Genomic DNA, 55027 nt, shown 5'->3' with positions numbered 1-55027 from the left:
TTCGAGCAGCGCGGTCCAGTGCAGGCGGTTCAGGTGATTCACGTCCACCCCCGCATCGATCAGCATCTGCACGGTGTCCACATGCCCGCGCTCGGCCGCCGGTATCAGCGCGGTGCCGCCGTAACGGTTGGTGCTCTTGAGGTCGGCACCGTGGCTCAGCGTCAGCTGCAGAATTTCATTCAAGCCACGCGCCCCGGCATACAGGTAGGGGCTGTCGTCGATGTTGTCCTTGGCGTTCACATCCGCACCGGCCTCGATCAGTGCTTTCGCTGCTGCGACCTGGTTCTCATGGGTGGCCACCAGCAAGGCGGTGCGCCCCTGGCCATCGCGGCTGTCCAGGCCGGCACCCTGCTTGAGCAAGTGATGCAGGCGGTTGACGTCATTGTGCGCGGCGGCGCTGTGCAACTGCTTGTCCATGGCGGTGGTCTCGGCGTGGGCGGCAAGGCTGGTGCAAAGGGCGAGGGCCAGGGCGGCAAGGGATAAACGCATGGCAAGGGCTCCTGAATGACCTGCCCGTATCCTAGAAAAATCACCCCGGGGCTTGAAGTTAAGAATGCGCATGACCCACAGTGGCCCGCTTAATAGGTAAAGGCAGGATGCACGCCGATGAGAGTTTCCACTGCACTGATCACCACCTTGTGCCTGGCCGCGGCCAGTGGCGGTGCCTGGGCCGACCAGATGCTGCCTACGCCACCGGAGCTGGAGTCCGGCTACCGCAGCGGCCTGCAGCCGGTGCACGCCAGCCGGCACATGGTGGCGGCCGCCAACCCGCTGGCCAGCGAGGCCGGGCGGGCAATGCTGCGTGCCGGTGGCAGCGCTATCGATGCGGCGATTGCCATGCAGATGGTGCTGACCTTGGTCGAACCGCAATCCAGCGGTATCGGTGGTGGGGCATTCATCCTGTACTGGGATGGCCAGCGCGTGCAGGCCTTCGACGGCCGCGAAGCGGCACCGGCAGGGGTGACGGAAACGTTGTTCCTGCAAGCGGATGGTTCGCCCATGCCGTTTCGCGCAGCGCAGATCGGCGGGCGCTCGGTGGGGGTGCCGGGCGTGCTGCGGGCGCTGAAACTGGCCCATGATCAGCACGGCAAGCTGCCGTGGAAGGACTTGTTCGCGCCGGCAATCGCCTTGGCGCGTAATGGTTTTGCGGTTTCCGAACGGTTGCACACGCTAGTTGCCGGCGACCCCTTCATTGCCCGCTCGCCGGCCATGGCGAAGTACTTCCTGGATGACCAGGGCAAGCCGCTGGCCGTCGGCACGATCCTGCGCAATCCGGCGCTCGCGCAGACCTTCGAGCGCATTGCGCAGCAGGGCGTCGATGCCTTCTATGGCGGTGAGATTGCCCAGGCCATGGTGGACGAAGTGCGTCACCACGCCAATGCCGGGCAGTTGTCGCTCGAAGATTTGCAGCGTTACCAGGCCAAGGAGCGCGAACCGGTCTGTGGCCCGTACAAGGCCTGGAAAATCTGCGGCATGCCACCGCCGTCGTCCGGTGGAGTGACGGTGTTGCAGACACTGGGCATTCTCGACGCCCTGCAGCGCAACTCGGCGCAGCGAGACCTGGCCGACCTGCCGCCACGCCAGGTGACCTCCGTGGCGGGGCTCGAACCCGCACCGCAGGCCGTGCACCTGGTGGCCGAAGCCGAGCGCCTGGCCTACGCCGACCGCGCCCAGTACCTGGCCGACAGTGACTACGTGCCGGTACCGGTCAAGTCGTTGCTCGACCCGGCCTACCTCGCCGAACGCGCCAAACGGGTCGGCGAGTACAGCATGAAGCACGCCCGCCCGGGCACCCCGCAGGGTGCCAACCTGGCCCTGGCGCCCGACCGCTCACCGCTGCGGATCTCCACCTCGCACCTGTCTGCCGTCGATGACAGCGGCCAGGCCCTGGCCATGACCACGTCGGTGGAGTCGGCATTCGGTTCGCACCTGATGGTCGGCGGCTTTTTGCTGAACAACCACCTGACCGACTTTTCGTTCCTGCCCGCAGAAAACGGCAAGCCGGTGGCCAACCGGGTGCAGCCCGGCAAGCGGCCGTTGTCGGCGATGGCGCCAACCCTGGTGTTCTCGCGTGCCTCCGGCGAGCTGGTGGCGAGCCTCGGCTCCCCCGGCGGCTCGCAGATCATCGGCTACGTGAACAAGGCGTTGATCGGCCTGCTGGACTGGCATCTCGACCCGCAACAGGCGGCCAACCTGCCCAACTTCGGCAGCCGCAATGCCGGGACCGAAGTCGAGGCCGGGCTGGCCAGCCCGGCGCTGATCCGGCAGCTGGCTGCCTGGGGCCACGAGGTCACGCCGATGACCATGACCAGCGGCATGCAGATCATCCAGCGCGCTGCCGAAGGTTGGGCCGGTGGTGCCGACCCGCGGCGCGAGGGTGTGGCGCTCGGCGACTAGTGCGTTGCCGGGCCTGGAGTGGCGTGGTAGAAGTCAGTCTTGTCATTCAGTAGTTGAATACCAAGATGTCCATCAGCGCTAAATCGAATAGAGCCCTGTTCGACCTCGACCTGTTGCGCGCCATCGTCGTGGTGGCCGATTGCGGCAGCTTCACCACGGCTGCCGCGCGCCTGCACTCGACCCAGTCGACCATCAGCCAGAAGGTGCGTCGCCTCGAAGACATGGTCGGCCACCGCCTGCTGGTGCGCGGCAACCGCGACGTGTTGCCGACCGACGCCGGCCAGACCTTGCTCGGTTATGCCCGGCACATGCTGGCGCTGAACGACCAGATGCTCGAAGCCCTGGCCGGGGCCATGGTCGGGGTCACCGTGCGCCTGGGCGTGCCCGAGGATTTCGTCGGCGGGCGCACCACCAATGCGCTGTCGGCATTCAGCCGCCTGCACCCGCAGGTCAAGCTGGAAGTCACCAGCGGCCTGTGCCGTGACCTCAGCCAGGCCTACGACAACGGCGAGCTCGACTTGGTGCTGCTCAAGCAGCGGCGCAACAGCCGCGAGGGCGTGGCCTGCTGGCCCGAGCGCCTGCAGTGGATCGACAGTGCGCGCCTGCCGGCGTTCGAGCTCGATCCGATTCCGCTCGTGACCTTCCCGCCACGGGGGCTTTACCGCGAGGACATGATCAGTGCCATCGAAGGCATGGGCCGGCGCTGGCGCATCAGCTTCACCAGTTCCAGCCTCAGTGGCATCCAGGCGGCAGTGGCCGACGGCATGGGCATCAGCCTGCTGCCACCGCGGGCGGCGACCGGCGAGCACCGGGTGCTGGGGCAGGCCCAGGGGTTGCCGGAAGTGGACAGCTACGAGATCGTCATCGTGCACAAGCCGACAGCGGATGTGATGGTCAAGGATCTGGCCGGGGTGATGAGCCAGTTGCTGGCCGGCGGCGGGATCTGACTCGGCCTTTGAAGCTTGCACAAACCCTGTGGGAGCGGGCGTGCCCGCGAACACCGGCAGAGCCGGTGCCATACACCGCGGTGCCTGCTTCGCGGGCACGCCCGCTCCCACAGGGTCAGCATTTCAGGTCGATGGCTACGGCATACCCAACCACTCCGGCAGCGCCAGCGAAATGAACGGCACATAGGTCACCAGCACCAGGAACAGCAGCAAGATCGACAGCCACGGCAGCGCCGCGCGAATCGTCTGCCCCAGGGTCAGCCCGGTCACCGCCGAGGTGACGAACAGGTTCAGCCCCACTGGCGGGTGCACCAGGCCGATCTCCATGTTCACCACCATCACGATGCCCAGGTGAATCGGGTCGATGCCCAGCTTCATGGCGATCGGGAAGAAGATCGGCGCCAGGATCAGAATGATCGCCGACGGTTCCATGAAGCTGCCGGCCACCAGCAGCACGATGTTGACCATGATCAGGAAGCCGATCGGCGTCAGGCCCTCGGACATCACCCACTGGGTGATCTGCTGGGGGATCTGCTCGGTGGTCAGCACGTGGGCGAAGAGCATGGCGTTGGCGATGATGAACAGCAGCATGATGGTCAGCCGGCCCGACTCCAGCAGCACTTTCGGGCAGTCACGCAGGCGCATGTCCTTGTACACGAACAGCGCGATGAACGCCGAGTACACCGCCGCCACCGCCGCCGCTTCGGTGGGGGTGAACATGCCGCTGTAGATGCCGCCGAGGATGATCACCAGCAGCAACAGGCCCCAGAACGCACGTCGGGCGGTGCTCAGCCATTCGGCGAAGCTGGCCCGTGGCTGGGCCGGCAGCTTCTTGATGCGGGCGACGATGTAGATGGTGATCATCAGGAACACGCCGAGCAGGATGCCCGGTACCACGCCGGCCATGAACAGCTTGCCGACCGAGGTTTCGGTGGCCGCCGAGTACACCACCATGACGATCGACGGCGGAATCAGGATGCCCAGGGTGCCGGCGTTGCAGATGATCCCGGCGCCGAACTCGCGTGGGTAGCCGGAGCGCACCATGCCGGCCACGGCAATCGAGCCGACGGCGGCCACGGTGGCCGGCGACGAGCCCGACAGCGCGGCGAACAGCATGCACGCCAGCACCGCGGCAATCGCCAGGCCACCACGGATATGTCCGACACAGGCGTTGGCGAAGTCGATCAGGCGCTGGGCCACGCCACCGGTGGTCATGAACGCCCCCGACAGCAGGAAGAACGGGATGGCCAGGAAGGTGTAGCTGTCGGAGGTCTCGAACAGCTTGATCGCCAGCGAGCTGAGCGAGTCCTGGCTGAACATCAGGATCGACAGCGCCCCCGACAGGCCCAGGGAGATGGCGATCGGCACGCCGAGGAACATGAACACGAACAGGAGCAGGAACAGGCAGATAACCGTCATCAGTGGTGCTCCTCACCGGGGTTGGCCAGCTTGCTGGCTTCGGCGGCCTCGTCGGCCAGGCCCAGGCCGTACTGGCGGTGGGTGAACAGGCGGTAGAGGATTTCCAGGTAGCGGACGATCACCAGGGCGAAACCGAACGGCACGATCAGCGCGATATGGCCGACCTTGATGCCGTAGCGGTCGAGGTCTTCGGCACCGATGCCGGCCACCAGCACCGCGCTCACCCACTTGATGCTGGCCACCAGGAACAGCCCGGCGTAGGCCAGGCAGCAGGCGCAGGCGATCATCGCCAGCAGCCGTTGCACCGGCTTGGGCGTGCGCCGCACCAGCACATCGACGCCGAGGTGGCCGGCGGTGCGCACGCCATAAGAGATACCGAAGAAGATCAGCCAGCCGAACAGCGCCTTGGTCAGGGCGATGCTCCAGGTCATTTCCTGGGCGTAGGCCATCAGGTGATCGCCGATGCCGAGCAGCAGGTCGCTGGCAGAGCTCCAGTGATCACTGAGGCTGTAGAACATCGTGTAGAGGTTGTTCAGCGCCACGTAGATGAAGGTCACCAAGGTCATGGCCGCCAGGAGGAAGGCGATCATGCCTTCCTCGAAGTGCTCCCAGACACGCCTGAGCGATTGCATAAGGATTCTCCAGACAGAGAGAGGGCGGGCCACCTGCACAACAGGCGGCCGGGGCAGGGCACAGGCGGGGTCAGGACGGCTTGTTGGCGTTGTCGGCGGCCTTGATCAGGTCGGCGCCGATCTGCTCGGAGAACTTCTCCCACACCGGGCGCATGGCTTCGCGCCATTGCTCGCGCTGCTCGGCGGTCAGCGCGTCGATCTCGCTGGTCTTGGCGTCGATGATCTTCTGCCTGGAGGTCTGGTTGAGGGCTTCGGCCTGCTTGTTCACCTCGACGGTGACCTCGTCCATGATCGTCTGCAGCTCGCCGCGCACGTCCTCAGGCAGGCTGTTCCAGAACTTGGCGTTGGTGATCACCATGTAGTCGATCAGGCCGTGGTTGGTCTCGGTGAAGAACGGCTGCACCTCGTTGACCTTCTGGCTTTCGTAGTTCGACCAGGTGTTCTCGGTGCCGTTGACGGTGCCGGTCTGCAGGCCCTGGTAGACCTCGGCGAAGCTCATCTTGCGCGGGTTGGCGCGGATCGCCTTGAACTGCTCTTCAAGCACGCTGGAGGCCTGCACGCGGTACTTCAGGCCGCGGGCGTCCTTGGGCAGGATCACCTTCTTGTTCGCCGACAGTTGCTTGAGGCCGTTGTGCCAGTAGGCCAGGCCACGGATGCCCTTGTCCTCCATCGAGGTCAGCAGTGCCTTGCCTTGCGGGCCTTGCTGGAAGCGGTCGACGGCGGCCAGGTCGTTGAACAGGAACGGCAGGTCGAAGATCTGCACCTGCTTGTTGTAGTGCTCGAACTTGGCCAGCGAGGGCGCCAGCATCTGCACGTCACCGAGCAGCAGGGCTTCCATTTCCTTGCCGTCGCCGAACAGCGAGGAGTTGGGGTAGACCTCGACCTTGACCTTGTCCTTGAGCTGCGGGTCGGCGGCGACCATCTTCTGGAACATCAGCGCGCCCTGGCCCTTGGGCGTGCTGTCGGCCACCACGTGAGCGAACTTGATGACAATCGGGTCGGCGGCCTGGGCCAGGCCGGCGATGGACACTACGGCGGCGCAGAACAGCGCCTGGGTCAGCTTCAACATCGGTGTCACCTCTGATTTATTGTTGTAGGAGGAGTGGGGTAAAGATGGACCAACGGGCTGCGTGTGGAGAATCAGCATTTGTATAAGGCGGCGTTCGGGTTTGCTTAACACCGTCACTTGTACCGGCCCATTCGCGGGCGCGCCCGCTCCCACAGGTTTACCGCAGGCCTCAAGGCATGCGCCGTACCTGTGGGAGCGGGCGTGCCCGCGAAGAGGCCGGAATGTTCAGCCGAGATGCCCAGCCAGCAACCGCTGCGCCCGCAACACCACCGGCGCATCGACCATCTGCCCCTCAAGCTGGAATGCCCCGGCGCCATTGGCCGCCTCGCTCGCCGCCAGCACCCGCCGCGCCCACACCAGTTCCTCGGCGCTGGGCGCCAGCGCGGCATGAATCACTGCCACCTGCTGCGGATGAATGCACAACGCCCCGCCATACCCCATGTCATAGGCATGCCGCACGGCCCGCTGCAGCCCCTCGGCATCGGCGATGGCCGGAAACACCCCATCCAGCGGTGGCAGCAGGTCGGCCCCCCGCGAATGCAGCTGCACCGCCATGCGCGCCTGGTCGAGAAACTGCCGGGCCGCCTCGCTTTCGGTGTTCAAGCCCAGGTCCAGCGCCAGGTCGAGGCTGCCGAACGACAAGCGCTCGACGCCTTCTGCCACAGCGATCTGTGCCAATGCCAACAGGCCCTTGGCACTCTCGATGATTGGCCACACGGGCTTGCCGCCGTGCCAGGCCACCGCGACCTGAGTGGCGTTCTCCACCTTGGGCAACAGCAGCCCGGCGACCCCCGGCTGCTGCGCGCAGAAGGCCAGGTCGGTGGCGTGTTGCGGGTGCTGTGGCGCGTTGATCCGCACCCATACCGAGGCCTGCGGCGTGGCCTGCAGAAACGCCGCCAGGTTGTCGCGGGCCTGCTGCTTCAGCGCCTCCTCGACGGCATCCTCGAAGTCGACGATCACCACATCGGCACCAGCCGCCAGGGCCTTGGCGAAACGTTCAGGCCGGCTGCCAGGCACGAACAGGGCAGAGCGCACCACGCTCATACAACGCCTCCTGCGGCCAGGCTGGCGCGCTGTTCGGCGCTCAGGCCCAGTTCAGCGAGGATGCCCGCGGTGTGCTGCCCCAGCGCCGGCACGGCGTCCATGCGTGGGGTGAAGGCGGCATTGCGCCCCGGTGGCAGCAGCGACGGCAACTTGCCGGCCGGGCTGTCGACTTCACGCCAGCTGTCGCGGGCCTGCAGCTGCGGGTGCTGCCACACGCCGTGCATGTCGTTGACCCGGGCGTTGGCGATCTGGGCGTCTTCCAGGCGCGCCACCACTTCGTCGAGCGACAGGGCGGCAAAGCGCTCGACGATGATCTGGCGCAGCACCTCGCGGTTTTCCGAGCGCTTGAAGTTGGCGCTGAAGCGGTCGTCGCTGGCCAGCGCCGGGTCGAGCAGTACCTTTTCGCAGAACAGCGCCCATTCCCGTTCGTTCTGCAGGCCGAGCATGATCGTGCCGCAACCACCGGTGGGGAACGGCCCGTACGGATAGATGGTCGAGTGCGAGGCGCCCGCGCGCGGTGGGGGCGGCGCGCCGTTGTAGGCGTAGTACATCGGGTAGCCCATCCACTCCACCAGGCTCTCCAGCATCGACACGTCGATGCGGCTGCCCAGCCCGGTCTTGTCGCGCAGCAGCAGCGCCGACAGCACGCCGGTATAGGCATACATGCCAGCGGCGATGTCGGCGATCGAGCAGCCGGCCTTGGCCATTTCCTCGTCGCCGGGGCCGCCGGTCACCGAGAGGAAGCCGCCCTCGCTCTGGATCAGCAGGTCGTAGGCCTTCTTCTTTTCATACGGGCCGCCAGCGCCATAGCCGGAAATGTCGCAGACGATCAGGCGCGGAAAGCGCTGGTGCAAGGCGTCGAACGACAGGCCCATGCGTGCGGCGGCGCCGGGTGCAAGGTTTTGCACGAGCACGTCGGCCTTGGCCAGCAGGGCGTCGAGGATGCCGTCGGCGGCCTGCTGCTTGAGGTCGAGGGTGAGGCTTTCCTTGGAGCGGTTGGTCCACACGAAGTGCGAGGCCAGGCCGTCGACGCGCTGGTCGTAGCCACGGGCAAAATCGCCGCTTCCGGGCCGTTCGACCTTGATTACGCGGGCGCCCAGGTCGGCCAGCTGGCGGGTGCAGAAGGGCGCGGCGATGGCATGTTCGAGGCTGACGACGGTGATGCCGTCCAGCGGGCGGGGTGCGGTTTGGGTCATGGGGTCACCTGTTCGTCATCAGTGCAGAGCGGCCAGCGACCGCGCATCGCGCAGTTGCCAGACCTGCTCGATCAGGGCCTGGCCCTGGGCCGGGCTGCGGGCGCCGGAATAGGCCAGCAGGCGCTGGAACTTGGCTTCCAGTTCCGGGCGTGAAAGGGTGTTGCCGGGGTCGCCCTTGGGTTCGTCGATGGCGGCGCTGAAGTGGCGGCCATCGTTGCAGGTGACTTCGACTCGGCCCAGCCAGCGGGCGGGGTAGGCGGCATCCACTTCGGGGTCCAGCTGCATCTCGACCTTGTCGCGGAAGCTGGCGACCCGTGGGTCGGTCAGCGCCAGGTCGCGGAACTCGATGAGCTGCGCGCTGCCATGCACGGCGATCAGGCCGAGCACGGTGCCCATGGAGAACTTGGCCTGGTGCACGGTGGTGGGTGTGGTGACCCGGCCGAGCACATCGATGGCGCCCTGGTGCACGCGGGTGACCACCTTGGCGATCTGCCCATGGGGCAGGCCTTCGCGTTGCATCAGCTGCAGCAGCGCATCGGCGGCAGGGTGGGTATGACGGCACGAGGCGTGGAACTTGAACGAGGTTTCCGCCAGCGCCCAGCGCGTGCCCAGGCGGTCGCTCAGGCGCGCCGGGTCGGCGTCGCTGGACATCCCGGCAGCCAGGCCCTGGTCCCCTTCGAGGATGTTGCGCGCGCCGCTCAAGCCATCGGCGGTCAGGTAGGCGGCGAGCAGGCCGTCGGCGGCGGCCTTGGCGGTGTGCAGCTGCTTGGAGTCGGCAGCATCGCGCAGGAATTCCCAGAGCCCGGCGGCCTGGGTGCCGGCACTGCCGAGCAGGTTGATGAACTGTTCCTTGTCAAAGCCCAGCAGCTTGCCCACGCCCACGGCAGCGGCCAGGGTGCCGACGGTGGCGGTGGTGTGGAAGATTCGGTAGTGCGAACGGCCGAGGAACTCACCGATGCGGATGCCTGCCTCATAGCCGGCGACGCTGGCCAGCAGCAGGTCCTGGCCGGACTTGCCGAGGTCCTGGGCCGCTGCCAGCACGGCGGAGAACACCACTGTGGCCGGGTGCAGCACCGAGCTGTTGTGCAGGTCGTCCTGTTCCACCAGGTGCGAGGCGGCGCCGTTGACCAGCGCGGCGAAGTAGGGCGATGAGCTGCGCCCGCTGGTCAGCACGCGGGCGCTGCCTTGGGCGGGGCCCATGCGCTCGGCGTATCGCTCGAACAACGGGATCGGGTGCGCGCCCTGGCTGGCCAGGGCCGAGCCGAGCCAGTCGAGGAACAGGTCTTCGCTGCGGTCGAGCACGTGGCCAGGAATCTGTGCGTATTGCAGGTCGGCGAGGAAGCCCGCCAGGGCTTGGGTAGCTTGCATGCTCAGGCCCTCAGAAGCTGCGTGGCAGTTCGAGCAGGTGCTCGGCCACGTAGGACAGGATCAGGTTGGTGGAGATCGGCGCCACCTGGTACAGGCGGGTTTCGCGGAACTTGCGCTCGACGTCGTATTCGCAGGCAAAGCCAAAGCCGCCGTGGGTCTGCAGGCAGGCATTGGCGGCCTCCCACGAGGCCTTGGCCGCCAGGTACTTGGCCATGTTGGCGCTGGCCCCTGCGTTCTGCCCGCTGTCGTACTCGGCACAGGCGCGCCAGCGCATCAGGTCGGCGGCCTCGATCTCGATATGGGCTTCGGCGATGGGGAACTGCACGCCCTGGTTCTGCCCGATCGGGCGGCCGAACACCACGCGGTCACGGGCGTAGGCGCTGGCCTTTTCGACGAACCAGCGGCCATCACCGATGCACTCGGCGGCGATCAGCGTGCGCTCGGCATTGAGGCCGTCGAGGATGTAGCGAAAGCCCTTGCCTTCCTCGCCGATCAGGCTGCTGGCCGGCAATTCGAGGTTGTCGAAGAACAGCTCGTTGGTCTCGTGATTGACCATGTTGGCGATGGGTTGCACGGTCAGGCCGTTGCCGATGGCTTCGCGCAGGTCGACCAGGAAGATCGACATGCCCTCGGATTTCTTCTTCACCTCCGGCAAGGGGGTAGTGCGTGCCAGCAGGATCATCAGGTCCGAGTGCTGGATGCGCGAAATCCACACCTTCTGGCCATTGATCACGTACTTGTCGCCCTGGCGCATGGCGGTGGTCTTGATCTTGGTGGTGTCGGTGCCGGTGGTGGGCTCGGTCACGCCCATCGACTGCAGGCGCAGCTCGCCGCTGGCGAGCTTGGGCAGGTAGTGGCGCTTCTGCTCGTCGCTGCCGTGGCGCAGCAGGGTGAACATGTTGTACATCTGCCCGTGCACGGTGCCGGAGTTGCCACCGCAGGCGTTCACCTCTTCGAGGATCACCGAGGCCTCGGCCAGGCCCAGGCCCGAGCCGCCGTATTCTTCCGGGATCATCGCCGACAGCCAGCCGGCATCGGTCATGGCCTTGACGAAGGCTTCCGGGAAGCCCTTTTCTTCATCGATCTTGCGCCAGTAGCTGGCGTCGAACTCGGCGCACAAGGCGCGCACGCCTTCGCGGATGGCATTGAGGTCATCGCTGTCGTACGTATGCATTGGGGGTGTTCCCTGTCAGGTATCAGTCGAAAAGCACATCGGCGCTCTGCGCTACGCCAGCGGCATTGCCGGCCCACAGCTGGGCCTGGCCTGGCGCGCTGATGCGCCCGGCCACTTCGAACGGAGTCGGCACGGTCAGCGGGCGTACGCCGCGGTAGGCGAAGTGGCGCACCTGCTTGTCGGGGTTGGCGCGGATGAATGCGCGCAGGTTCAAGGTGGCAATCATCGGGCCGTGCACGACCAGGCCGGCGTAGCCTTCGGTTTCACTGACGTAAGGGAAGTCGTAGTGGATGCGGTGGCCGTTGAAGGTCACGGCTGAATAACGGAACAGCAGCGTCGGCGTCGGCGTGACCGCCTCGCTCCAGTCGGCCGGCGCGTCGGCCGGGGCGCTGTCGAGCTTGGGCGGGTTGGGCTCGCGGTAGACGATGTCCTGCTCCTCGCGCACGCACAGCTGGCCGTGTTGCGAATAGTCGTGACGCACGGTGACGAACAGCAGGGCGCCAGTGCGGCCGTGCTTCTCCTCGATGTGCAGGATGGTCGACAGGCGATGGGCTTCGGCGCCGACCTTGAGCGGCGCGATGAACTCGACCCGGCCGCCGGCCCACATGCGGTTGCGGTTGTCGGCCGGGGGCAGGAAGCCGCCGCGTGCCGGGTGGCCGTCTGTGCCCAGTTGCGATTCGGCCAGCGGCTCCTGGAAGAAGCACCACATCCACAGCGGAGGCAGCGGTTGGCCGGCGGCGGGGGCGGTTTCGCCGAAGGTGGCGGCGATGCGCTTGATCAGGTTGCGGCTGAGCTCATCGACGGCTTCTTCGGTGCGGCCGATCCAGGCGCTGTAGTCGATGGGCGGGGGGGAAGCAGTCATAACCATGGGCCTCTGCATTTGTTGTTATGGGCCGATCATGCGAGGCGCCCGGCATTCTGTGAATTTGCATTTGTGTAAGGCAGCGTTCATGTATGCTGAACGCCAACGCCTCGACCGGACCTCCCCATGCATTTCGACCTGGCAGACCTGCGGCTTTTCATCCATATCGGCGAATCGCCGAGCCTGACCCAGGGTGCGCGCCGGGCGTTCCTTTCGCCGGCCGCCGCCAGCGCGCGGATCAAGGCCCTCGAAGCCCAGCTCGACACGCGCCTGCTGTACCGCGACAGCCGCGGCGTCGAACTGACCCCGGCGGGGCATAAACTGCTCATGCATGCCCGCCTGATCATGCGCCAGGTCGACTACCTGAAAGCCGAGTTCACCCAGTTCGGCACCGACCTGGCCGGGCATATCCGCATCTTCGCCAACACCACTGCCGTCACCGAGTTCCTGCCCGAAGTGCTGGCCGGCTTCATGGCCAAGCGCCCCGGGGTGACCGTCGACCTGCAGGAGCGCCTGTCGCGGGATATCGTGCGCGGCGTGCTCGACGGCAGCAGCGACATGGGCATCATCGCAGGGCCCGTGGAGGCCAGCGGCTTGCAGGTGATGCACTTCAGCACCGACCGCCTGGTGCTGATCGTGCCGGCCAGCCATGAACTGGCAGGGCGCAAGACGGTGACCTTGAAACAGACCTTGGACTTCCAGCATATCGGCCTGCACGACGGCAGCACCTTGCTGAGCTTCCTGCGGGACCATGTCGAGCGCATGGGCCTGAACCTGTCGCTGCGTATCCAGCTGTCGAGCTTCGAGGCGATCTGCCGGCTGGTGGAGGCGGGGGTGGGCATCGGCATCATCCCCGAGTCGGCAGCGCTGCGGCACAGCCAGACCATGGAACTGGTGACCATCAGCCTGGATGAACCCTGGGCGGTGCGCGAGCGGAGCATCCTGGTGCGGGAGCTGGATGCGCTGCCGGGGACGGTGCGGGCGTTGATTGCGACGTTGATGCCGGTATCAGAGACCTAGAGAGGGCGGTGCGTCCTTGAGCCACAAGCGTGCGCCATTCGGCCCGGCACAGGCCTGCATGTCTGTGCCCGTTGGTAGGCGCATCCAGCTCAGCGAATGAAGGCTGAACTCCGTGCCGTGCAGGCTGCCTTGCAGAAGCAGGCATTCAAGGCCACGGGGATTTTCCAGATGGATAGGGGCGCCGGGCTGCAGGTGCTTGAGATACACCTGTTCATGAGCGTTCGAGAACAGTACCTGGTCGCCCTTAACCGATAACGTGGCAACCAGTTGCTGATCATCTTCAGGGTGAAACTGCTGCAGGCGGACGAAGATCGTGCAGCCTTCGCTCGACTTCGGCGCGTGAGCGCTACCCGGCGGGTTGCGTACATAGCTGCCAACCGGATAACGGCCGCGCTCATCCTCGAACACGCCTTCCAGCACCACGAATTCTTCGCCGCCCGGGTGCTGGTGGGCGCTGAAGTGGCTGCCGGGGGCATAGCGCACCAGGCTGGTGGCGCGGGCCTTCTCGCCGCCGATGCGAAACAGCGGGCGGCGTTCGACACCAGGCAGCGGGCTGGCCAGCCAGGGCAGGTCGGCACCGTGCATGATGGCGGGCAGGGTCAGGTCGGCGTTCAGGCGGTCTGGGAGCATGGCGTTTTTCCTGGCATCGATGGTTGGCTGTAGCGGCTCTTTCGCGGGCAAGCCCGCTCCCACAGGATTCCACAGCGTTCGAATCTTGCGCAGTACCTGTGGGAGCGGGCGTGCCCGCGAAAGGGCCAGTACAGGCACCCATCTATGATCCGGTGTTGTGGGATCTCGATAAAGGCTTTAAAACACCCACAAACAAGAAATTCCATCTCAGAGGTGACCACACCATGAGTGCCCGCACTACCGCCATCGCCGGTCAAGGCAACAAATCCTGGCTCTGGCCAGCGCTGTTCAGCCTGGTGGCTTTCGCCGCCAACTCGATTTTCTGCCGCCTGGCCCTGCGCGATGGGGCGATCGATGCCGAGTCGTTCACCGTGGTGCGCCTGGCCAGCGGGGCGGCGTTTCTGCTCCTGCTGATTCGCCTGCGCAAGCCGGGTATGGCCCTGGGGGGTAGCTGGAAGGGCGGGCTGGCGTTGTACCTCTATGCCTACCTGTTTTCCGTGGCCTACCTGCAGCTGGGGGCCGGCGTCGGTGCCCTGGTGCTGTTCGGTGCCGTGCAGATCACCATGTTCGCCGTCGCCTGGCTCAGGGGCGAGCGCCTCAGCGCACGTACCTTGCTGGGCATGCTGATCGCGTTCGCTGGCCTGGTCTTGCTGCTGTTGCCCGGTGCAGAAGCGCCCCCGCTGCTCAGTGCCCTGGTGATGGCGGCATCCGGCGTGGCCTGGGGCGCTTATTCGCTGCTGGGTAAAGGTTCGCCCAATCCGCTGGCCGACACCGCCGGCAATTTCGTCCGCAGTCTGCCGCTGCTGTTGGTGCTGGGCGTGGTCATGCTGGCACTGGCGCGCACCCATGTCAGCCCGGCAGGGTTGCTGTACGCCCTGGCCTCGGGTGTGCTGGCCTCCGGTGCGGGCTATGCGGTGTGGTACGGGGTGGTGAAGCAGGTCAGTGCCCAGCAGGCGGCGACGATGCAGCTCAGTGTGCCGGTCATCGCCGCGCTGGGCGGGGTGGTGCTGATCGGCGAGCCGATGTCGCTGCGCCTGCTGCTCGCCTCGCTGGTGGTGCTCGGTGGCGTGGCACTGGCGCTGCTGCCGGTCAGCCCACGGCCTGCGCCCCGGTGATCTCCACCAGCGAACCGCACATGAATGCGGCTTCGTCCGAGGCCAGGAACGCCACCAGTGCGGCCACTTCTTCAGGCTTGCCGATGCGCCCGAACGGCACCATCCGGTCCAGGTCGGCGATGGTCTTGCCGGCGCGACGCACGCCGGCTTCGAGCATCGGGGTATGGATCTCGCCAGGGCATACGGCATTCACCCGGATGTTGTGCGGCGCATAATCGCGCGCCAGGTTCTGGGTGAAGGACGCGACCGCAGCCTTGGTCACGTTGTAGGCGATATGCCCCGGCGCCGGGTACAGCCCCCACTGCGATGCGGTGTTGACGATGGCGCCGGCACCGGCTTCGATCATGATCGGCAGCACCGCCCGGCACAGGTGGAACATGGCGTCGAGGTTGATCGCAAAGCTGCTGTGCCAGTCATCTTCGCTCAGTGCGAGCAAGTTGCCGCGCCGGTTGACCCCGGCATTGTTGACCAGGATATCGATACGCCCCAGGCGCTCTGCCACGTCCGCCACCAGTGCCCGGCAGGCATCGCCCTGGGCAATGTCCGCGGCAATCGCCAGGGCCTTGCCGCCTTCCTCCTGGATGCCTTCGGCCACGGCTTGCGCCGCCTGCAGGTTGACGTCGCTGATCACCACCGTCGCACCTTCGCTGGCCAGGCGCATGGCGATGGCCGAGCCAATGCCGCCGGCCGCGCCGGTGACGATGGCCACTTTGTTCTCGAACCTGTGCATGGTCGTCTCCTGATTCATCGGATGTAGCTGCCGCCATTCACGTCCAGGGTCGCGCCGTTGAGCGAGGCCTGGGACGGGCGCAAGGTGAAGGCCACCAGCTCGGCAATTTCCGCCGGGCTGGCCATGCGGCCGGTGGGAATATCGGCCACGGCCGCCGCCTCGCCGTGCTGGGCGATGAACTGTTCGGCCATGTCGGTGCGGACCCAGCCCGGGGCGATGGCCACCGCCACCACGCCGTCAGCGGCCACGCTGCGGGCCAGCGACTTGGTCAGGTTGACCAGCGCCGCCTTGCTGGCGCCATAGGGCAGGGCGTCGACGGCGTAGCCGCGCTGGGCGGCGCGGCTGGCCATGTTGATGATCCGCCCGCCGCCGTGCTTGCGGTAATGCTGCACCGCTTCGCGGCACAGGTCGGCGGCCGCGAAAAGGTTCACCTGGAACTCCCGGCGCCAGGCGGCGTGCCAGGCATCGGCAGGGGCGTCGAGGGCCACTTCGGTACGGATGCCAGCATTGTTGACCAGCCCGTGGATGCGCCCGCCGGCCAGTTCCACTGCGGCCTGCCACAACCGGGCAGGGCCGTTGTCGCGCGACAGGTCGGCCTGAACGATCCAGCCATTGCCGCCTATGCGTGCCAGCAGCGCCTCGGCGCCCTGGCTGTCGCGGCCATAGTGGATCAGCGGACGGGCGCCTTCGTCGGCCAGGCGCTCGACAATCGCCGCGCCGATGCCGCCAGAGCCGCCGGTCACCAGCACATGCTGGCCAGCCAGTGGGCGTGAGTAGTCAGTCATCTGTGTTCACCTTGCGTGGGTCATTGAGCGGCGTTGGCCTGGATCGATGCCTTGTCCACCAGCTGGTCGATATCGCCGCTGTCACGGCGCTGGCGCAGGTAAATGTTCAGCGCTTCGAGGTCGGCCGGGGAGATGTCGCGGCGCACGCCGAAGGCCACACCCTGCTTGGCCAAGGCTGGCTTGGGCAGGATCTCGCGGGCCCAGCCGGGGTTGGCCAGGGCGAACAGGTGATTGGTGTCGCTGGCGTCGACCAGCACGTCGGCACGCTTGGACATCACCGCCAGGCGGGTTTCGTCCATGCCGGGCAGGCGCATGATCTTCGCCGTGTGCACGGCAGCGGAAATGGCCTTGTCCTGGGCGGTGCCGGACATCACCGCGAAGGTCACATCGGGCTTGTCCAGGGTGCTGATGTCGGCCTTGGCTTCAGCGACCTTGGGGTTTTCCTGGTTGACCAGCAGTGACACCTGGTAGTCGGTGGCGGCCACGCTGAAACCCACCGCCAGTGCACGCTCCGGCGTCTGGTTCAGGGCCATGGCCAGGTCCCACTTGCCGCTCTGCAGGCCGGCGACCAGGTTGTCCCAGTTGGTGTCGACGAACTGCACCTTGACCTTGAGGACCTTCTCGCCAAAGTCGCGGCACAGGTCGACGAAGTAGCCGCTGTAGTCGCCCGAGCGGGCATCGCGCATCACGTAGGGCGCCGCGACGGCGGCACCGCAGCGTAGTACACCGGCCTTCTGCACGTCTTGCCAGACGCTGGTTTCACCGGCCTGGGCGAGCGCACTGGCGCACAGGCTGGCGGCGACGAGGAGGCTTTTCAGGGAATGGAACGGGCGCTGAAGCATCATTTGACCTCACTGTTTTCGTTGTTTTTGGCAGGAAGGTGCAACATGTAGTGGTGCATGCTCATATGTGTGCAGAGCTGCATGCAAGTTAGTCCGACAGCAAAAAACTGTCAACAGGCCCGAGAGACTCGGGCCGGACAAAGGTGTTTCAGGCGGGGTCAGAAGAAGCTGCGCTGGGCCTTGAGGGTGACCATGCTTTCGCAGTAGGTGTTGATGCCGGCATAGGCGTCGCAGCCGCTGCCGCTGAGGTCGGAGTTGCTGTAGATCAGGTTGAGGTCGATGCCCAGCCATGGCCGCGACAGCTCCAGCGACCAGTCGGAAAACCCGTTGATCTGGCTGCCGTCGCCAATGGTGAAGGGGGTGCCCAGGCGGTGGTGCGCGAGCTTGACGGTCAGGTCGGCATCGAGCAACGGCAACTGGCCGAAGTCGGCGAACAGCGTGCCGGTGCGGTTGCCCGGGTTGTCGCGCCAGGCGCCGCCGAAACGGCTGCCCAGTACCGAGACGCCGCCGTACAGGGCAAAGCTGTCGGCGCCGGCGATATTCGGCTGGCTGTAGTGGATCAGGCCCACTTCATAACCCAGGGTGCTGTCGAAGTGGTGCTTGTAGCCGGTGTAGCTGTCCAGGCGCAGGGTCGAGTCGGGCGTCACACCCATGCTCGGCGCGTACTGGCCGAGGTACCAACCGCTGGGGTGGCTGAGGTCGAGGCCGCCGTGGAAGGCGCCCACCGCACTCGGCGAGATCAGCCCCTGGGCCATGCTGCGCGAGGGCGTGGTGCCGAGCTTGAAGTCGAAAGCGCCCAGTTGGCGCTGGATCTGTTGCGCGTGCAGTGCCGGGCTCGCGAGGAGGGCCACCGTCAGCAACAGAAGGGGCCTGGTCATGGTCACCGTCCTGGAAGGCTTGCGCTTGAGCGGTCGAGGATACCTGCGTTGGCTGCCAGGAGGCTACCGCGGGTGGCCATTACTCGACCATTGGTCAAGGGCAGTTCATGCCCTGACTGGTTCGGCGATTTCGATCAGGTTCAGGTCAGGGTCACGTACGTACACCGAGCGGATCGGGCCGGTGGCGCCAGTGCGTGCAACGGGACCCTCGATGATTGGCCATTGTACCTTCTGCAGGTGAGCGATCACCTGTTCCAGGCTGACCTTGCTGATGAAGCACAGATCCAGGGCACCGGGTACCGGCAGATGCGCCTTGGGCTCGAACTCATGTCCACGTACATGGATGTTGATTTTCTGGTTGCCGTAGCGCAGTGCCAGGCGGTTATTGCCGAAGGTTTCCAGGTGCATGCCTAGCACGCGTGTGTAGAAATCGGTGCAGGCTTCGACATCGGTGGTGGTGAGGACCAGGTGGTCCAGGCGATCGATCATTGGCCAGCCTCGGTGACAGGGACTGAAGGCGATCAGTCCGGCCTGGGCCATGATAGTGCGCTGATCCGGTCTTTCAACTCAGCCTTTGATCGCAGGCTGTGCCTCGGCGACATCAGTGACCGCCCGCTGGCTCGCGGAACGCTCGATGACGCGTTTGCGCAGTTCGTACTCGTCCAGTGACAGGCTCTGGCGCTGGATGGACTCGAGTTGCAGCTGGCGGGTTTCCTCGGCGGTGTAGGGGCGCAGTTCAGGGTGGCTGGCGCAACCGGTGAGCACGGCGATGGCGGTGGCGGTGAGGGCAGCGAGCAGCAGGCGGGCCGTGGTGTTCATCGGGGGAAGCTCCAGGATTCGGCTGTTTGGAATCGATGGAGTCAGGTTATTGATTGCTGGCGATGGATTGAAATTGGTGTTGTCGATAGTGACTATCGAGGCTTCTGCAAGTTGTCAGTCAATGGCATCTTCCACAGGTTTTTTTCAGCTGCTGGCGCCTGCGCCATCGCGCTAGGTAGATGCAAAGTGAATGTAAAAAGACGGCTGATAATGATTGGTTAGTTGAGCACCTGCACAGGTGCGCTACGCTGGAAAAACATTGCCGTGGCGCTTTACCTGGCAGCAGGAGCGCAACATGAACTTCCAGATCGAACAGGCCAGCGTACAGGGACGGCCACGCTGGCGGGTGCATGCCTGTGGCATGACCTTTACCTTTCCCACTCAGGAGTCGGCGCACAACTTTGCCAGCAAACTGGCGGAGCGGGTCGACGCGCCTCATCCATTGCCAGCCGAAACACTGAAGTACTGGGATGCGCAACAGGCTCGTATGAAACAAGGCATCCGTTAGTTCAGAGCAACCCAGAAGGGCCGCGTATGAGTGGACGTGCACTGGAACCCATCGATCGCATCACCGAAGTGATGTTCGGCCTGTTGATGGCCACCACCTTCACCGGCTCGCTGAGCGTGGCCACGGCCGGCCGGGAAGACGCCCGCCTGATGCTGATTGCGGCCTTTGGCTGCAACCTCGCCTGGGGCCTGGCCGATGCTGTGATCTACCTGTTGCGCACCTGGACCGAACGGACCCGCAGCCGTACCTTGCTGGCCCGCTTGCTCGCCGATGAGAAAGGGCAGGAAGGGCGTCAGCTGATTGCCGATGCATTGCCGGCGCGCATCGGCGAGGTGGTGGACGAGAATGGGCTTGAGCTGCTCAGGGTCCATCTGCTGCGCAACGGCCAGCAACCGATGCCGGCGCGGCTAGGCCTGCAGGACTTCAAGGCGGCCCTGGCGACCTTTCTGCTGGTGGTGCTGGCAACGTTCCCGCTGGTCATCCCGTTCCTGCTGATCGCGCATACCGGCACTGCCATTCGCGTGTCGAACCTGGTCGCCCTGGCCATGCTGTTTCTCGCCGGCTGGCTGCTGGCGCGCTACTCCGGGGGGCGCGGAGTGCTCACGGGGGTGATCATGTCGCTGGTCGGGGTTGCGCTGATCCTGGCCATTATCGCCCTGGGCGGCTGAGGCAGGCGTCAGTACTTGATGTCCCTGGCGCGTTCGCGACCTTGCTGTTTGGTGTGGCGTTTGTCCTGGCGGCAACCGGCGTTGCTCTTCTGGTCGGCGTGGCGGCAGTCCTGTTTGGTCTGACGCGCACCCTGGCGAGTTTCCTGGCGTACTTCACGTGCTTGCTGGCGCCGTTCGGCGCGGTCGGTAACGGCTGCCCAACCCTGTAACGTCGTGGCGCACAACAACACCGCCACACAAAAACGACAGGCTCTTGAAGTTGCCATGATCGGGCCTCCTGCAGGGGTGGGTTGAATACCGCGAAGCGCTCAGGGCATGTTAAGTACAGTTCCGATTCGATAGGCGATTTAGATTTAAAGGCAGTAAGCCTAGTTGCCATTAGTGCGTTGAAATCCAATACACAAAAGTGGTCGAAAGTGGCGCCTTTGCTACCCTTACCGCACGGCAAAGACTGCCCGGTTTGCAATCCACTCTTTTCACGCGGTATGGCCAGATGGGGAACTGCGATGCGCATGCAATGGTTATGCGTCTTGTCGGTCGTGTTGTGCCTTGACGGTGCCGCCAGCCTGGCGCTGGCCGAGGACGTGCCGGCACCCGACCCGGCGCCTGCCGAAGCCAAGCAGGCGGTGTTCAACCAGGAGCAGCTTGACCAGATGCTCGCGCCGATTGCCTTGTATCCCGATCCGCTGCTGGCCCAGGTGCTGATGGCCTCGACCTACCCGGGCGAGGTGACCGAGGCGGTAGCCTGGTCCAAGGCCAACCCCAAGGCCCAGGGCGATGACGCGGTCAAGCAGGTGGCCAACCAGACCTGGGACCCGAGCGTGCAGTCGCTGGTGGCGTTCCCGCAGGTGCTGGTGGTGCTCGGCCAGGACCCGGTCTGGGTGCAGCGGCTGGGGGATGCCTTCCTGGCGCAGCCCGATGACGTCATGGCCGGCGTACAGCGCTTGCGCCATCAAGCCCAGGCAGCCGGCAACCTGACCAGCAACCAGTACCAGAACGTCACGGTGCAGGTCGCACCCGCAGCAGCTGCGGCCCCAGCCAGCTCCGGCAGTTCGCAGAGCGCGCCTGCCAGCAGTTCCTCGCCCAGCACCATCATCATTCAACCGGCTGACCCGCAGGTGGTGTACGTACCCACCTACAACCCGACCACCACCTACGGCACCTGGGCCTATCCGGCCTCGCCGCCGGTGTATTACCCGCCGTCGCCGATGTACTACGCGGGTACCGCGCTGATGGCCGGGCTGGCATTTGGTGCTGGCGTGGCGATCATCGATTCGGTGTGGGGCGATTGCGACTGGAACAACGGCGATGTCGATATCGACGTCAATCGTTACAACAACATCAATGGCAACAATCGCATCACCAACAACCAGAACAAGTGGCAGCACAACCCCGCACACCGCGATGGCGTGCCGTACCGCGACAACCGCAGCCGCCAGCAGTACGGCCGCCAGCTCGACGGGGCCAACCAGCGTGCTGCGTTCCGCGGCGATGATGCCCAGCGAGCCCAGGCCCGTGATCGCGCCCGCAGCTCGATGGACCGTGCGGGTATCGAGCGCCCGGCTACCAGCAACCGCGAAGCCCGCGACAGCGCACGCCAGGCCCGCGCCGAAGGCGGCGTGGGCAACCGCATGCAAGGCGCCAACAACAACGCGCGCCCTGCAGATCGTCGCGCCGAACCGCGCACTACCCGTGACAACACCCGCGACAACCAGCAGGCGCGTAACCAGGTCAACCAGCGCCGCCAGGGTGAAGGCCAGGCCCGTCAGGCCGCGCAGAACCGCCCGAGCAACACGGCAGGCCGGGCCCGCAACAATGCCTTCGACGGTGTACGTTCACCGTCGCGTACCACGGCACAGGCCAACCGCGGTCGTACCAGCCAGTCGTTCGCCCAGCGGCCCAACGCCTCGCGCGCAGCGGGGCATCAGATATCCCGGCCCAGCGCCCCGGCGCGTCGCGGTGGTGGAGGTGGCCGTCGATGAACACCCAGTCAACTATTGCCGCGTTGCTGATCGGCCTGGGCATGGCCTGGACTAACCTGGCCGCAGCGCAGGAAGCATTCCCGACCCCGGAGAAGGCAGTCGAATCGTTCGTCCAGGCGCTGGGCGTCGAGCACGCCGACGAAGCGCGCCTGACCCAGCTGCTGGGTGAAGACTGGCGCACCTACATCCCGCGTGAAGGCGTGCAGCGCAGTGACGTCGATGCCTTCCTGGAGCAGTACAAGGCCCAGCATCAGATCGACAAGCAGGGCGACAACAAGGCCATCCTGGCCGTGGGCCCCGATCACTGGACCTTGCCCATCCCCTTGACCAAGGCTACCAACGGCTGGCGCTTCGACCTCAAGGCCGGTAGCGCCGAAATCCGCGCACGGCGCATCGGCCGCAACGAACTGGCCGCCTTGCAGTCGGTGCTCGCCTATCACGACGCGCAGATGGACTACGCCTCGAAGGACCGCAATGGCAACGGCGCGCTGGAATATGCCCAGCAGATCTTCAGCACCCCCGGCAAGCATGACGGCCTGTTCTGGGCGGACGAAGAGGGCGGCGAGATCAGCCCGCTGGGGCCGCTGTTTGGCAAGGACGTGGTGGGTGACGCCTGGTACGGCTACCACTTCCGCATCCTCGATGGCCAAGGCCCGTCGGCACCGGGTGGTGCCTACAGCTACCTGATCGGCAACCAGATGAGCCGCGGCTTCGCCCTGGTCGCCTGGCCTGCGAAGTACGACGACACCGGGGTGATGACGTTCATGATCAGCCACGACGGGCAGGTGTTCGAAAAGGACCTGGGGCCGCAGGGCGACAAGATTGCCAAGGCCATGAAGCGCTTCGACCCGGATGACAGCTGGAAAGAGGTAGACGTCAATGCCGGCGAATGATGGCGGCTCCGTTTCACCCGCGGTAGGCTGGAGAAAAGGAGTAACGCCATGAACATCATCAACGCCCGCCTGCGTGGCAAGAACGGCCTGTTCCGCATCGAGCTGGACGGCGAGCGCATCGCCGCCATCGCACCACAGGCCGACCCGGCCGCGCCGGCCAGCCCGAATGACCTGGACGCCCGGCAGAACCTGGTGGTGGCGCCCTTCGTCGAGCCGCACATCCACCTCGACGCCACCCTCACTGCCGGTGAGCCGAAGTGGAACATGAGCGGTACCTTGTTCGAAGGCATCGAACGCTGGGCCGAGCGCAAGGCAATCACCACCCACGACGACATCAAGACCCGCGCCAAGAAGACCATCGGCATGCTGGTGGACCATGGCATCCAGCATGTGCGCACCCATGTCGACGTCACCGACCCCAAGCTCACCGCGCTTAAGGCCATGGTCGAGGTGCGCGGGGAAGTACGCCATCTGCTCGACTTGCAGATCGTTGCCTTCCCCCAGGAGGGCATCGAGTCGTACGCCAATGGCCGGGCGCTGATGACCGAAGCGGTGGCCATGGGCGCCGATGTGGTCGGTGGCATTCCGCATTTCGAGAACACCCGCGACCAGGGCGTGTCGTCGATCAAGTTCCTCATGGACCTGGCCGAACGTACCGGCTGCCTGGTGGACGTACATTGCGATGAAACCGACGACCCACAGTCGCGTTTCCTCGAAGTGCTGGCCGAAGAGGCACGGGTGCGCGGGATGGGCGCGCGGGTGACCGCCAGCCATACCACGGCCATGGGCTCGTACGACAATGCCTACTGCTCCAAGCTGTTCCGCCTGTTGAAGATGTCGGGTATCAACTTCGTCTCGTGCCCCACCGAAAGCATCCACCTGCAAGGGCGCTTCGACAGCTACCCCAAGCGCCGCGGGCTGACGCGTGTGGCCGAAATCGACCGCGCCGGGATGAACGTGTGCTTCGGCCAGGACTCCATCGTCGACCCGTGGTATCCGCTGGGCAACGGCAACATCCTGCGCATACTCGAAGCCGGGCTGCACATCTGCCACATGCTTGGCTACGAAGACCTGCAACGCAGCCTGGACCTGATCACCGACAACAGCGCCCGCACCCTCAACCTTGGCGAGCGATATGGCATCGAGGTCGGACGGCCGGCCAACCTGCTGTTGCTATCGGCGCCGGATGACTACCAGATGGTCCGCAGCCAGGGCCATGCGCTGGTGTCCGTGCGCAACGGCAAGGTGCTGATGCACCGCACGCCAGCGCAGGTCGAGCGCTTTGCCTGACAGCTACGCGAGCGGCAAGCAAACACGCATTGGTGAAATACACGAGCGGCGAAGCCTGTGATAATGGAGGGCAATCACAAGGGCCATGCCATGCTGACCATCTCCAATAACGTGCATCTGCCCGATGCCGAAATCGAACTGAGCTATATTCGCGCGCAGGGCGCCGGTGGGCAGAATGTCAACAAGGTGTCCAGCGCCGTGCACCTGCGCTTCGACATTCCCGCGTCGTCGCTGCCTGCGTTCTACAAGGAGCGGCTGCTGGCGCTGCGCGACAGTCGCATCACCGGCGACGGCGTGTTGATCATCAAGGCCCAGCAGTACCGCACCCAGGAGCAGAACCGCGCTGACGCACTGGCGCGTCTGGCCGAGTTGATCATCACGGCCGGCAAGACCGAGAAGAAGCGCCGCCCCACCAAACCGACCCTCGGCTCGAAGACCCGCCGCCTCGAAGGCAAGGCCAGGCGCAGCACGGTCAAGGCGGGTCGGGGCAAGGTGGATTTCTAGACATTCCAAGCCTGCCCGCAGGCCCCTCAGGCTCACCTAAGTTTTCATCCGTAACCTCCGCTGCACACACCCTGAAGGGACTGTAGGAGGTACACCCGATGAACACTGCCAGCAGCGGTTGGCTCAACAAGGTCCCGGAAGTGACGCTGTCCTTCTGGATCATCAAGATCATGTCCACCACGGTCGGCGAGACCTTCGCCGACTTTCTCGCCGTCGACGTCGGCTGGGGCCTTGCCATCACCAGTGCGGTAATGGCCGTGCTGCTGGCTGGCGCCTTGACCCTGCAAATGCGCAAGCGCAACTGCGAACCCTGGATCTACTGGCTGTGCGTGGTGCTGGTGAGCATCCTGGGCACGCAGATCACCGACATCCTCACCGACGAACTGGACATCAGCCTGTACGCCAGCACGGCGTTCTTCTCGGTGCTGCTGGTGGCCAACTTCGGCATCTGGTACGCGGTCGAACGCAACCTGTCCATTCGCGAGATCGTCAGCGCCCGGCGTGAAGGCTTCTACTGGGCCACCGTGCTGTGCACCTTCGCCCTGGGTACTGCGGGGGGGGACCTGGCAACCGAAGCGCTGGGGCTGGGCTTCGGTGTCGGCAGCGTCATCTTCGCCGCGCTGATCGGGGTCTGCCTGCTCGCCTGGGCCCTGGGTGCCAGCACGGTCCTGGTGTTCTGGGTGGCTTACATCCTGACACGCCCGCTGGGGGCTTCCCTGGGTGACCTGCTGACCCAATCCCACGAATACGGCGGCCTCGGCATGGGGGCCACGTGGACCAGTGCGATCTTCCTGTGCGTCATTTTCATCCTGGTTTGCGTGGCCCAGTTCGCCGCCGGCCAAGCCAAACGAATTACTCCTTGATAGCGAGGTAGCACCCATGACTTCCAACACTCTGCTCAAAACGCTGGCCGTTGCCTGTGTCGCTGGCGCACTGCTGGTCACCCAAGGCTGTTCCAAACCGGATGAGCCGGCCCAGGCCGCAGGCATCCATGCCCCGACCAAGCTGGGTGACCTCAGCGCATTCCGCAGCATTGCCGTGGATGTCGCCGCCAAGGTGGATGCCCAGGACCTGCCAGGCGCCAAGACGCGTATCAAGGACCTGGAAAAGACCTGGGACGACGCCGAGGCCGGGATCAAGCCGCGTGCCGCCAGCGACTGGCACGTGCTGGACAAGGCGATCGACCACGCTCTGGATGCGCTGCGAGCCAGCCAGCCACAACAAGGCCAGTGCAAGGCGGCGATGACCGACCTGCTGAAAGCGTTCGACACGTTGCAGGGGCAGGGCTGAAGATAGCCTGTCGGCCGCCGGCCGGTCGCGCTATTGTTGGCGCCACAGGTTTACAGCGGGGTAGCCCATGCGGGTATTACTGGTCGAGGATGACGGCATGATCGCCCAGGCGCTGCAGGACGCCCTGGGCGCGGCGGGGTACGCCGTGGACTGGGTCGACAATGGCCTGGTGGCCGAAGCCGCCTTGCGCACGCAACATTACGACCAGGTGCTGCTCGACCTGGGTTTGCCCGGTCAGGACGGCCTGCAGTTGCTGCAGGCGTTGCGTGCAGCCGACAACCCGGTGCCGCTGCTGATCATCACCGCACGCTCGGGGCTGGATGACCGGGTGTGCGGGCTGGATGGCGGGGCGGACGACTTTCTGCAAAAGCCTTTCGAGATGGCTGAGTTGCTCGCCCGGATGCGCGCGGTCATGCGCCGCAAGGGCGGGCGCGCAGCGCCTGAACTGGGCAATGGAACGTTGAGCCTGGACCCGGTCAGCAAATGCGCACGTATTCTGGATCAGCAACCCGTGCAGCTTTCCAATCGCGAGTTTGCCTTGCTCCAGGCGTTGCTGGTGCGCCCTGGCGCGATCCTCTCGCGCAGTGAACTGGAAGACCGGATCTACGGCTGGGGCAACGAGGTTGAAAGCAACGCCGTGGAGTTCATCATCCATGCGCTGCGCCGCAAGCTGGGCAAGGACGTGATTCGCAACATCAGGGGGCTGGGATGGATGGTCTCAAAAGACGCCTGAAGCAGTCGCTGCAACTGCGCCTGTCGGTGGCGCTGTCGGTCGCGATCCTGCTGGTGGCGACCGTGAGCGGCACATTCAGCTATTTCACCGCCTACGATGAAGCGCTCGACCTGCAAGACAACAGCCTGCACCAGGTGGCTGCGTTGTACATGCGCCAAGGCCTGGCGTTCCGCTACCCTGACACCGCGCACGCCGCGTCCGCAGACGATGAAGAAACCCGTATCGTCATCCAGTACCTGGCCGATGGCCTGTCGGTCAGCCACGCCGATGACAGCCAGTTGCCATTGCCCATACCGGGCTCGGTGGCGGACGGCCTGTCGACGGTGGTGGTGGGCAACGAGCCTTTTCGCGTGCTGGTCAGGACTGACGCAGCTGGCAGGCGCTTTGCCGTGGCGCAGGAGATCCACAGCCGCAACCGCGATGCGCGCAACAGCGCCTGGCGTGCGCTGCTGCCCTTTGCAATCCTTTTCCCCATCCTGTTGTTGGTGGTGGCCAACCTGATCCGTGAGCTGTTCAGGCCGGTATCGACCTTGGCGGCCATGCTCGACACCCGCGACGACCAGGACTTGCGCCCGATCGACGAGCACATGCTGGCCACCGAGATTCGCCCGTTCGTCCAGGCGATCAACCGGCTGCTCGGGCGCGTATCGCGGACCCTCGACGCCCAGAAGCGCTTTGTCGCCGATGCGGCGCATGAGTTGCGAACCCCGCTGACTGCACTCTCGTTGCAGGCCGAAGGGCTTGAGCATGAGGCCGTGTCAGAACGTGCACAGGCGCAGATGGCAATGCTGCGACGCGGTATCGGCAGGAGCCGCAAGCTGATCGAGCAGTTGCTGGCCTTGGCCAGCGCGCAACTTGCAGAGCCGCCGCCAGGCTCGGTGTCATTGCATGAAACCTGCCGCCTGGTGCTGGAAGACCTGATGCCGCTGGCGGAGCAGAAGCAGCTCGATATCGGCCTGGAAGGTGATGATGCGCAGCTGCCGATGCAGGAAGTCGAACTGCGGACCGTGATCAAGAACCTGGTCGAGAACGCCATCCGCCACGCGCCGGAGGGCGGGCATGTAGACCTGCAAGCAACACAGAGTGTCGAAGGGATCATGCTGTGTGTGCTTGATGACGGCCCTGGTATTTCTCCGCAAGACTGGGAGCGTGTATTCGATCCTTTCTATCGGGGCAATGAAAAGGTCGGTGAAGGTTCCGGCCTGGGGCTGTCAATCGTGCGTACCATCGTCCAGCGCTCTGGCGGGGAGGTGACAGTGGGTTACGCTGATGACGCAAAGCGCTTGGGCTGGCGCGTGTGCTTGCGCTGGCGGGCAGCTGTCGTTTGAGCCATGCAGGGGTGGGTATTGAGGGCTGACCTGTTGGCGTTACCACGGCCTGGGCGCTTCAGATATCCCGCTCGCTCAGCGCCCCAGCAACTGCCCCACCAGCCACTGCCCGGCGGGCCCCAGCGCCCGCTGGCGTGACCAGGCCACATCCATGGCCACCCGCCGCGGGTAACCGGCCATGGGCAACTCCACCAGGCCACTGCCGAAGCGCGCCACCAGCGCCTTGGGCAGCTCGGCCCAGCCGAAGCCGCGCACGGCGAACTCCAGCAAGGTCAGGTAGTCCGGCGCCGACCAGGCCTGGCCGTGGCCATGGGGCAGGCTCGGGGCGTAGGTCTTGATGTACAGCTGGCGTTCGTTTTCCAGGTGCTGCGGTTGCAACGCCGGCAGCTTCGCCAGCGGGTGTTCGCTGCTGACATAGAGGCAGAACTCCGCCTGCTCGGGCAGCCGCGCCACGCTGACATCCGCGGGGTAACGGCCCTGCGCGGCGAGAATGCCGATGTGCGCCAGACCTTGCTGCACCAGGTCGATCACGTCGGCATCTTCGGAGGGGCCGCAACGCAGCTCGGTGTGCGGGTAGTGTTCGGCGAAGCGGCCCATCGCCGCGCCCTGGAAGGTGACGCTGTAGCTGTCGGACATCACCACTGACACCAGCGGTTCGACCTGGTCAGCCAGGCGCACGGCCAAGGCATCCAGTTTGGCGCTGGCATCGAGGATCGCCTCGACGTGGTTCAGCACCTGATGACCGGCCGCATTGAGCGTCGGGTGACGACCGGCACGGTCGAACAGCGGGCAACCGATGTCGGCCTCGAAGTTGGCGATGGCGATGCTGATGGTCGACTGGCTCTTGCGCAGCTTGCGTGCGGCAGCAGAGAACGAGCCGAGGGCGGCGGCTTCGACAAAGGCGACGAGGGCTTCGGGGGAGTAGCGCATGGGTATTGATTAAAGCAATGGAAAGTGAGCCCTGAGTATCGACTCCATCAAAGGGGCAAGCAAGCATGAACCGTGCTCGGTGCCCGCTCCCACAGGAACCGCGCATTTTCTGAGTTCTGCGCTGTACATGTGGGAGCGGGCAAGCCCGCGAAGGGCCGCAAAGCGGCCCCAATTTGCTTCAGCTAGCAGCGCACTCGATAAGCCAGTCGATCAATACCTGCAACCTTTTGGGCATCGGGTCGTGATGGGGGTAGACCAGGAAGTAGCCGTAGCTGGACGCATCCACAAAGTCGCCGAACGGCAGAACCAGCTCACCTTGTGCAATACGCTCCCTGACCAGTTGTTCCCGGCCGATGGCAATGCCGGTGTGATTCAGCGCAGCGAGCGTGCAAAGGTCTGAACGATCGAATGTGAGAAACCGGCGCGGGAGTCTGATGCCGGCACCTGTGCTGTTGGCCCAGAGCTGCCATTCTGCATCGAATGCGGCGTTGTCCCAGGCCGCAACGTCATGCAACGCGGTGCACTGTTCCACTTGTCGCAGGTCACCTGCCAATGCATGGGTCTCTGCGTACCTGGGCGAGCACACCGGGGCGATCCGTTCGTTCATCAAGTGGATGCTCTGCAACCCGGGGTGATGCCCGTCCGAGTAACAGAGGACCAGGTCGATCTTCCGTGTGCGGTAATCGATGCTCTCGTTACCGACCCTGATATCCAGCTGGATATCAGGGTAGCGGGCGGTGAACTGTGCCAGCCGCGGCACCAGCCAGCACTGTGCTACGGACGGGCGTACATACAAGGTCAGCTGGCCGGCGATCTCGGCGTGGGCGCGCGCCTGCACGGCCTCGCCGAGTTCGTCCATGGTCCGCTGCATCACGCTGAACAGCCGCTCGCCGTCTTCGGTGAGGCTGACCTTGCGCGGCATGCGGTGAAACAGCTTGAACCCCAGCTCCTCTTCCAGACGGTTGATGCGATGGCTTACGGCACTGGCGGTCAGGCACAGCTCATCGGCTGCGCGCGAGAAGCTCAGGTGCCGTGCGGCCACCAGGAAAACATGCAGGCTGCCCAGGTGCGAGCCGTTGAGTTTGACGGTGGTACCGCTGCCGGGTCTGTTCATTGACCAATCCTTCTGCGCAGTGCATCGACTGCTGTTACACCCTAGCCGGGAGGCTTCGTCCTTTTGCCAGGTAGGCGTTGAACTCATCGTCCGGCACCATGCTGCCACCCGTTCCCCAGACCAGGTGGGTAGCCTGCTGCAGCTGGGCCGGGGAGAGGCCCAGGCGAGCCAGATAGTCGCTCGCCTGCAACACCCGAACCATGCCGGGTACGCCGGCCAGCGCAGAGGGTTCCAGCTTGACCTTGTCCTGTTCGAAGGCAATCACCATCAGACGGTACAGTTCTTCATCGGTTACCGTGTAGTAGCCATCGATCAGCCGCTGCATGGCTTTGCCGACGAACCCGGACGGTCGCCCGACCGCCAGGCCGTCGGCGGCGGTGATGTTGTCGATGCCGAAGTCTTGCACGCTGGTTTCATCGTGCAGGCCGGTGTACACCCCCAGCAGCATGCAGGGCGAGTGGGTGGGCTCGGCGAACACGCAGTGCACGGCATCGCCGAATACCAGCTTCAAGCCGAAGGCGACGCCGCCAGGGCCGCCGCCAACACCGCAGGGCAGGTAGACGAACAGTGGGTGATCGGCATCCACCTTGATGCCGGCCTGGTCGAATTGCCGGGCCAGGCGTTCAGCGGCTACGGCGTAGCCCAGAAAGAGCTGTGGGGAGTTCTCGTCGTCAACGAAATAGCAGCTGGGATCGGACGCTGCCTGCTGGCGGCCTTGCTCGACGGCAACGCTGTAGTCCGAGGCGTGTTCAACGACCGTTACACCGTTGGCGCGCAGCTTGTCCTTTTTCCACTGCCTGGCGTCGGACGACATGTGCACGCTCACCTGGAAGCCCAGCTTCGCGCTCATGATGCCGATCGACAAGCCCAGGTTACCGGTCGAACCCACGGCGATCTTGTACTGGCTGAAGAACGCCCGCGCCTGCTCGCTGGCCAGTACCGCATAGTCATCGGCGGGCGTGATCAGGCCGGCGGCCAAGGCCAGGTCCTCAGCGTGCTTGAGCACCTCATGAATGCCACCCCGGGCCTTGATCGAGCCTGAAATGGGCAAGTCACTGTCGGCTTTCAGCCACAGGCTGCCCACATGCTGCAGTGAGCCTTCTTCGATCAGCTGCTGGCGAAGCTTCGGCAGTGGGGCGATGTGCGACTCGATAACCCCGCCGGTGGCGGCCGTTTCGGGGAACACGGTGGCGAGGTAGGGCGCGAACCGCTGCAGGCGCTCGCTTGTGGCTTGCACATCGGCAGCGGTCAGGCCCACGTCGCTCAACGCTTCTGACGCCTTGGCGATACCAGGGTTGAACCAGCTGGTTTCCTTCAGGGCGACCAGTTCGGCAATGATCGGGTGGCTTTGTTGCCAGGCTTGCAAGGTTTTTCCGTGGATCATGATTTCACCTGTAGCGCAGTCTTTGCACAGTAGATCAGACAATTTTCGAAAGCAGCAGGGTCAGGCACAAGGCAATCACCGAGGCCAGCACGGTCGCTGCGGTAAATTTCTTCAGCGCATCGCTCAGCGACAGGCCGAGGTATTCCTTCACCACCCAGAACGCCGAGTCGGTAATGTGCGTCCAGCCAATGGCCCCGGCACCGATGGCGATCACCAGGATTTCCCGGTTGTATTCGGGGTGTTGGCCAAGCATCGGCAGCACCATGCCGGCCGCGCTGATCATGGCCACCGTGGCCGAACCGACCGCAAAGTGCATGATCCCGGCGATCAGCCAGGCGAGGATGATCGGGTTGAGCTGGGTCTGGTTGAGCACGTCAGCCAGTGCCTTGCCGATGCCGCTGCCCACCAGCATGTCGTTGAAGGCGCCACCGGCACCGATGATCAGCAGAATGCCGGCCAGGGGCGGGAAGCAGCGTTGGGTCAGGTTGAGCAACTGCGCCATGTCGAGGCCGCGACGCAGGCCCAGCGCCCAGTAGGCGAACACCACCGACAGCGCCAGGGCGATCAGCGGGTTGCCAATGAAGGCCACCCATTCGTAGAGCGGGGTACCTTTGGCCAGCACGGTGACGGCCAGGGTCTTGCCGACCATGAGCAGCAGCGGCAGCAGCACTGTGGCGAGGGTGATGCCGAAGGCCGGCAGCGGTTGGTCGTCGGCCTGGGCCTCGCTACGTGCGGCTAGGAAGGCCTGTTGCGCTGGCGTCGCGCCACGTTTGCAGGCAAAGCGTACCCAGATCGGGCCGGCGATGATGGCGGTGGGCAGACCCACGATCAGGCCGTAGAGGATGACCGTGCCGATATCGGCATTGAGCATGCCGGTAATGGCCGTGGCAGCCGGGTGCGGCGGCAGGATGCAGTGCACCACCATCAGCGAGGTGGCCAGCGGCACGCCGAGGTACAGCATGCTGATGCGGGTTTGCCGGGCGACCACGTAGATCAGCGGAATCAGCAACACGAAGCCGACCTCGAAGAACACCGGGATGCCGGCGATGAAGCCCACCAGCATCATTGCCCATGATGCGTTGCGTTCGCCCAGCAGGTTCAGCAGCGTGGTGGCGATGCGTTTGGCCCCGCCCGATTCTTCCAGCAGTTTGCCGAGGATGCTGCCCAGGCCGATGATCCCGGCGAGAAAGCCGAGCGTGCTGCCCATGCCTTTTTCGAAAGCAGCCACCATGGCCGTAGGCGGCATGCCGGTGCCGATGCCGACCACCAGGCTTGCAGCCAGCAGGGCGAGGAAGGGGTGGACCTTGAGCTTGCTGATCATCACCACGATCAGGAGTATCGCGGTGCCCAGGACGATTAACGAGAACGTTGGAGTCATCTTGTAGTTATCTCTGTCGCTGATCGCTTCCGTGCGAGCTTCTTGTTGGTTTCCAACCATTAGATTTCAGCGATTTGATCGACTCAAACGATCACTTCTCAAGGCACAGGTGAGCTCATGTCACCCATGGCATCGAGTTGGCATTCGGGTTGTGCGCCAGACGAGGCACAAGGCGAGGGGTTGGATCGGGGGGGAGCAGAGGCGGGGCTTAGGGGCTATTCAGCGGTAGCGGCCTGGTGGCCGCTGGCGTCACCAGGTCGGACTGCTACAACGGGTCTTCGTTGTAGCAGCCCCTTCACCGGTAGGCGGACGGGGGTGCCACGGATCACTTGATCAGCGGCACACCACTGAGCTTTTGCAACTCATCGAAGTCGATATCAGCGCAGATCTCTACCACTTTCAGGCCATCGGTGGTCACTTCCAGCACGGCCAGGTCGGTGTAGATGCGGCTGACGCAACCGATGCCGGTCAGCGGGTAGGTGCACTCGGGCACCAGCTTGCTTTCGCCGGACTTGGTCAGGTGGTCCATCATCACGAACACCTGGCGGGCGCCAGTGGCCAGGTCCATCGCACCGCCCACGGCGGGGATCGAGCCTTCGGCGCCGGTGTGCCAGTTGGCCAGGTCGCCCTTGACCGAGACCTGGAAGGCGCCCAGCACGGCGATGTCCAGGTGGCCGCCACGCATCATCGAGAACGAGTCGGCGTGGTGGAAGAAGGCACCGCCGGTGAGCAAGGTCACGTGCTGCTTGCCGGCGTTGATCAGGTCATCGTCTTCCTCGCCCGGCGCCGGGCTTGGGCCCATGCCCAGCAGGCCGTTCTCGCTGTGCAGGAACACTTCCTTGTCGCCCAGGTAGTTGGCCACCAGGGTCGGGGCGCCGATGCCCAGGTTGACGTATGCGCCTTCCTGGATGTCCGCGGCCACGCGCTGGGCCATCTCGGTGCGGGAGAGCTTTTTGGTGATGGTCATGGCAGGCCTCAGACAGCGGTGGCGATCGAAGAAGCGGCAGCGCCGGAAACGGCGACCACGCGCTGGACGAAGATACCCGGGGTGATGATGTGTTCCGGGTCCAGTTCACCGAGCTCGACGATCTGGTCGACCTGGGCGATGGCGGTCTTGGCGGCCATGGCCATGATCGGGCCGAAGTTGCGCGCGGCCTTGCGGTACACCAGGTTGCCCCAACGGTCACCCTTGTGCGCCTTGATTAGCGCGAAGTCGGCGTGCAGCGGCATTTCCAGCACGTACTGGCGGCCGTCGATCTCACGGGTTTCCTTGCCTTCGGCCAGCAGGGTGCCGTAGCCGGTCGGCGAGAAGAATGCACCAATGCCGGAACCTGCAGCGCGGATACGCTCGGCCAGGTTGCCTTGCGGTACCACTTCCAGTTCGATCTTGCCGGCGCGGTACAGTTCGTCGAACACGTAGGAGTCAGACTGGCGCGGGAAGGAACAGATGACCTTGCGCACGCTGCCGGCCATCAGCAGAGCGGCCAGGCCGATCTCGCCGTTGCCGGCGTTGTTGCTGATGATGGTCAGGTCGCGGGCACCGGTGGCGATCAGGCCATCGATGAGTTCGGACGGCATCCCGGCGGTGCCGAAGCCACCGACCATGATGGTCGAACCGTCGGTAATCCCTTCCACCGCGCTGGCGATGGACTCAAACGTTTTATTGATCACAGCGAGCTCCTGGTTCTTCCTGGAGTATGGATTGTCGACCTGGCCGCGTGTTGACGCGGTGGGGCCATTCAGCGCGTTGGCGTTGTGTGCTGACTTGCCCCTAGCGTGCCGCAATACGGTGCAACAGTAGAGAGGGCGGAGAGGAATTTGTGCGATTACCGAACAATTGTGCGATTTCTGAGCGGCCCGGATGACGGGCGTTCACTCGGATGCAAACGACGGCCGTTCCGCGAACCAGGCCACCGCCAGCGCCTTGAACGCCTCGGCCGAAGGCGTCAGCGGATAGCGCTGGTCATGGGCCAGGACGATGCTGTGGGTGGGTAACTTCTCCTCGGTCGGCCGACAGACCAGCGCTTGCCCATCGTAGCTACGGTCACCAAAGGGCCGGGTGTAGATCAGCGCCACGCCAAAGCCATTGGCGACCAGGCTGCGCTGCAGTTCGAAGGTGCGCACACGGTGCACAACGGCGGGTGAAAGGTCGTAAAAGCTGAACAGGTCCAGCACATGCTGCCAGCTTTGCGCCTGATCGGTGACCACCAGGGTGTATTCGGCCAGCGCCTTGAGGCTGACACGTGGCTCCTTGGCCAACGGGTGATCGGCCGCCAGCAGTACCTGAGCGGTCAGCTGGCACAGCTCGGTGGTTTGCGTGTTCGGCGGCAAACCCAGGTCGTAGGTGATCGCCAACTCGATCGCCCCCTCACTGAGGCGCTTGCCTACATAATCGAAGCTGCCATCGCGCATGTCGACCGTGACCCTGGGGCAGGACTCCTGCATCCGCCGCACGATTTGCGGCAGGCAATAGGGCGCCAGGTCTTCAAAGCAGCCGACCACCAGTTCGCCGACGCACTCGCCGGCATTGGCGTGGATCTCGGCAAAGGTCTGAGCCTCTGCCAGCACGCGCCGGGCCTGGACCATGACGGTACGCCCGAACGGGGTCAGCGATATGCCCAGGCCCCGTTGGCGGATGAAAATCGCTTGCCCCAGCACCTCCTCCAGCTCGGTGATGGCGGCCGAGATGGACGGTTGCGAAACATGAAGTTCCATGGCGGCAGTGGTCAGGTTGCCGTGCTTGGCCGCTGCGAGCGCATAGCGAAGTTGTCGCAGAGTGAACTTCATAGCTTTTTCCGTTGTGATGCATCAGGACTTATTATTTTATCCTTTTTTTTTGTTGTGAAATATTTCTCCTGCGCAGTGATCATCATGTTTGGGAGCGTCACAATGACAATTACAAAGGCTCTGCTGACCACGACACTTTCTATCGGGCTGCTGGCGTCCGCTGGCGCCAGCCAGGCGGCCGGTTGGTGCGAGTCTGGCAAACCGGTGAAATTCGCCGGCTTGAACTGGGAAAGCGGGATGCTGCTCACGGATGTGATGCAGTTCGTGCTGAAAAATGGCTATGGCTGCGATACCGACAGCCTGCCGGGCAACTCCATTTCCATGGAAAACGCCCTGAGCAGCAACGATATCCAGGTGTTTGCCGAAGAGTGGGTAGGGCGCAGCGAGGTCTGGAACAAAGCTGAGGCCGCCGGCAAGGTCGTCGGCGTCGGCTCGCCGGTGGTTGGCGCGGTCGAGGGCTGGTATGTGCCGCGTTACGTGATCGAAGGCGATGCCAAGCGCAAACTTGAAGCCAAGGCACCGAACCTCAAGAACATCGCCGATCTGGGCCAATACGCCCAGGTGTTCAAGGACCCGGAGGAGCCGGACAAGGGCCGCTTCTACAACTGCCCGGCCGGCTGGACCTGCGAGCTGGACAACAGCGAAATGCTCAAGCGCTACGGCCTGGAAAACACCTACACCAACTTCCGCCCGGGCACCGGCCCGGCACTGGATGCCGCCGTGCTGTCGAGCTACAAGCGTGGCGAGCCGATCCTCTTCTACTACTGGTCGCCAACCCCGCTGATGGGCCAGGCCGACCTGGTCAAGCTGGACGAGAAACCCGGCGTGGACAAGTCCGTGACCATCAAGGTGGGGGTGTCGAAGACCTTCCACGAGCAGGCGCCGGAGCTGGTGGCGGTGCTGGAAAAGGTCAACCTGCCGATCGATCTGTTGAACCAGAACCTGGGGCGCATGAGCAAGGAGCGTATCGAGTCGCCGGAGCTGGCCAAGCTGTTCCTCAAGGAGCACCCCGAAGTCTGGCACAGCTGGGTCAGCGAAGACGCAGCCAAAAAGGTAGACGCGGCACTCTGAGGGTGTGAGCGGGTCCGGCGCCTGCCGGGCACGCCATACAGCAGTCCGCTTCAAGCACTTGCTCGAGAGAATCCCATGTTTCCCAAGAACTTCACGTTTTCCATTGCCGACTGGGTCAATGGCTGGGTCGATGCGTTGGTCACCAACTACGGTGACGTGTTCCGGCACATTTCCGACACCCTGCTGTGGGCCATCGTCAACCTCGAAGGCCTGCTGCGCGCCACCCCCTGGTGGCTGATGCTGGCCGTCGTCGGCGGTATTGCCTGGCACGCCACCCGCAAGATCGTACCCACGGCGGTGATCGTCGGCTTGCTGTTCCTGGTCGGGGCGGTAGGGCTCTGGGACAAGCTGATGCAGACCCTGGCACTGATGCTGGTGGCCACGCTGATATCGGTGCTGGTCGGCATTCCGCTGGGCATCCTGTCGGCGCGCAACGATCGCCTGCGGGCGGTGTTGATGCCGCTGCTCGACATCATGCAGACCATGCCCAGCTTCGTGTACCTGATTCCGGTGCTGATGCTGTTCGGCCTGGGCAAGGTGCCGGCGATCTTTGCCACCGTCATCTATGCCGCGCCACCGCTGATTCGTCTGACCGACCTGGGCATTCGCCAGGTGGATGGCGAGGTCATGGAGGCGATCAATGCCTTTGGTGCCAATCGCCTGCAACAACTGTTCGGCGTGCAGCTGCCACTGGCGTTGCCGAGCATCATGGCCGGTATCAACCAGACCACCATGATGGCCCTGTCGATGGTGGTCATCGCCTCGATGATCGGTGCCCGTGGCCTGGGTGAAGACGTGCTGGTCGGCATCCAGACCCTGAACGTGGGCCGCGGCCTCGAAGCGGGCCTGGCCATTGTGATTCTGGCGGTTGTGATCGACCGCATTACCCAGGCCTATGGCCGGCCACGGCATGGGGTGGGCAAATGAGCGCCAAGCAGATGATGAACAAGATCGAAGTCAAGAACGTCTACAAGATTTTCGGGGCGCGCGCCGAAGATGCCCTGAAGCTGATCCGCCAGAAAAAGCCCAAGGATCAGGTGCTGGCCGAAACCGGCTGCGTGGTCGGGGTCAACGACCTGTCGTTGTCCATCGGCAGCGGTGAGATCTTCGTGATCATGGGCCTGTCGGGCTCGGGCAAGTCGACCCTGGTGCGCCACTTCAACCGCCTGATCGACCCTACCAGCGGCCAGATCCTGGTCGATGGCGAGGACATCCTGCAGTACGACATGGACGCCTTGCGCGAATTCCGTCGGCACAAGATCAGCATGGTGTTCCAGAGCTTCGGCCTGTTGCCGCACCGCAGCGTGCTGGACAACGTCGCCTATGGCCTGAAAGTCCGTGGCGAGAGCAAGGCCACCTGCACCGAGCGTGCCCTGCATTGGATTGCCACCGTGGGCCTCAAGGGTTACGAGAAATCGTACCCGCACCAGTTGTCGGGCGGCATGCGCCAGCGCGTCGGCCTGGCCCGTGCCCTGGCGGCCGACACCGACATCATCCTGATGGACGAAGCCTTCAGTGCGCTCGACCCGCTGATCCGCGCCGAAATGCAGGACCAGTTGCTGGAACTGCAAAAGACCCTGCACAAGACCATCGTGTTCATCACCCACGACCTGGACGAAGCGGTGCGCATCGGCAACCGGATCGCCATTCTCAAGGACGGTCGCCTGATCCAGGTCGGCACGCCAAAGGAAATCCTCTACCAGCCTGCGGACGACTACGTCGATCGTTTCGTGCAGCGCCGCGTAGCTTCGCATTAAGGAACCGCGTGTATGTCGTTTGCCGAAAAAATCATCATCGCCGATACGCCCGTGCGCTGGCAGGACGTGGTGGCCGTGGCGCGGCATGGGGCGAAGCTTGAGCTGGCCCCGTCGGCCTGGGCGCGGATCGAGAACGCCCAGGCGATTGTCCAGCGCATCGTTGCCAGTGGTGAGCGCGCCTATGGCGTCAACACCGGGCTGGGCGCCTTGTGCAATGTCTCGCTGCAGGACGAACAACTCAGCCAGCTGTCGCGCAACACCTTGCTCAGCCATGCCTGTGGCGTGGGTGCCGCGCTGTCGGATGAACAGACCCGGGCGATCATCTGCGCGGCGATCATCAATTTCTGCCAGGGCCGTTCCGGCCTGCAGCGCAAGGTGGTCGAGGCGCTGCTGACCCTGCTCAACCAGCACATCACACCGCAGGTGCCGAAACAGGGGTCGGTGGGCTACCTGACCCACATGGCCCATATCAGCATCAGCTTGCTGGGGGTCGGCCAGGTCAGCTATCGCGGCCAGATCATGCCGGCGCAGCAAGCCCTGGACGAGGTTGGTCTGGCACCGGTCAAGCTGGGTGCCAAGGACGGCCTGTGCCTGGTCAACGGCACCCCGTGCATGACCGGGCTGAGCTGCCTGTCCCTGGACGACGCCACGCGCTTGAGCCAATGGGCGGACGTGATCGGCGCCATGAGCTTCGAGGCCCTGCGTGGCCAGCTCGATGCCTTCGACCCTGAAATCATCGCGATGAAGCCGCACCCCGGCATGCAGCGCGTGGGCAGCAACTTGCGGCGCCTGCTCGACGGCAGCGAAGTCATTGCCAGCAGCCATGGCATTCGCACCCAGGACGCCTTGAGCATTCGCTCGATTCCGCAGGTCCATGGCGCCGCGCGCGATCAATTGGCACACGCAGCTCGGCAGATCGAAACCGAGCTCAACTCGACCACCGACAACCCGATGTTGCTGGGTACGCCCGAGTCGTATCGGGTGGTTTCCCAGGCCAATCCCCACGGCCAGTCGGTGGCCATGGCGGCCGACTTGCTGGCCATCGCGGTGGCCGAGATCGGGGCGATTGCCGAGCGTCGTCTGGATCGCCTGATCAACCCGTTGGTCAGCGGCTTGCCGGCGTTCCTGGTCAGCCAGCCGGGGGTGAATTCGGGCATGATGATCGTCCAGTACGTGGCCGCTTCACTGTGTGCGGAAAACCGTCAGCTGGCACAACCGGCCGTCATCGACAACTACGTCACCTCCGGCCTGCAGGAGGATCACCTGAGCATGGGCACCAATGCCGGCTTGAAGCTGCACCGCGCCCTGGAGAACTGTACGCAGATCCTCGCCATCGAATACCTGTTGGCCGCCCAGGCATTCGAGTTCCTCAAGGAGCAGCGCTTTGGCGCCGGCACCGGGGTTGCCTGGCGGTTGTTGCGCGAACGTGTCCCGGCCTATGCCCAGGACCGTTGGCTGGCCCCGGATATCGACAGCAGTGCATCGCTGTTGAAGGATCCCTGTCTGCTTGGCGCTGCATTCCCCGACTTGCTGTGACCACAAGCGGCGTGCTCAGCCCAGGCTGCGCACCCGCCGCCACACGGTGCTGCGGCTGACGCCCAGGCGGCGGGCGGCTTCTTCCATGTCGCCGTCGCAGTGGTCCAGCACCTGGCGGGCATGGGCCGCTTCTGCGGCCTTGCCCAGGCTGCGCAGGTTGTCGGCCGGGGCAGGGGGCGCGGCTTCGGCGGTGCCGGCCGGGTAGAACTCCGGAAACAGCGTGGCCAGGTCGACGCCATCCGCGAGCGTGCCCAGGCACAGGGCGGCGCGCTCGGCGATGTTGTCCAGTTCACGCAGGTTGCCCGGCCAGTCGTGGCGCAGCAACAGCGCCAACAGGGGCTGCAACTGCTCATCGCACGCCGGTGGCAGGCCACTGGCACGGCTGTGGCGCACCAGCAGTGCGTTGAACAGCGGCAGGATGTCCGCTACCCGCTCGCGCAGCGGCGGCACGGCCAGGCGCAGGATGTTCAGGCGGTAGTACAGGTCCTGGCGAAAGCGCTGGTCGGCGATGCGCGCGGGCAGGTCGCAATGGGTGGCGGCAATCACCCGAACGTCCACTGCAGTCGGCTCGCAGGCACCCAGGCGCAGCACCTCGCGCTCTTGCAGCACGCGCAGCAGGCGGGTTTGCAACGCCACCGGCATGTCACCGATCTCGTCGAGGAACAAGGTGCCGGCGTGCGCCAGCTCGATCAGCCCGGGCTTGCCGCCTTTGCGTGAGCCGGTGAAGGCGCCGTCTTCATAGCCGAACAGTTCACTTTCAAGCAGCGACTCCGGCAGCGCCGCGCAGTTGATCGCCACGAACGGCGCATGCTGGCGGGCGCTGGCGTTGTGCAAGCTTTGCGCGAGCCACTCTTTGCCGGTGCCGCTTTCGCCGGTGATCAGCACCGTGGCGTCGGTTTGCGCGTATCGCTGGGCCAGGTGCAGGGTGGCGCGAAAGGGCGGGGCGTCGCCGAGCATCTGCTCGAAGCGATGACGGGCCTTGAACGGCTGCACGTCAGGGTGTTCACGAGCACGTCGTGGCACGCGGCGCAGGGGCGCTTCAAATGGCTTGGTGCCCAGGGTCAACAGGCTGTCGAAGGTGTGCCGCAGGCTTTGCGCATCCAGCGCCAGTACGCCTTGGGCGCCCGCTTCGTCGGCCAGCTGGCAAATCGTTGGCGAGCCGATGATGACTTCGAAACCCTCCGCGACCAGGCGCTCGACCTGATCCCGCGCCTGCTCCAGGCGGGTATAGGTGTGTTCGCGAATCTGCAGGGTGAACAGCGCCTGCATCGCGGCCAGTTCCGGGTAGGGCTGGGCAAAACTGAGAATGCCCACCTTGCTGGCACGGTCGCGGGCCTGCACCAGGGCGCGAATCAGGTCGAACTCGCCCAGGTGCAGGGTGCGTACCGTGGTGCAAAGGTGCTGGCGCAGGTAATCGGCGGCGGCCCCCGAACAGAGGATCACGTCTGCCTGCTGGCGGCGTTCCAGCTCGCGTGCCAGCGGCAGCAGGTCGGCCAGGGTGGTCTCTATCACCTCGATACGGGCCTGCTGCCGGTAGTCGGCGCTGACCTGCTCGATCAGTTGCGCCATGCGGCTGGGCGCGGCGGGGCGGTGCAGGTGGGTGACCAGCGCGACCACCCGGGGCAGGTCAGCGGTAACGGACATACAGGCTCCTTTTCTCGAGCGATCACGGCGTTACAGCGGGTTTACCAGCTGCCCGCCATCCACGGCGACGATACTGCCGGTCATGAATGCACCGGCATCACTGGCCAGCAACAGCAGCGGGCCGTCCAGTTCATGCAGTTGCCCCAGCCGGCGCAGCGGCACCTGGCCCCTGATGTAGCCTTGGCCGGCCTCGCTGTCGAAGTAGTCTGCGTTCATCTCGGTCTTGAAATAACCAGGGGCGATGGCGTTGACCCGGACCTGGTAGCGGGCCAGCTCCAGTGCCATGGCCTTGGTCAGTTGCACCACGGCGGCCTTGGCCGTGCAGTAATGGCTCAGGCCGCTGCCGACCCGCAGGCCGAGGATCGAGGCGATGTTGACGATGCTGCCCGGCTTGCCGGCCTTGACCAGGCGCTGGCTGGCGCACTGGGCCACATGGAACACGCCGTCGAGGTTGGTCGAGAGCATGCGCTGCCAGTCCTGCTCGCTCAGATCGAGAAAGCGCCCCGGGTCGCCGATGCCGGCATTGTTGATCACCACGTCGACCACGCCAAAGCGCGCCTCGGCCTGGTCGAAGGCCTGTTCGACGCTGTCGCGTCGGGTCACGTCCAGTGTCACCGCCAGCGCCTCACCGCCATTGGCTTGCAGCGCTTCGGCCAGCGCCTGCAGGCGTTCGACCCGGCGAGCTGCCAGCACCACGCGGGCACCCGCTGCCTGGGCCAGGTGCGCGAAATGCGCGCCCAGGCCGCTGGAAGCTCCGGTGACCAGCACGGTCTTGCCGGCCAAGGAAAATGTGTTTGCATGCATGTTGTCGGTCCTTGTCTCAGAGCACTTCGAACAGGCCGGCGGCACCCATGCCGCCGCCCACGCACATGGTTACCACCACGTAGCGCACCCCGCGCCGATTGCCTTCGAGCAAGGCATGCCCGACCATCCGCGCGCCGCTCATGCCGTAGGGGTGGCCGATGGCGATGGCGCCGCCGTTGACGTTCAGCCGCATCGGGTCGATACCCAGCTGATCGCGGCAGTACAGCACCTGGCAGGCGAAGGCTTCGTTGAGCTCCCACAGGCCGATGTCGTCCACCTTCAGCCCATGCTGCTTGAGCAGGCGCGGCACGGCGTATACCGGGCCGATGCCCATCTCTTCCGGGGCCAGGCCGGCCACTGCAATGCCCCGGTACAGGCCGATTGGCCGCAAGTTGCGTTGCTCGGCCAGGCGCGCGTCCATCAGCACGCAGGCGCTGGCGCCGTCGGACAGCTGGCTGGCATTGCCCGCAGTGATGCAGCCGCCTTCGAGCACCGGCTTCAAGCCGGTCAGGTCGTCCAGGCGGGTCTGTGGGCGATTGCCTTCGTCCTGCGCCAGGGTCACCTCGCGGTAGCTGACCTCGCCGGTCTGCTTGTCTTTGAGCAATTGCCGGGCGGTCACCGGCACGATCTCGGCCTCGAACAAGCCGTCGCGCTGGGCGAGGGCGGTGCGCAGCTGCGACTGCAGGGCGTAGGCGTCCTGGGCGTCACGGCTGATGCCGTAGCGCCGGGCCACATGCTCGGCGGTCTGCAGCATCGGCATGTAGGCGTGGGGCACGCGCTGGATCACGTTGCTGTCCTGCTCGCCCAGCGCCCATTCCAGGTTGCGTGCCTGCACCGCGCTGATGTTTTCCTGGCCGGCGCCGATGGTCGCCTGCATGCCATCGACGATGATCTGCTTGGCGGCCGTGGCGATCGCCATCAGCCCGGAGGCGCACTGGCGGTCCAGGGTCTGGCCGCTGACCGACACCGGCAGGCCGGCGGCCAGTGCGCTCATGCGGCCCAGGTTCCAGCCGGCGGTGCCGGAGGGCAGCGCGGTGCCCATCACCAGGTCCTCGATTTCGTCCGCCTCGATGCCGGCGCGTGCCACCGCCGCCTGGATGGCGTGCGCGGCCAGGCTCGGCGAGCGGGTGTTGTTCAGCGCGCCGCGAAAGGCCTTGCCGATCGGGGTACGGGCGGTGGAGAGAATGACGGCTTCTTTCATGCTCGGTGCTCCTTCAATACCTGGGGTGAACCGCTCAGTTGGCTGGTGCGCGCAGCTTCGAGCTGCCGGCCAGGCGGCGCAGTAACGGGGCCGGTTGCAGCCACATGCGGCCGTAGGCGCCGAGCTGCTCGCGCTGCTGTTCGATGCCGGCCAGCACCCGGTCCAGGCCCAGCTCGCGGGCGTAGTGCAGCGGGCCGCCACGCCAGGCCGGGAAGCCGTAGCCGTTGGTCCACACCAGGTCGATGTCGCCGCTGCGCAGGGCAATGCCTTCGTCGAGCAGCTGCAAGCCTTCGTTGATCAGCATGAACAGGCAGCGGTCGTGGATTTCCGCATCGCTGATGGTGCGCCGGGTGATGCCCAGCTTGCCCGCCAGTTGCGCCGCGATCTGTTCCACTTCCGGGTCTTCGATGCGTTCGCGGCCCTCGTAGCGGTAGAAGCCGCGCCCGCTCTTCTGGCCATGGCGGCCCAGGCTGTAGAGCTCGTCGGCCAGGCGGAAGTAGCTCGGGTCGTGGGCGATCTCGCTGCGCCGCGCCTGGCGCACCAGGTAGCCGACGTCGATGCCGGCCAGGTCGTACATGGCGAACACGCCCATGGCCAGGCCCAGGCCGGTCAGCACCTTGTCCACCTGGGCGGGGGAGGCGCCTTCGAGCACCAGGCGGTGGGCTTCGCGGGCATAGGGTTCGAGCATGCGGTTGCCGATGAAGCCGAAGCAGACACCGGACACCACCGGCAACTTGCCGATGCGCTTGGCGACCTTCAGCGTGGTGGCCAGCACGTCGGGGGCGGTGAGCCGGCCGCGCACCACTTCGAGCAGGCGCATGACGTTGGCCGGGCTGAAGAAGTGCAGGCCGACCACATCCTGCGGGCGTTGCGTGCAGGCGGCGATACGGTCGACGTCCAGCGTCGAGGTGTTGCTGGCGAGGATCGCGCCCGGCTTGCACACACGGTCCAGGGTGCGAAACACCGACTGCTTGATCGACAGGTCTTCATACACTGCCTCGATCACCAGGTCGGCGTTGACGAGGTCGGCATAGTCGAGGGTGCCTTGCAGCAGGCCCATGCGTTGTTCGAGCTGTTCGGCACTGAGCTTGCCGCGCTTGATGCTGTTTTCGTACTGCTTGCGGATCTGCGCCAGGCCCCGGTCCAGGGCTTCGGGCTTGAGCTCCAGCAGGCGCACCGGGATACCGACATTGATGAAGTTCATGGCAATGCCGGCGCCCATGGTCCCCGCGCCGATCACCGCCACCTGGGCAACCGTGCGCAGCGCCGTGCTGGCGTCGATGCCGGGCACCCGCAGGGCTTCGCGCTCGGCGAAGAACTGCTGGCGCAGGGCAGTAGCCTGGGGGTCTTGCAGGGCTTCGCGGAACAGCGCCTGCTCGCGGGCCAGGCCTTCGGCCAGGGGCAGCTCGCAGGCGGCGCGTACGGCGGCGAGCACCCGAAGCGGTGCGCGCTGGCCGGGTTTGCGGGCCAGCAGTTGCGCCTCGCGGTTGGCGAAGAAGTCGCTTTCCAGGCCGTCCATCAAGGCGGCAGCCGTGGCACGCGGTGTGGCAGGCTGGGCCAGCAGCTCACGGGCGAAGGCGCAGGCGGCGTCGAGCAGCGCCTGGCCGGGTTCGGCGAGGCGGTCGATCAGGCCCAGGGCGAGGCCCTGGCGGGCATCGATCGGGTCGCCGCTGAGCATCATGTCCAGGGCCGGGGCCACACCGATCAGCCGCGGCAGGCGTTGAGTGCCCCCCGCGCCTGGCAGCAGGCCCAGGCGCACCTCCGGCAGGCCCAGGCGCGCGCTGGCGGTGGCCAGCCGGTGGCTGCAGGCCAGGGCCAGTTCCAGGCCGCCGCCCAGGGCCACGCCGTCGATGGCGGCAAGCACAGGCTTGCCGAGGCGCGCCAGGGTTTCGAGCAGTTGTGGCAGGGCCGGCGCCTCCCAGGTTTGCGGGCTGCCGAACTCGCTGATGTCGGCGCCGGCGCTGAACGGTAGCTGATGCCCGTGCAGGACGATGGCCTGCACCTCGGGGTCGGCGGCGGCCTGGCTGCAGGCCTGCATCAGCGCCTGGCGCAGGCCATGGCCAAGGGCGTTGACTGGCGCGTGGTGCAGGCCGATCAAGGCCAGTTGATGGTCGCGGCGATAGTCGATCAGCGGCATGGGTGGGAACCTTCTTGTTATTGGGGCGGGGCAGGCGTCGTGCACCTCGCCCTGGCCAGGACGAATGGAAAAACCAGGTGGCGGCCCGGAGCGCGTGCCGCCACCCGAAAAACCACGGCCCGGAGGGTGCAGGCCGTGGTAACCAGCGCGGTTGTATCAGCGGGCGAACGCGGCCTCGCTGAGGGTCATCAGGTTGTCGCTGCCCGTGCGGATCAGCGTTTCATGCAGGTGGGCGCGTGGCAGCAGGCGCTGCAGGTAGAAGCGCGCGGTCTCGCGCTTGCCCTGGTAGAACGCCACGTCATCGCTGCCCGCCGCCAGGGCGCGCTCTGCCACGCAGGCGGCGCGCAGCCACAGGTAGCCCACCAGGGTGTAGCCGCTGAGCATCAGGTAGTCGTAAGCGCTGGCGCCGATCAGGTTGGTGTCGGTTGCGCTGGCGTCACGCAGCCAGGCGCTGACTTCGCGCCAGGCAATCACCTGCTTGAGCAGCGCCTGGGCCAACTGGGCCGGGGCGCTGCTGCTCTGGGCGAAGTCTTCGATTTCGCCGAGCAGTTCGGCCAGAGCCTCGCCGCCATCGGCCAGTACCTTGCGGGTCAGCAGGTCGAGGCCCTGGATGGTGTTGGTGCCTTCGTAGATCGCGGTGATGCGCACGTCGCGGGCAATCTGCTCCATGCCCCACTCGCGGATGTAGCCGTGGCCACCGAATACCTGGATGCCCAGCTGCGCGGCTTCGTTGCCGGTTTCGCTGAGGAAGCCCTTGGCAATCGGCGTGAGCAGCGCCAGGCGGCGCGCCGCGGCCTCGCGCACACCGGCGCTGGCGCCGTGGTGCAGTTGGTCGACACCCTTGGCGCAGGTGTAGGCGAGCATGCGGCCGCCTTCGGCATAGGCCTTCTGGGTCAGCAGCATGCGCCGCACATCGGCGTGGCCGATGATCGGGTCGGCGGGCTGGTCGTTGCGCAGGCGCGGGTTGGTGCGCATCTGCACGCGTTCGCGGGCATAGGCCAGGGCGCCCTGGAAGGACGCTTCGGCGTGGGCCTGGGCCTGTTGCGCAACCGCCAGGCGCGACTCGTTGATGTAGGTGAACATGGCGTTAAGGCCGCGGTTGGCCTCGCCCAGCAGGTAGCCGCTGGCGCCGTCGAAGTTGAGCACACAGGTGGCGTTGCCGTGGATGCCCATCTTGTGCTCGATGGACCCGCAGCTTACGCCGTTGGGCGCGCCGAGCTGGCCTTGGGCATCGACCTGGAACTTTGGCACGGCGAACAGCGAAATGCCCTTGACCCCGGCCGGTGCGCCTTCGATACGTGCCAGCACCAGGTGGATGATGTTCTCGGTCATGTCGTGTTCACCGGCAGAGATGAACATCTTGCTGCCGCTGACCTGGTAGCTGCCGTCGGCCTGGGGCCTGGCACTGGTGCGCAGCAGGCCGAGGTCCGAGCCGCAGTGGGCTTCGGTGAGGCACATGGTACCGCCCCAGCGGCCGGCGATCATCGGCGGCAGGAAGCGCTGCTGCAGGGCTTGGTCGGCATGTTCGCCGAGGGTGCTGATGGCGCCGCCGGCGAGGTTGCCGTACATGCCCCAGGCGTGGTTGGCGCTGCACACCATCTCGTAGTTGACGAAGCCCAGCGACGGCGGCAAGCCCTGGCCGCCGAAGGCCGGAGGCTTGTCCAGGCCCAGCCAGCCGTTGTCGGCGAAGCGTTTGTAGGCCTCGGCGAAGCCGGGTGGGGTGGTGACCTTGCCGTCCTGCCACTGGCAGCCGTGCTGGTCGCCCACGGCGTTGAGCGGGACCAGTTGCTGTTCGGCGAACTTGGCACCTTCCTCGACGATGGCGGCGAAGGTGGCTTCGTCCGGGGCTTCACAACCTGACAGTTGCTGGTAGTGGCGGCTCAGGTCGAGCAGCTCCTGGGCAACGAAGGTGATATCGCGCAACGGGGCGGTGTAGCTGGGCATGCCGAACTCCTGTCTGGGTGGACTCGGCATGTTGTAACAGGCAGGCCCCGGCGCCGCGTCCACCCCCGGGGTGGAATGGCGGGTGGAATCGGCGTCGGGGCCAGGTGGAGGGCCAGGTGCAGGTCAGCCCAGCAGTTGCAGCTCGCGGGCCGAGCACAGGGCGCTGTCGCGGTCGGCCACGTCGAGCTTGCGGAACAGGTTGTTGATGTGGGTCTTGACCGTGCTCAGGCTGATGAACATGGCCTCGGCGATCTGCCCGTTGTTCTGCCCGCGGGCCATGCGCTGCAGCACTTCCAGCTCACGGCGCGAGAGCGGCACGATCAGCGCGCTTGCGGCGTTTTCCTTGCTGGCCAGCAGCGGCCGGAACAGGGCATTGAGCTGCTCGCGCGAAGGCGCCGGGGCTTCCAGGCCCAGGCGCTCGCGCACGCTCGGCAGCAGCAGTTGGCGCAGGGCCTCGAGGCACGCATCGCCCTCGTACTGCAGCAGTTGCCCGAAGCTGTGCGCGCAAGCGAGTTGCAGCGCCTGGTCGAGGCTGCGCAGGGCGTGGTCATGGTCTTGCTGCAGGGCGGCATCCAGCAGCAACGCCTCGAGCAGCAGGCGGCGGTTGCCTTGTGCCTCGGCCTGGGCTTGCAGGTTCTGCTGGATCTGCCAGGCCTTGTCGCGCTGGCCAAGGTGGCGTTGCACCCAGGCATAGGCGAGCCACTCTTCGGGCAACCGTTGCTCGCCATACTGGCGTCGGCACCAGTGCCATTGATCGAGCCAGTCGGGCAGGTAGTCCTGGTCGTTGTCGCGCAGGGCCAGGCGCGCCAGCCATGCCCCGGCCGTGCGGTAGAGGGTGAACAGGCGGTACTGCCGGGTCAGCCGGCGCACCTCGGTCCAGCGCGCCTTGGCCTGGGCGGTTTCACCCAGCGCCCAGTGCAGGCATGCCTGGTGGTGGAACACCCAGGGCAGCGCGGCGCTGTGGGGGAAACCCAGGGCCAGCACTTCGGCCTGGGCCAGGGCCTGGCGCGCCTGGGCCAGGCGGTTGCCCTGCAGCAGTGCCAGGCCCTGGCCCAGGTGGCGGAACAGTTCATAGAAACGCCCCGAGCTGCCGGTGTCGGGCTGGTCGGCCATGCCTTGCAGGCGCGCCCAGGCCGCGTCACTTGCGCCCTGGGCCAATTCGATCTGGGCCAGCAGCAGTTGCAGCAGGTTGGTGTAACCGTTCAGGCCGAAGCCCTGCAGTTCGCGCAGGGCGCGGCTGCCTTCGGCGTGGGCCTGCTGCAACTGGCCGAGCGCGGCCAGGCAGTTGGCGCGGTCGAAATACAGCACCGAGCGCGCCGCGTTGTGCTGGGGAAACGCTTGCAGTGCCCGCGCCGTCAGGGCCAGGGCGTGCTCCAGGTTGCCGCCCAGATAGGCCAGGCGGCTGCGCAGGAACATCACCGTCTGTTGCACCCGCTCGGGGTTGCGCGGCACCCCCTGACGGCGCTGCAGGGCATAGAGCTGGTGCAGGCACTGGCAGGCCTGGGCGATATCGTTGGTGACCATCACGGTGGAGGCTTCGGTCACCGCCAGGGTGAAGCTGTCGTTGCCGCCGTGGCCGGCAACCTCGTCGAGCACATCGACCAGGGTGTTGACCTTGCCCTCGCGCAGCAGCTCGAAACCATGCCGGTCGACGATGCTCAGCACCGCGTCCAGGTCGCGGGCACGACCGAACTGGTAGATCGCCTCGGTGAAGCGGCGTTGGGCCAGCAGCCAGTGGGCCGCCTGGCGGTGCAATTGGCGCAGCTGCTGGGGGGCGCGTTGCTCCAGGCGCTGGTAAAGGCCGTTGCGCAGGGCCGGGTGGTAGCGGTACTCGGCGTGGCTGCCCTGGGGCACCTCGATGATCAGGTCCAGGCGTTGCAGCTGGCGCAGCGCGGCAGGGACATCGGCATGGGTGGCCAGCTCGCTGGCCAGGCCCGCATCGAATACCTGGGCCACGGCGGTGTGCTCGAGGAACGTGCGCAACGGCAAGGGCAACTGCTGCAGGCGTTCCTCTTCGAGAAACTGCCGGGCATGGGCATAGGCCTGGCGGGTAATCGGGCGCAGGTCGGCGGGCGCCTCGCCGGTGCTGTGCAGCGCCTTGCGGTAGGCCTCGAGCCAGAACAGCACGCCACTGGGCCAGCCTTCGCTGCCGGCGCGCAGTTGGTAGAGGGCATCGCTGCCCAGGTTGACGTCACGGGCCCGCGCCAGCTGATGCGTTTCTTCGCTGTCCAGGGCCAGGTCGCGGGCGCCCAGCACACTGAGCCGGCCGTCGCGGTGCAGGTGGGCCAGGGGCAGGGTGGGCGGGCCTTCGCTGGCGGCGACCAGGCGCAGCCCAGGTGGCGGGTCGTGCAACAGCGTGTCCAGGTACTGCCAGGCGGGTGCGGCGGTGAGCAGGTGCAGGTCGTCGAGCAGCAGCGTCAGCGGGTGTTGCCGGGCTTCCAGGTCGGCCAGGATCAGGCTCCACAGGTGCTCGGGCGGGTGCGTGGTGCGTTGCTCGGCAGGCAGCTGCAACGCTGCGTGCAGGTGCAGCAGCAGTGCCAGTGGCTGGTTCTCGGCGCGGGTCAGGCGCAACCAGGCCCAGGGCGTGGACAACTGGCGGGCGAACTGGCCGAGCAGGGTGCTCTTGCCATAGCCCAGCGGCGCTTGCAGGAGCACCACGCCGCCCTCGTCCAGGGCAGTGGCCAGTTGTTCAAGCAGCCGTCCACGCACCAGACCCTTCGGCGGCTCGGCAGGCGGGCGCAACTGGTTCGGTTTGAGCACGGGAGGATGCATGGCTGGCAGGTTCCATCGGTTCGGCCAGACATCCTAGCCGAGCCCGCCACCTGTGCGGGTAAATTTCGCAGGGGAGGGCAGTGCAGGCCTGAACGGCCGTTTCAGGTTTGCAGCGGCGCTGTTCAGGTTTGCGCTGGCACGTCGTTCTTGTAGGTGTTTGTAAATCATAACTATCTGATTTGTAACGATTTAGTGATTGTCGAAAAAGCTGGCAACCCTCTTGCTTAGTGCTCTGGTACGTGTGAACAGTGAGTGGGACCGACCATGCAAAACAGTCATTTCGCGCAGCAAACCAGCGCTCGCATCGACGTCGCAGACGCCCATGCGGTGCTGTCTGCGTATCTACAGGCGCGCCTTCACGGTCAGCCGGTGCGCATCATCCGCAGTGAGCGCTTGTCGGGCGGGGCCATCCAGGAGAACTGGCTGATCGAGGCGGAGGTAGCCGGTGTTGCGCAGCGCTGGGTGTTGCGCACTGACGCAGCCTCCGCCGTGGCGGCCAGCATGAGCCGGGAGCAGGAGTTCGCCGTGCTCAGCGCCGTGCACCAGGCGGGTGTCAAGGTGCCTGCGCCGCTGTGGCTGTGCCAGTCGCCCGAGGTGATCGGGCGCGACTTTTTCATCATGCAGGCCCTGGCCGGCAGCGCCGGCGGCCACCGTCTGACCAGCGCCCAGGGCGTGCCCGAGGGTAACCCGGCCTTGTGCCGGGAACTGGGGGCCAACCTGGCGCGCCTGCATCAGCTGCGCCCGCCGCACGCGGCGCTGGCGTTCCTGCCGCCACCGCTGGCCGATGGGGTGCAGGCCAGCGTCGATCAGTACCGCGCTTATCTGGATGCCTTGCCGGGCAGCCACCCGATCATCGAATGGGGCTTGCGCTGGTGCGAACTGAACAAGCCCGCGCCCATGGCGGCGCGCCTGATCCATCGTGACTACCGCACCGGCAACTACATGGTCGAGGCCGGTGCGCTGAGCGGCGTGCTGGACTGGGAGTTCGCCGGCTGGGGCGACCCCCGCGAAGACCTGGGCTGGTTCACCGCGCGCTGCTGGCGCTTCGCACGGCCGGACCTGGAGGCCGGCGGCGTCGGCCACCTCGACGACCTGCTCGCCGGCTACCGCAGCGTCTCGCCACTGGCGCTGGACCACGACACGCTGCGCTTCTGGCAGGTCATGGCCCACCTGCGCTGGGCGGTGATCGCCCTGCAGCAGGCCGAGCGCCACCTCTGCGGCCAGCAACGCTCGCTGGAGCTGGCGTTGACCGGGCGCATGGTCAGCGAACTGGAACAGGAACTGCTGTTGCTCACCCAAGGAGGCCGCCCATGAACCAGCCCGACGCCCATGACCTGCTGCTCACGGCCCGTGAGGCCGTGCTGAAGCAGTTGCTGCCTGCGCTGCCTACGCACCTGCACTACGAGGCGCGGATGGTCGCCAGCGCCCTGTTGATCGCCAGCCGCGAGCTGGCCCAGGGGCCGAGCTGTGCCGCCATCGAGCGCCAGGCCCTGGCCAGCCTGCTGCAAGGCCAGGCCTTGCCCGAGGAACAGGCCCGCCATGAACTGGCCCAGCGTATCCGCCGCGGTGCCTATGACCCGATGGGCGAGGCCCGCAGCCGCTTGCTGATGGCCTTGAGGGCTATCAACCGGGCGCAACTGAGCATCGACAACCCCAAGGTACTCGCCCATGACTGAACAACCTGCCCAGCCCGTGCGGCGCCGCCGCTGCTACCTGGTCCGGCACGGCCATGTCGATTACTTCGACGCCAGCGGCCGCCCCCTCGACCCGCGCAACGTGCCACTGTCGGCCAACGGCGTGGCCCAGGCCCAGGCGCTGGGCGAGGTGCTGGCGCCGGTGCACTTCGACCGCGCGGTGTGCTCGGACTACCCGCGTACCCGGCAGACCCTCGACCAGTTGCTGGGTGGCCGCGCCCAGGCGGTGGAGGAGCGCGCCGCGCTGCGCGAGATCCGCGCCGGCCGCCTGCGGGAAATCCCCCGCGAATGCCTGCACCGCGAGGTGGCCCAGGCCTATCAGCTTGCCGACCTCCCCGAGGCGGCCTTCTTGCGCGGCGAATCGTGGCTGGCGTTCCAGCAACGCGTATTGGGCAGCTTCCAGCAATTGCTCGAAGAGCCGGGCTGGAACGCGCTGCTGCTGGTCAGCCACGACGCGGTCAACCGCATTCTGCTGGCCTGGGCCTGCGGCGCCGGGCTCGGCGCCCTGGCCGCCTTCGAACAGGACCCGGCCTGCCTGAACATCGTCGACATCGACATGGCCGGCCCGCAAGTGCTGCGCGCCTGCATCCGCACCCTCAACTACTCAGCGTACGACCCAGGCAAGACGGCGATCGACAAGACCGTCATGGAGCAGGTGCACGCCTCCATCGACCCAAACCGCCTGCACGCCTGAACCTCTTCGCCCACAAGGAACCTCACCATGCATTTCGCCCTGTCTGCCGAGCTGACCGCCCTGCAAGCCAAAGTCCGGCAGTTCATTGCCGACATCGTCATCCCCCTGGAGCGCGACCCGCGCCAGACACCCCACGGGCCGTCCGCCGAGCTGCGTCAGTGGCTGCTCGACCAGGCCCGTGAACACGGCCTGCTGACCCCGCATGCGTCACGCGACCTGGGTGGGTTGGGCCTGAGCCACATCGAGAAGGCGATCCTCTTCGAAGAGGCCGGTTATTCGACCCTGGGCCCGGTGGCCTTGAACATCCACGCCCCGGACGAAGGCAACATCCACCTGCTGGAACAGGTGGCCACACCGGCCCAGAAAGACCGCTGGCTCAAACCGTTGGTGCAGGGCCGCATCCGCTCATGCTTCGCCATGACCGAGCCGAGCCCGGGCGCAGGCTCCGACCCTTCGATGCTGACCACCCAGGCCGTGCGCGATGGCGACGACTACCTCATCAATGGCCAGAAATGGTTCATCACCGGGGCCGAGGGGGCGCAGCTGGCGATCATCATGGCGCGCATGGAGGACGGCAGCGCGACGCTGTTCCTCACCGACACCGATCGCCCCGGCTTCATCCTCGAACGCATGATGGATTCGCTGGACAGCTGCTTTGCCGGCGGCCATGCGGTGCTGCGTTTCGACAACCTGCGCATTCCCGCCAGCGATGTGCTGGGCGAAGTCGGCAAAGGCTTCCGCTATGCCCAGGTGCGCCTGGCGCCAGCGCGCCTGACCCACTGCATGCGCTGGCTGGGCCAGGCTCGTCGCGCCCACGACGAAGCCTGTCGTTATGCCAGCCAGCGGGTGTCGTTCGGCAAGCGGCTAGGCGAGCACCAGGGCGTGGGGTTCATGCTCGCCGACAACGAAATGGACCTGCACACCACGCGTCTGGCGATCTGGCACTGTGCCTGGGTGCTGGACCAGGGCGAGCGTGGCAACGTCGAGTCGAGCATGGCCAAGGTGCTCAGCTCCGAGGCCATCTGGCGGGTGATCGACCGCTGCGTGCAGGTGCTGGGCGGGCAGGGCGTGACTGGCGAATCGATCGTCGAGCGGATCTTCCGCGATGCGCGCAGCTTCCGCATTTATGACGGCCCGAACGAAGTGCACCGCATGAGCCTGGCGAAGAAGATCCTCGCCCGCAACACCTCGCAGGTGGCGGGATGAGCCTCGACAGCTATCGCGACCAGGTGGTGATGATCACGGGCGCCGCCAGCGGCTTTGGCGCGTTGCTGGCCGAGCGCCTGGCCGGGCTGGGCGCCCGGCTGGTGTTGGGCGACCGTGATGTGGCGGGCCTGGAACGGGTGGCCGGCGCCTTGCGCGAGGCCGGCGCCACGGTGCTGGCGGTGCCCTGCGACGTGACCCGCGAGGTGCAGGTCAAGGCCTTGGTGGACGCGGCCGTGGCCACCTTCGGTCGCCTCGATGTGGGGGTGAACAATGCCGGCATCCTCACCCCGATGAAGCGCTTCATCGACACCACCGAAGAAGAGCTGGACCGCAGCCACGCGGTCAACACCAAGGGTGTGTTCTTCTGCATGCAGCAGCAGATCCGCCAGATGCTGCCGCACGGTGGCGGGGTGATCCTCAACATCGCTTCCATAGCCGGCCTGGGCGGCGCACCGAAGCTGGCCGCCTACGCTGCCGCCAAGCACGCGGTGGTCGGGCTGACCCGCACCGCAGCGGTCGAATATGCCCGCCGGGGCATCCGCGTCAACGCGCTGTGCCCGTTCTACAGCGCCACGCCCATGGTCACCGAGAGCGAAGTGGGCGAGCAGCAGGCGTTTCTCGCCCAGGGCTCGCCAATGAAGCGCCTGGGCACCCCGGATGAAATCGTCGCGGCGATGCTGATGCTGTGCGCCCGTGAAAACAGCTACATGACCGGCCAGGCCATTGCCGTGGATGGTGGCATTTCGGCGTACTGAGCCAGCGCCAGCAGTACCCCGGCGGGCAAACCGGGGTGCTGTCATGAACTGAAAAACCGTTGTCGTCCGATGATAAGCGGGCCCTTGCGCAACGGC

At 65.7% G+C, this 55027-nt stretch carries 53 protein-coding genes (1 of these 53 cut by a window edge); 23 read left to right on the top strand and 30 right to left on the bottom strand.

Features of this window, described 5'->3' with window-relative positions; genetic code table 11:
• On the bottom strand, positions 1-489 hold the 5' portion of the coding sequence (locus J7573_RS00780) for an ankyrin repeat domain-containing protein (protein WP_294323765.1). Its footprint begins 162 nt before the window's first position; 489 of the gene's 651 nt are visible here — the first part of the coding sequence; the start codon lies at positions 487-489; its stop codon lies beyond the left edge, outside the window.
• Positions 490-606: 117 nt separating this feature from the next.
• Between J7573_RS00780 and ggt the strand changes: the two genes are divergently transcribed.
• Together ggt and J7573_RS00770 are read left to right on the top strand one after the other, a co-directional pair.
• The gene (gene ggt, locus J7573_RS00775; RefSeq protein ID WP_294323762.1) at positions 607-2397 is read left to right on the top strand and encodes a gamma-glutamyltransferase; all 1791 of its coding nucleotides are present in this window, start codon (positions 607-609) and stop codon (positions 2395-2397) included.
• A 65-nt stretch (positions 2398-2462) separates the two neighbouring features.
• Positions 2463-3344, top strand: a complete 882-nt coding sequence (locus J7573_RS00770) for a LysR substrate-binding domain-containing protein (protein ID WP_294323761.1) — start codon at positions 2463-2465, stop codon at positions 3342-3344.
• A gap of 135 nt (positions 3345-3479) precedes the next feature.
• On the opposite strand, the gene dctM is transcribed toward J7573_RS00770, so the two are convergent.
• The 8 genes from dctM to J7573_RS00730 form a co-directional block, all read right to left on the bottom strand.
• Positions 3480-4763 carry a C4-dicarboxylate TRAP transporter large permease protein DctM gene (gene dctM, locus J7573_RS00765; RefSeq protein WP_254485094.1) on the bottom strand — a complete coding sequence of 428 codons (1284 nt, stop codon included), beginning with the start codon at positions 4761-4763 and terminating at the stop codon, positions 3480-3482.
• A complete protein-coding gene (locus J7573_RS00760; RefSeq protein WP_294323752.1) occupies positions 4763-5395 on the bottom strand; it encodes a TRAP transporter small permease in 633 nt (210 codons plus the stop codon). Before J7573_RS00760 ends, dctM begins: the two co-directional genes overlap by 1 nt.
• Positions 5396-5465: 70 nt before the next feature.
• Entirely contained in the window at positions 5466-6464 is a 999-nt protein-coding gene (locus J7573_RS00755) for a TRAP transporter substrate-binding protein (protein ID WP_294323749.1), read from the bottom strand.
• 225 nt (positions 6465-6689) lie between these two features.
• On the bottom strand, positions 6690-7508 hold the full coding sequence (locus J7573_RS00750; RefSeq protein ID WP_294323747.1) for a CoA ester lyase: 819 nt from the start codon (positions 7506-7508) through the stop codon (positions 6690-6692).
• Positions 7505-8704, bottom strand: coding sequence for a CaiB/BaiF CoA-transferase family protein (locus tag J7573_RS00745; protein WP_294323744.1), 1200 nt, complete (start codon positions 8702-8704; stop codon positions 7505-7507). The genes J7573_RS00750 and J7573_RS00745 overlap by 4 nt, the downstream gene beginning before the upstream one ends.
• Positions 8705-8722: 18 nt before the next feature.
• Complete coding sequence (locus J7573_RS00740) at positions 8723-10072, bottom strand: MmgE/PrpD family protein (RefSeq protein ID WP_294323741.1); 1350 nt, start codon at positions 10070-10072, stop codon at positions 8723-8725.
• A 10-nt stretch (positions 10073-10082) separates the two neighbouring features.
• On the bottom strand, positions 10083-11246 hold the full coding sequence (locus tag J7573_RS00735) for an acyl-CoA dehydrogenase family protein (protein ID WP_294323739.1): 1164 nt from the start codon (positions 11244-11246) through the stop codon (positions 10083-10085).
• A 22-nt stretch (positions 11247-11268) separates the two neighbouring features.
• Positions 11269-12108 (bottom strand): MaoC family dehydratase N-terminal domain-containing protein, encoded by an 840-nt coding sequence (locus tag J7573_RS00730; protein ID WP_294323737.1) that lies wholly within the window; start codon positions 12106-12108, stop codon positions 11269-11271.
• Between the two features lie 126 nt (positions 12109-12234).
• Between J7573_RS00730 and J7573_RS00725 the strand changes: the two genes are divergently transcribed.
• Positions 12235-13128 carry a LysR family transcriptional regulator gene (locus J7573_RS00725; RefSeq protein WP_294323734.1) on the top strand — a complete coding sequence of 298 codons (894 nt, stop codon included), beginning with the start codon at positions 12235-12237 and terminating at the stop codon, positions 13126-13128.
• Here J7573_RS00725 and J7573_RS00720 read toward each other — a convergent pair.
• Entirely contained in the window at positions 13117-13758 is a 642-nt protein-coding gene (locus J7573_RS00720; RefSeq protein ID WP_294323732.1) for a cupin domain-containing protein, read from the bottom strand. The two genes, J7573_RS00725 and J7573_RS00720, sit on opposite strands and share 12 nt — an antisense overlap.
• A gap of 224 nt (positions 13759-13982) precedes the next feature.
• On the opposite strand from J7573_RS00720, the gene J7573_RS00715 reads away from it, so the two are divergent.
• Entirely contained in the window at positions 13983-14873 is an 891-nt protein-coding gene (locus tag J7573_RS00715; protein ID WP_294323729.1) for a DMT family transporter, read from the top strand.
• Here J7573_RS00715 and J7573_RS00710 read toward each other — a convergent pair.
• The 6 genes from J7573_RS00710 to J7573_RS00685 all read right to left on the bottom strand — a co-directional run bounded on the left by J7573_RS00710 (position 14848) and on the right by J7573_RS00685 (position 18927).
• Positions 14848-15603 carry an SDR family NAD(P)-dependent oxidoreductase gene (locus J7573_RS00710; protein WP_294323727.1) on the bottom strand — a complete coding sequence of 252 codons (756 nt, stop codon included), beginning with the start codon at positions 15601-15603 and terminating at the stop codon, positions 14848-14850. The two genes, J7573_RS00715 and J7573_RS00710, sit on opposite strands and share 26 nt — an antisense overlap.
• A 14-nt stretch (positions 15604-15617) precedes the next feature.
• Positions 15618-16388, bottom strand: a complete 771-nt coding sequence (locus J7573_RS00705) for an SDR family oxidoreductase (RefSeq protein WP_294323725.1) — start codon at positions 16386-16388, stop codon at positions 15618-15620.
• Positions 16389-16408: 20 nt separating this feature from the next.
• Positions 16409-17233, bottom strand: a complete 825-nt coding sequence (locus tag J7573_RS00700; protein ID WP_294323722.1) for a transporter substrate-binding domain-containing protein — start codon at positions 17231-17233, stop codon at positions 16409-16411.
• A gap of 155 nt (positions 17234-17388) precedes the next feature.
• A complete protein-coding gene (locus J7573_RS00695) occupies positions 17389-18108 on the bottom strand; it encodes a TorF family putative porin (protein WP_294323720.1) in 720 nt (239 codons plus the stop codon).
• 105 nt (positions 18109-18213) lie between these two features.
• Positions 18214-18597 carry a VOC family protein gene (locus J7573_RS00690; RefSeq protein ID WP_294323718.1) on the bottom strand — a complete coding sequence of 128 codons (384 nt, stop codon included), beginning with the start codon at positions 18595-18597 and terminating at the stop codon, positions 18214-18216.
• Positions 18598-18675: 78 nt separating this feature from the next.
• Positions 18676-18927 carry a hypothetical protein gene (locus J7573_RS00685; protein ID WP_294323712.1) on the bottom strand — a complete coding sequence of 84 codons (252 nt, stop codon included), beginning with the start codon at positions 18925-18927 and terminating at the stop codon, positions 18676-18678.
• Positions 18928-19222: 295 nt separating this feature from the next.
• Here J7573_RS00685 and J7573_RS00680 point away from each other — a divergent pair, with 295 nt between their 5' ends.
• Positions 19223-19435: a hypothetical protein gene (locus tag J7573_RS00680; RefSeq protein WP_294323710.1), complete on the top strand. Its 213-nt coding sequence runs from the start codon at positions 19223-19225 to the stop codon at positions 19433-19435.
• Between the two features lie 26 nt (positions 19436-19461).
• Positions 19462-20103, top strand: coding sequence for a VIT1/CCC1 transporter family protein (locus tag J7573_RS00675; protein ID WP_294323707.1), 642 nt, complete (start codon positions 19462-19464; stop codon positions 20101-20103).
• An 8-nt stretch (positions 20104-20111) separates the two neighbouring features.
• Here the strand turns inward: J7573_RS00675 and J7573_RS00670 are convergent, their stop codons facing one another.
• The gene (locus J7573_RS00670) at positions 20112-20369 is read right to left on the bottom strand and encodes a hypothetical protein (RefSeq protein ID WP_261940391.1); all 258 of its coding nucleotides are present in this window, start codon (positions 20367-20369) and stop codon (positions 20112-20114) included.
• A 240-nt stretch (positions 20370-20609) separates the two neighbouring features.
• Between J7573_RS00670 and J7573_RS00665 the strand changes: the two genes are divergently transcribed.
• The 8 genes from J7573_RS00665 (at position 20610) to J7573_RS00630 (ending at position 28123) form a co-directional block, all read left to right on the top strand.
• A complete protein-coding gene (locus tag J7573_RS00665; protein ID WP_294323692.1) occupies positions 20610-22085 on the top strand; it encodes a DUF3300 domain-containing protein in 1476 nt (491 codons plus the stop codon).
• Complete coding sequence (locus J7573_RS00660; RefSeq protein WP_294323688.1) at positions 22082-22978, top strand: DUF2950 domain-containing protein; 897 nt, start codon at positions 22082-22084, stop codon at positions 22976-22978. The genes J7573_RS00665 and J7573_RS00660 overlap by 4 nt, the downstream gene beginning before the upstream one ends.
• Before the next feature lie 48 nt (positions 22979-23026).
• A complete protein-coding gene (codA, locus tag J7573_RS00655; protein ID WP_294323686.1) occupies positions 23027-24268 on the top strand; it encodes a cytosine deaminase in 1242 nt (413 codons plus the stop codon).
• 90 nt (positions 24269-24358) lie between these two features.
• Positions 24359-24772, top strand: a complete 414-nt coding sequence (arfB, locus tag J7573_RS00650) for an alternative ribosome rescue aminoacyl-tRNA hydrolase ArfB (protein ID WP_294323683.1) — start codon at positions 24359-24361, stop codon at positions 24770-24772.
• A 98-nt stretch (positions 24773-24870) separates the two neighbouring features.
• Positions 24871-25635, top strand: coding sequence for a hypothetical protein (locus tag J7573_RS00645; protein WP_294323681.1), 765 nt, complete (start codon positions 24871-24873; stop codon positions 25633-25635).
• A gap of 16 nt (positions 25636-25651) precedes the next feature.
• Positions 25652-26062, top strand: a complete 411-nt coding sequence (locus J7573_RS00640; protein WP_294323678.1) for a hypothetical protein — start codon at positions 25652-25654, stop codon at positions 26060-26062.
• A gap of 67 nt (positions 26063-26129) precedes the next feature.
• Entirely contained in the window at positions 26130-26795 is a 666-nt protein-coding gene (locus J7573_RS00635; RefSeq protein WP_294323676.1) for a response regulator, read from the top strand.
• On the top strand, positions 26771-28123 hold the full coding sequence (locus J7573_RS00630; protein ID WP_294323675.1) for a HAMP domain-containing sensor histidine kinase: 1353 nt from the start codon (positions 26771-26773) through the stop codon (positions 28121-28123). The genes J7573_RS00635 and J7573_RS00630 overlap by 25 nt, the downstream gene beginning before the upstream one ends.
• Positions 28124-28198: 75 nt before the next feature.
• Here J7573_RS00630 and J7573_RS00625 read toward each other — a convergent pair whose 3' ends face one another.
• From J7573_RS00625 to J7573_RS00595, 7 genes are all read right to left on the bottom strand, one after another.
• Entirely contained in the window at positions 28199-29053 is an 855-nt protein-coding gene (locus J7573_RS00625; protein ID WP_294323672.1) for a LysR family transcriptional regulator, read from the bottom strand.
• Between the two features lie 178 nt (positions 29054-29231).
• Positions 29232-30167 (bottom strand): DNA-binding transcriptional regulator DsdC, encoded by a 936-nt coding sequence (gene dsdC / locus J7573_RS00620; RefSeq protein ID WP_294323669.1) that lies wholly within the window; start codon positions 30165-30167, stop codon positions 29232-29234.
• A 34-nt stretch (positions 30168-30201) separates the two neighbouring features.
• Complete coding sequence (locus J7573_RS00615) at positions 30202-31551, bottom strand: D-serine ammonia-lyase (RefSeq protein WP_294323667.1); 1350 nt, start codon at positions 31549-31551, stop codon at positions 30202-30204.
• A 34-nt stretch (positions 31552-31585) separates the two neighbouring features.
• On the bottom strand, positions 31586-32929 hold the full coding sequence (locus J7573_RS00610; RefSeq protein ID WP_294323662.1) for a gluconate:H+ symporter: 1344 nt from the start codon (positions 32927-32929) through the stop codon (positions 31586-31588).
• A gap of 325 nt (positions 32930-33254) precedes the next feature.
• On the bottom strand, positions 33255-33896 hold the full coding sequence (locus J7573_RS00605) for a 3-oxoacid CoA-transferase subunit B (RefSeq protein WP_294323659.1): 642 nt from the start codon (positions 33894-33896) through the stop codon (positions 33255-33257).
• 8 nt (positions 33897-33904) lie between these two features.
• A complete protein-coding gene (locus J7573_RS00600; RefSeq protein WP_294323657.1) occupies positions 33905-34600 on the bottom strand; it encodes a 3-oxoacid CoA-transferase subunit A in 696 nt (231 codons plus the stop codon).
• Positions 34601-34801: 201 nt separating this feature from the next.
• Complete coding sequence (locus J7573_RS00595; protein WP_103446977.1) at positions 34802-35716, bottom strand: LysR family transcriptional regulator; 915 nt, start codon at positions 35714-35716, stop codon at positions 34802-34804.
• Positions 35717-35818: 102 nt separating this feature from the next.
• On the opposite strand from J7573_RS00595, the gene J7573_RS00590 reads away from it, so the two are divergent.
• From J7573_RS00590 to hutH, 4 genes are all read left to right on the top strand, one after another.
• Positions 35819-36787, top strand: a complete 969-nt coding sequence (locus tag J7573_RS00590) for an ABC transporter substrate-binding protein (protein WP_294323654.1) — start codon at positions 35819-35821, stop codon at positions 36785-36787.
• A gap of 75 nt (positions 36788-36862) precedes the next feature.
• Positions 36863-37714, top strand: a complete 852-nt coding sequence (locus J7573_RS00585) for a proline/glycine betaine ABC transporter permease (protein ID WP_103446979.1) — start codon at positions 36863-36865, stop codon at positions 37712-37714.
• Positions 37711-38544, top strand: a complete 834-nt coding sequence (locus J7573_RS00580) for a glycine betaine/L-proline ABC transporter ATP-binding protein (protein ID WP_294323648.1) — start codon at positions 37711-37713, stop codon at positions 38542-38544. The genes J7573_RS00585 and J7573_RS00580 overlap by 4 nt, the downstream gene beginning before the upstream one ends.
• Before the next feature lie 12 nt (positions 38545-38556).
• Positions 38557-40080, top strand: coding sequence for a histidine ammonia-lyase (gene hutH, locus J7573_RS00575; RefSeq protein ID WP_294323645.1), 1524 nt, complete (start codon positions 38557-38559; stop codon positions 40078-40080).
• Between the two features lie 15 nt (positions 40081-40095).
• Here hutH and prpR read toward each other — a convergent pair whose 3' ends face one another.
• The 6 genes from prpR to J7573_RS00545 form a co-directional block, all read right to left on the bottom strand.
• On the bottom strand, positions 40096-41724 hold the full coding sequence (gene prpR, locus J7573_RS00570; RefSeq protein WP_294323643.1) for a propionate catabolism operon regulatory protein PrpR: 1629 nt from the start codon (positions 41722-41724) through the stop codon (positions 40096-40098).
• A 30-nt stretch (positions 41725-41754) separates the two neighbouring features.
• Positions 41755-42528: an SDR family NAD(P)-dependent oxidoreductase gene (locus J7573_RS00565; protein WP_294323641.1), complete on the bottom strand. Its 774-nt coding sequence runs from the start codon at positions 42526-42528 to the stop codon at positions 41755-41757.
• Positions 42529-42544: 16 nt separating this feature from the next.
• Positions 42545-43729 (bottom strand): acetyl-CoA C-acyltransferase, encoded by a 1185-nt coding sequence (locus J7573_RS00560; RefSeq protein WP_294323637.1) that lies wholly within the window; start codon positions 43727-43729, stop codon positions 42545-42547.
• Between the two features lie 34 nt (positions 43730-43763).
• The gene (locus J7573_RS00555; RefSeq protein WP_294323634.1) at positions 43764-45866 is read right to left on the bottom strand and encodes a 3-hydroxyacyl-CoA dehydrogenase NAD-binding domain-containing protein; all 2103 of its coding nucleotides are present in this window, start codon (positions 45864-45866) and stop codon (positions 43764-43766) included.
• Positions 45867-46022: 156 nt separating this feature from the next.
• Positions 46023-47810: an acyl-CoA dehydrogenase C-terminal domain-containing protein gene (locus J7573_RS00550; RefSeq protein WP_294323632.1), complete on the bottom strand. Its 1788-nt coding sequence runs from the start codon at positions 47808-47810 to the stop codon at positions 46023-46025.
• A 123-nt stretch (positions 47811-47933) separates the two neighbouring features.
• Positions 47934-50582, bottom strand: a complete 2649-nt coding sequence (locus tag J7573_RS00545) for a LuxR C-terminal-related transcriptional regulator (RefSeq protein WP_294323629.1) — start codon at positions 50580-50582, stop codon at positions 47934-47936.
• Between the two features lie 264 nt (positions 50583-50846).
• Here J7573_RS00545 and J7573_RS00540 point away from each other — a divergent pair, with 264 nt between their 5' ends.
• The 5 genes from J7573_RS00540 to J7573_RS00520 are packed head-to-tail and all read left to right on the top strand — an operon-like array spanning position 50847 to position 54931.
• Positions 50847-51896: a phosphotransferase family protein gene (locus J7573_RS00540; RefSeq protein WP_294323628.1), complete on the top strand. Its 1050-nt coding sequence runs from the start codon at positions 50847-50849 to the stop codon at positions 51894-51896.
• On the top strand, positions 51893-52258 hold the full coding sequence (locus J7573_RS00535; protein ID WP_294323626.1) for a DUF6285 domain-containing protein: 366 nt from the start codon (positions 51893-51895) through the stop codon (positions 52256-52258). The genes J7573_RS00540 and J7573_RS00535 overlap by 4 nt, the downstream gene beginning before the upstream one ends.
• Positions 52251-52970: a histidine phosphatase family protein gene (locus J7573_RS00530; protein ID WP_294323624.1), complete on the top strand. Its 720-nt coding sequence runs from the start codon at positions 52251-52253 to the stop codon at positions 52968-52970. The genes J7573_RS00535 and J7573_RS00530 overlap by 8 nt, the downstream gene beginning before the upstream one ends.
• 27 nt (positions 52971-52997) lie before the next feature.
• Positions 52998-54176 (top strand): acyl-CoA dehydrogenase family protein, encoded by a 1179-nt coding sequence (locus J7573_RS00525; protein WP_294323622.1) that lies wholly within the window; start codon positions 52998-53000, stop codon positions 54174-54176.
• Positions 54173-54931, top strand: a complete 759-nt coding sequence (locus J7573_RS00520) for a glucose 1-dehydrogenase (protein WP_294323620.1) — start codon at positions 54173-54175, stop codon at positions 54929-54931. Before J7573_RS00525 ends, J7573_RS00520 begins: the two co-directional genes overlap by 4 nt.
• Positions 54932-55027 lie beyond the last annotated feature (96 nt).

Source organism: Pseudomonas sp. (assembly GCF_017744435.1).
Classification (GTDB): Bacteria; Pseudomonadota; Gammaproteobacteria; order Pseudomonadales; family Pseudomonadaceae; genus Aquipseudomonas.
Note: the sequence above shows the minus strand (reverse complement) of the source record. Positions and strands in the feature narration are given on the sequence as shown.

What these genes read in the sequence shown, in the direction of transcription:
- J7573_RS00635 (WP_294323676.1), top strand. Translation starts at nt 26,130, where the DNA reads ATGCGGGTATTACTGGTCGAGGATGACGGCATGATCGCCCAGGCGCTG.
- J7573_RS00565 (WP_294323641.1), bottom strand. Translation starts at nt 42,528, where the DNA reads ATGCATGCAAACACATTTTCCTTGGCCGGCAAGACCGTGCTGGTCACC.
- J7573_RS00700 (WP_294323722.1), bottom strand. Translation starts at nt 17,233, where the DNA reads ATGATGCTTCAGCGCCCGTTCCATTCCCTGAAAAGCCTCCTCGTCGCC.
- J7573_RS00750 (WP_294323747.1), bottom strand. Translation starts at nt 7,508, where the DNA reads ATGAGCGTGGTGCGCTCTGCCCTGTTCGTGCCTGGCAGCCGGCCTGAA.
- J7573_RS00610 (WP_294323662.1), bottom strand. Translation starts at nt 32,929, where the DNA reads ATGACTCCAACGTTCTCGTTAATCGTCCTGGGCACCGCGATACTCCTG.
- J7573_RS00730 (WP_294323737.1), bottom strand. Translation starts at nt 12,108, where the DNA reads ATGACTGCTTCCCCCCCGCCCATCGACTACAGCGCCTGGATCGGCCGC.
- J7573_RS00580 (WP_294323648.1), top strand. Translation starts at nt 37,711, where the DNA reads ATGAGCGCCAAGCAGATGATGAACAAGATCGAAGTCAAGAACGTCTAC.
- J7573_RS00720 (WP_294323732.1), bottom strand. Translation starts at nt 13,758, where the DNA reads ATGCTCCCAGACCGCCTGAACGCCGACCTGACCCTGCCCGCCATCATG.
- J7573_RS00705 (WP_294323725.1), bottom strand. Translation starts at nt 16,388, where the DNA reads ATGACTGACTACTCACGCCCACTGGCTGGCCAGCATGTGCTGGTGACC.
- J7573_RS00695 (WP_294323720.1), bottom strand. Translation starts at nt 18,108, where the DNA reads ATGACCAGGCCCCTTCTGTTGCTGACGGTGGCCCTCCTCGCGAGCCCG.
- J7573_RS00640 (WP_294323678.1), top strand. Translation starts at nt 25,652, where the DNA reads ATGACTTCCAACACTCTGCTCAAAACGCTGGCCGTTGCCTGTGTCGCT.
- J7573_RS00540 (WP_294323628.1), top strand. Translation starts at nt 50,847, where the DNA reads ATGCAAAACAGTCATTTCGCGCAGCAAACCAGCGCTCGCATCGACGTC.
- J7573_RS00710 (WP_294323727.1), bottom strand. Translation starts at nt 15,603, where the DNA reads ATGCACAGGTTCGAGAACAAAGTGGCCATCGTCACCGGCGCGGCCGGC.
- J7573_RS00690 (WP_294323718.1), bottom strand. Translation starts at nt 18,597, where the DNA reads ATGATCGATCGCCTGGACCACCTGGTCCTCACCACCACCGATGTCGAA.
- J7573_RS00760 (WP_294323752.1), bottom strand. Translation starts at nt 5,395, where the DNA reads ATGCAATCGCTCAGGCGTGTCTGGGAGCACTTCGAGGAAGGCATGATC.
- J7573_RS00665 (WP_294323692.1), top strand. Translation starts at nt 20,610, where the DNA reads ATGCGCATGCAATGGTTATGCGTCTTGTCGGTCGTGTTGTGCCTTGAC.
- J7573_RS00615 (WP_294323667.1), bottom strand. Translation starts at nt 31,551, where the DNA reads ATGATCCACGGAAAAACCTTGCAAGCCTGGCAACAAAGCCACCCGATC.
- J7573_RS00530 (WP_294323624.1), top strand. Translation starts at nt 52,251, where the DNA reads ATGACTGAACAACCTGCCCAGCCCGTGCGGCGCCGCCGCTGCTACCTG.
- ggt (WP_294323762.1), top strand. Translation starts at nt 607, where the DNA reads ATGAGAGTTTCCACTGCACTGATCACCACCTTGTGCCTGGCCGCGGCC.
- J7573_RS00630 (WP_294323675.1), top strand. Translation starts at nt 26,771, where the DNA reads ATGGATGGTCTCAAAAGACGCCTGAAGCAGTCGCTGCAACTGCGCCTG.
- J7573_RS00525 (WP_294323622.1), top strand. Translation starts at nt 52,998, where the DNA reads ATGCATTTCGCCCTGTCTGCCGAGCTGACCGCCCTGCAAGCCAAAGTC.
- J7573_RS00745 (WP_294323744.1), bottom strand. Translation starts at nt 8,704, where the DNA reads ATGACCCAAACCGCACCCCGCCCGCTGGACGGCATCACCGTCGTCAGC.
- codA (WP_294323686.1), top strand. Translation starts at nt 23,027, where the DNA reads ATGAACATCATCAACGCCCGCCTGCGTGGCAAGAACGGCCTGTTCCGC.
- J7573_RS00535 (WP_294323626.1), top strand. Translation starts at nt 51,893, where the DNA reads ATGAACCAGCCCGACGCCCATGACCTGCTGCTCACGGCCCGTGAGGCC.
- J7573_RS00735 (WP_294323739.1), bottom strand. Translation starts at nt 11,246, where the DNA reads ATGCATACGTACGACAGCGATGACCTCAATGCCATCCGCGAAGGCGTG.
- J7573_RS00670 (WP_261940391.1), bottom strand. Translation starts at nt 20,369, where the DNA reads ATGGCAACTTCAAGAGCCTGTCGTTTTTGTGTGGCGGTGTTGTTGTGC.
- J7573_RS00555 (WP_294323634.1), bottom strand. Translation starts at nt 45,866, where the DNA reads ATGCCGCTGATCGACTATCGCCGCGACCATCAACTGGCCTTGATCGGC.
- J7573_RS00725 (WP_294323734.1), top strand. Translation starts at nt 12,235, where the DNA reads ATGCATTTCGACCTGGCAGACCTGCGGCTTTTCATCCATATCGGCGAA.
- J7573_RS00755 (WP_294323749.1), bottom strand. Translation starts at nt 6,464, where the DNA reads ATGTTGAAGCTGACCCAGGCGCTGTTCTGCGCCGCCGTAGTGTCCATC.
- J7573_RS00520 (WP_294323620.1), top strand. Translation starts at nt 54,173, where the DNA reads ATGAGCCTCGACAGCTATCGCGACCAGGTGGTGATGATCACGGGCGCC.
- J7573_RS00590 (WP_294323654.1), top strand. Translation starts at nt 35,819, where the DNA reads ATGACAATTACAAAGGCTCTGCTGACCACGACACTTTCTATCGGGCTG.
- hutH (WP_294323645.1), top strand. Translation starts at nt 38,557, where the DNA reads ATGTCGTTTGCCGAAAAAATCATCATCGCCGATACGCCCGTGCGCTGG.
- J7573_RS00625 (WP_294323672.1), bottom strand. Translation starts at nt 29,053, where the DNA reads ATGCGCTACTCCCCCGAAGCCCTCGTCGCCTTTGTCGAAGCCGCCGCC.
- J7573_RS00545 (WP_294323629.1), bottom strand. Translation starts at nt 50,582, where the DNA reads ATGCATCCTCCCGTGCTCAAACCGAACCAGTTGCGCCCGCCTGCCGAG.
- J7573_RS00770 (WP_294323761.1), top strand. Translation starts at nt 2,463, where the DNA reads ATGTCCATCAGCGCTAAATCGAATAGAGCCCTGTTCGACCTCGACCTG.
- J7573_RS00715 (WP_294323729.1), top strand. Translation starts at nt 13,983, where the DNA reads ATGAGTGCCCGCACTACCGCCATCGCCGGTCAAGGCAACAAATCCTGG.
- J7573_RS00740 (WP_294323741.1), bottom strand. Translation starts at nt 10,072, where the DNA reads ATGCAAGCTACCCAAGCCCTGGCGGGCTTCCTCGCCGACCTGCAATAC.
- J7573_RS00675 (WP_294323707.1), top strand. Translation starts at nt 19,462, where the DNA reads ATGAGTGGACGTGCACTGGAACCCATCGATCGCATCACCGAAGTGATG.
- J7573_RS00550 (WP_294323632.1), bottom strand. Translation starts at nt 47,810, where the DNA reads ATGCCCAGCTACACCGCCCCGTTGCGCGATATCACCTTCGTTGCCCAG.
- J7573_RS00685 (WP_294323712.1), bottom strand. Translation starts at nt 18,927, where the DNA reads ATGAACACCACGGCCCGCCTGCTGCTCGCTGCCCTCACCGCCACCGCC.
- prpR (WP_294323643.1), bottom strand. Translation starts at nt 41,724, where the DNA reads ATGTCCGTTACCGCTGACCTGCCCCGGGTGGTCGCGCTGGTCACCCAC.
- J7573_RS00595 (WP_103446977.1), bottom strand. Translation starts at nt 35,716, where the DNA reads ATGAAGTTCACTCTGCGACAACTTCGCTATGCGCTCGCAGCGGCCAAG.
- arfB (WP_294323683.1), top strand. Translation starts at nt 24,359, where the DNA reads ATGCTGACCATCTCCAATAACGTGCATCTGCCCGATGCCGAAATCGAA.
- J7573_RS00605 (WP_294323659.1), bottom strand. Translation starts at nt 33,896, where the DNA reads ATGACCATCACCAAAAAGCTCTCCCGCACCGAGATGGCCCAGCGCGTG.
- J7573_RS00585 (WP_103446979.1), top strand. Translation starts at nt 36,863, where the DNA reads ATGTTTCCCAAGAACTTCACGTTTTCCATTGCCGACTGGGTCAATGGC.
- J7573_RS00680 (WP_294323710.1), top strand. Translation starts at nt 19,223, where the DNA reads ATGAACTTCCAGATCGAACAGGCCAGCGTACAGGGACGGCCACGCTGG.
- dsdC (WP_294323669.1), bottom strand. Translation starts at nt 30,167, where the DNA reads ATGAACAGACCCGGCAGCGGTACCACCGTCAAACTCAACGGCTCGCAC.
- J7573_RS00660 (WP_294323688.1), top strand. Translation starts at nt 22,082, where the DNA reads ATGAACACCCAGTCAACTATTGCCGCGTTGCTGATCGGCCTGGGCATG.
- dctM (WP_254485094.1), bottom strand. Translation starts at nt 4,763, where the DNA reads ATGACGGTTATCTGCCTGTTCCTGCTCCTGTTCGTGTTCATGTTCCTC.
- J7573_RS00560 (WP_294323637.1), bottom strand. Translation starts at nt 43,729, where the DNA reads ATGAAAGAAGCCGTCATTCTCTCCACCGCCCGTACCCCGATCGGCAAG.
- J7573_RS00645 (WP_294323681.1), top strand. Translation starts at nt 24,871, where the DNA reads ATGAACACTGCCAGCAGCGGTTGGCTCAACAAGGTCCCGGAAGTGACG.